At 72.9% G+C, this 56,687-nt stretch carries 48 protein-coding genes, 1 tRNA gene, 1 pseudogene and 1 riboswitch (1 of these 51 running past the window's edge); of the genes and pseudogenes, 28 read left to right on the top strand and 22 right to left on the bottom strand.

Annotated elements, in window-relative coordinates; genetic code table 11:
- A protein-coding gene (locus ACFUJY_RS27355; RefSeq protein ID WP_383304525.1) for a tyrosine-protein phosphatase crosses the window boundary here: on the bottom strand, positions 1-211 show its start. 602 nt of this gene lie to the left of the window's left edge; the window shows 211 of its 813 coding nt (coding positions 1-211); it begins with the start codon at positions 209-211; its stop codon lies beyond the left edge, outside the window.
- 196 nt (positions 212-407) lie between these two features.
- Between ACFUJY_RS27355 and ACFUJY_RS27350 the strand changes: the two genes are divergently transcribed.
- The 3 genes from ACFUJY_RS27350 to ACFUJY_RS27340 all read left to right on the top strand — a co-directional run bounded on the left by ACFUJY_RS27350 (position 408) and on the right by ACFUJY_RS27340 (position 4,900).
- A complete protein-coding gene (locus ACFUJY_RS27350; RefSeq protein WP_383304523.1) occupies positions 408-2,498 on the top strand; it encodes an alpha-galactosidase in 2,091 nt (696 codons plus the stop codon).
- A gap of 291 nt (positions 2,499-2,789) precedes the next feature.
- Positions 2,790-2,950, top strand: a riboswitch (cyclic di-AMP (ydaO/yuaA leader).
- Positions 2,951-2,953: 3 nt separating this feature from the next.
- Positions 2,954-3,862 (top strand): peptidoglycan DD-metalloendopeptidase family protein, encoded by a 909-nt coding sequence (locus tag ACFUJY_RS27345; RefSeq protein ID WP_383304521.1) that lies wholly within the window; start codon positions 2,954-2,956, stop codon positions 3,860-3,862.
- A gap of 183 nt (positions 3,863-4,045) precedes the next feature.
- Complete coding sequence (locus ACFUJY_RS27340; RefSeq protein ID WP_383304519.1) at positions 4,046-4,900, top strand: SGNH/GDSL hydrolase family protein; 855 nt, start codon at positions 4,046-4,048, stop codon at positions 4,898-4,900.
- A gap of 18 nt (positions 4,901-4,918) precedes the next feature.
- Here ACFUJY_RS27340 and ACFUJY_RS27335 read toward each other — a convergent pair whose 3' ends face one another.
- The 6 genes from ACFUJY_RS27335 to ACFUJY_RS27310 are packed head-to-tail and all read right to left on the bottom strand — an operon-like array spanning position 4,919 to position 11,062.
- Positions 4,919-5,812, bottom strand: coding sequence for an STM4011 family radical SAM protein (locus ACFUJY_RS27335; protein WP_383304517.1), 894 nt, complete (start codon positions 5,810-5,812; stop codon positions 4,919-4,921).
- A gap of 7 nt (positions 5,813-5,819) precedes the next feature.
- Positions 5,820-7,169, bottom strand: coding sequence for an STM4012 family radical SAM protein (locus ACFUJY_RS27330; RefSeq protein ID WP_383304515.1), 1,350 nt, complete (start codon positions 7,167-7,169; stop codon positions 5,820-5,822).
- Positions 7,166-7,978 carry an STM4013/SEN3800 family hydrolase gene (locus tag ACFUJY_RS27325; protein ID WP_383304693.1) on the bottom strand — a complete coding sequence of 271 codons (813 nt, stop codon included), beginning with the start codon at positions 7,976-7,978 and terminating at the stop codon, positions 7,166-7,168. The genes ACFUJY_RS27330 and ACFUJY_RS27325 overlap by 4 nt, the downstream gene beginning before the upstream one ends.
- Before the next feature lie 28 nt (positions 7,979-8,006).
- On the bottom strand, positions 8,007-9,152 hold the full coding sequence (locus ACFUJY_RS27320) for an STM4014 family protein (RefSeq protein WP_383304513.1): 1,146 nt from the start codon (positions 9,150-9,152) through the stop codon (positions 8,007-8,009).
- Complete coding sequence (locus ACFUJY_RS27315) at positions 9,133-10,107, bottom strand: STM4015 family protein (RefSeq protein ID WP_383304511.1); 975 nt, start codon at positions 10,105-10,107, stop codon at positions 9,133-9,135. Before ACFUJY_RS27315 ends, ACFUJY_RS27320 begins: the two co-directional genes overlap by 20 nt.
- A gap of 7 nt (positions 10,108-10,114) precedes the next feature.
- A complete protein-coding gene (locus ACFUJY_RS27310; protein WP_383304509.1) occupies positions 10,115-11,062 on the bottom strand; it encodes an STM4015 family protein in 948 nt (315 codons plus the stop codon).
- 174 nt (positions 11,063-11,236) lie between these two features.
- Here ACFUJY_RS27310 and ACFUJY_RS27305 point away from each other — a divergent pair, with 174 nt between their 5' ends.
- Positions 11,237-11,563 (top strand): hypothetical protein, encoded by a 327-nt coding sequence (locus tag ACFUJY_RS27305; RefSeq protein WP_018100127.1) that lies wholly within the window; start codon positions 11,237-11,239, stop codon positions 11,561-11,563.
- A gap of 90 nt (positions 11,564-11,653) precedes the next feature.
- Positions 11,654-12,658: a DUF6745 domain-containing protein gene (locus ACFUJY_RS27300; protein ID WP_383304507.1), complete on the top strand. Its 1,005-nt coding sequence runs from the start codon at positions 11,654-11,656 to the stop codon at positions 12,656-12,658.
- A 27-nt stretch (positions 12,659-12,685) separates the two neighbouring features.
- On the opposite strand, the gene ACFUJY_RS27295 is transcribed toward ACFUJY_RS27300, so the two are convergent.
- Both ACFUJY_RS27295 and ACFUJY_RS27290 read right to left on the bottom strand, forming a co-directional pair.
- On the bottom strand, positions 12,686-13,276 hold the full coding sequence (locus ACFUJY_RS27295) for a TetR/AcrR family transcriptional regulator (RefSeq protein WP_383304691.1): 591 nt from the start codon (positions 13,274-13,276) through the stop codon (positions 12,686-12,688).
- An 88-nt stretch (positions 13,277-13,364) separates the two neighbouring features.
- On the bottom strand, positions 13,365-14,573 hold the full coding sequence (locus ACFUJY_RS27290; RefSeq protein ID WP_383304505.1) for a Glu/Leu/Phe/Val dehydrogenase dimerization domain-containing protein: 1,209 nt from the start codon (positions 14,571-14,573) through the stop codon (positions 13,365-13,367).
- A gap of 367 nt (positions 14,574-14,940) precedes the next feature.
- Between ACFUJY_RS27290 and ACFUJY_RS27285 the strand changes: the two genes are divergently transcribed.
- From ACFUJY_RS27285 to ACFUJY_RS27260, 6 genes are all read left to right on the top strand, one after another.
- Positions 14,941-16,209 carry an MBL fold metallo-hydrolase gene (locus tag ACFUJY_RS27285; RefSeq protein WP_383304503.1) on the top strand — a complete coding sequence of 423 codons (1,269 nt, stop codon included), beginning with the start codon at positions 14,941-14,943 and terminating at the stop codon, positions 16,207-16,209.
- Between the two features lie 327 nt (positions 16,210-16,536).
- Entirely contained in the window at positions 16,537-18,417 is a 1,881-nt protein-coding gene (locus ACFUJY_RS27280; protein ID WP_383304501.1) for a sensor histidine kinase, read from the top strand.
- A 7-nt stretch (positions 18,418-18,424) separates the two neighbouring features.
- Entirely contained in the window at positions 18,425-18,859 is a 435-nt protein-coding gene (locus ACFUJY_RS27275) for a roadblock/LC7 domain-containing protein (protein WP_383304499.1), read from the top strand.
- 2 nt (positions 18,860-18,861) lie between these two features.
- Positions 18,862-19,233 (top strand): DUF742 domain-containing protein, encoded by a 372-nt coding sequence (locus ACFUJY_RS27270; RefSeq protein ID WP_164403317.1) that lies wholly within the window; start codon positions 18,862-18,864, stop codon positions 19,231-19,233.
- Positions 19,211-19,945, top strand: a complete 735-nt coding sequence (locus ACFUJY_RS27265; protein WP_383304498.1) for an ATP/GTP-binding protein — start codon at positions 19,211-19,213, stop codon at positions 19,943-19,945. The genes ACFUJY_RS27270 and ACFUJY_RS27265 overlap by 23 nt, the downstream gene beginning before the upstream one ends.
- Positions 19,942-20,529, top strand: a complete 588-nt coding sequence (locus ACFUJY_RS27260) for a GAF domain-containing protein (protein ID WP_383304496.1) — start codon at positions 19,942-19,944, stop codon at positions 20,527-20,529. Before ACFUJY_RS27265 ends, ACFUJY_RS27260 begins: the two co-directional genes overlap by 4 nt.
- Here ACFUJY_RS27260 and ACFUJY_RS27255 read toward each other — a convergent pair whose 3' ends face one another.
- The 5 genes from ACFUJY_RS27255 to ACFUJY_RS27235 form a co-directional block, all read right to left on the bottom strand.
- A complete protein-coding gene (locus ACFUJY_RS27255) occupies positions 20,530-22,452 on the bottom strand; it encodes a DUF2264 domain-containing protein (RefSeq protein ID WP_383304494.1) in 1,923 nt (640 codons plus the stop codon). It abuts the gene before it with no gap.
- Between the two features lie 29 nt (positions 22,453-22,481).
- Positions 22,482-24,881 (bottom strand): polysaccharide lyase 8 family protein, encoded by a 2,400-nt coding sequence (locus ACFUJY_RS27250; protein ID WP_383304492.1) that lies wholly within the window; start codon positions 24,879-24,881, stop codon positions 22,482-22,484.
- A gap of 28 nt (positions 24,882-24,909) precedes the next feature.
- Positions 24,910-26,301 carry a M60 family metallopeptidase gene (locus ACFUJY_RS27245; protein WP_383304490.1) on the bottom strand — a complete coding sequence of 464 codons (1,392 nt, stop codon included), beginning with the start codon at positions 26,299-26,301 and terminating at the stop codon, positions 24,910-24,912.
- Between the two features lie 157 nt (positions 26,302-26,458).
- Positions 26,459-27,553, bottom strand: a complete 1,095-nt coding sequence (locus tag ACFUJY_RS27240) for a LacI family DNA-binding transcriptional regulator (protein WP_383304689.1) — start codon at positions 27,551-27,553, stop codon at positions 26,459-26,461.
- A gap of 95 nt (positions 27,554-27,648) precedes the next feature.
- Positions 27,649-28,638 carry a hydroxyacid dehydrogenase gene (locus tag ACFUJY_RS27235; RefSeq protein WP_383304489.1) on the bottom strand — a complete coding sequence of 330 codons (990 nt, stop codon included), beginning with the start codon at positions 28,636-28,638 and terminating at the stop codon, positions 27,649-27,651.
- A gap of 340 nt (positions 28,639-28,978) precedes the next feature.
- Between ACFUJY_RS27235 and ACFUJY_RS27230 the strand changes: the two genes are divergently transcribed.
- The 6 genes from ACFUJY_RS27230 (at position 28,979) to ACFUJY_RS27205 (ending at position 36,520) form a co-directional block, all read left to right on the top strand.
- Positions 28,979-30,001, top strand: a complete 1,023-nt coding sequence (locus ACFUJY_RS27230) for an ABC transporter permease (protein ID WP_383304487.1) — start codon at positions 28,979-28,981, stop codon at positions 29,999-30,001.
- Between the two features lie 82 nt (positions 30,002-30,083).
- Positions 30,084-30,944, top strand: a complete 861-nt coding sequence (locus ACFUJY_RS27225; RefSeq protein WP_383304687.1) for a carbohydrate ABC transporter permease — start codon at positions 30,084-30,086, stop codon at positions 30,942-30,944.
- Between the two features lie 51 nt (positions 30,945-30,995).
- Positions 30,996-32,669: an extracellular solute-binding protein gene (locus ACFUJY_RS27220; protein ID WP_383304485.1), complete on the top strand. Its 1,674-nt coding sequence runs from the start codon at positions 30,996-30,998 to the stop codon at positions 32,667-32,669.
- On the top strand, positions 32,666-34,132 hold the full coding sequence (locus tag ACFUJY_RS27215; RefSeq protein WP_383304483.1) for a M1 family metallopeptidase: 1,467 nt from the start codon (positions 32,666-32,668) through the stop codon (positions 34,130-34,132). Before ACFUJY_RS27220 ends, ACFUJY_RS27215 begins: the two co-directional genes overlap by 4 nt.
- Positions 34,129-36,327, top strand: coding sequence for a right-handed parallel beta-helix repeat-containing protein (locus ACFUJY_RS27210; RefSeq protein WP_383304481.1), 2,199 nt, complete (start codon positions 34,129-34,131; stop codon positions 36,325-36,327). The genes ACFUJY_RS27215 and ACFUJY_RS27210 overlap by 4 nt, the downstream gene beginning before the upstream one ends.
- A 119-nt stretch (positions 36,328-36,446) precedes the next feature.
- Positions 36,447-36,520, top strand: a tRNA-Pro gene (locus ACFUJY_RS27205).
- Positions 36,521-36,617: 97 nt separating this feature from the next.
- Here ACFUJY_RS27205 and ACFUJY_RS27200 read toward each other — a convergent pair.
- Both ACFUJY_RS27200 and ACFUJY_RS27195 read right to left on the bottom strand, forming a co-directional pair.
- The gene (locus ACFUJY_RS27200) at positions 36,618-37,610 is read right to left on the bottom strand and encodes a hypothetical protein (RefSeq protein WP_383304479.1); all 993 of its coding nucleotides are present in this window, start codon (positions 37,608-37,610) and stop codon (positions 36,618-36,620) included.
- 145 nt (positions 37,611-37,755) lie between these two features.
- Positions 37,756-38,766, bottom strand: a complete 1,011-nt coding sequence (locus ACFUJY_RS27195; RefSeq protein WP_383304478.1) for a helix-turn-helix domain-containing protein — start codon at positions 38,764-38,766, stop codon at positions 37,756-37,758.
- Between the two features lie 106 nt (positions 38,767-38,872).
- Between ACFUJY_RS27195 and ACFUJY_RS27190 the strand changes: the two genes are divergently transcribed.
- The gene (locus ACFUJY_RS27190) at positions 38,873-39,478 is read left to right on the top strand and encodes an HAD family hydrolase (RefSeq protein ID WP_383304476.1); all 606 of its coding nucleotides are present in this window, start codon (positions 38,873-38,875) and stop codon (positions 39,476-39,478) included.
- 10 nt (positions 39,479-39,488) lie between these two features.
- Here ACFUJY_RS27190 and ACFUJY_RS27185 read toward each other — a convergent pair.
- A pseudogene (locus ACFUJY_RS27185) lies at positions 39,489-40,403 on the bottom strand (LacI family DNA-binding transcriptional regulator); the annotation flags it as partial.
- 141 nt (positions 40,404-40,544) lie between these two features.
- Positions 40,545-41,288, bottom strand: a complete 744-nt coding sequence (locus ACFUJY_RS27180; RefSeq protein WP_383304685.1) for a GntR family transcriptional regulator — start codon at positions 41,286-41,288, stop codon at positions 40,545-40,547.
- Between the two features lie 174 nt (positions 41,289-41,462).
- On the opposite strand from ACFUJY_RS27180, the gene ACFUJY_RS27175 reads away from it, so the two are divergent.
- On the top strand, positions 41,463-42,452 hold the full coding sequence (locus ACFUJY_RS27175; protein ID WP_383304474.1) for a Gfo/Idh/MocA family oxidoreductase: 990 nt from the start codon (positions 41,463-41,465) through the stop codon (positions 42,450-42,452).
- A gap of 81 nt (positions 42,453-42,533) precedes the next feature.
- The gene (locus ACFUJY_RS27170) at positions 42,534-43,979 is read left to right on the top strand and encodes a glyceraldehyde-3-phosphate dehydrogenase (protein ID WP_383304472.1); all 1,446 of its coding nucleotides are present in this window, start codon (positions 42,534-42,536) and stop codon (positions 43,977-43,979) included.
- A 58-nt stretch (positions 43,980-44,037) separates the two neighbouring features.
- On the opposite strand, the gene fusA is transcribed toward ACFUJY_RS27170, so the two are convergent.
- The 3 genes from fusA to ACFUJY_RS27155 form a co-directional block, all read right to left on the bottom strand.
- Entirely contained in the window at positions 44,038-46,122 is a 2,085-nt protein-coding gene (gene fusA / locus ACFUJY_RS27165; protein WP_383304470.1) for an elongation factor G, read from the bottom strand.
- Between the two features lie 302 nt (positions 46,123-46,424).
- Positions 46,425-46,724, bottom strand: a complete 300-nt coding sequence (locus tag ACFUJY_RS27160; RefSeq protein WP_383304469.1) for a hypothetical protein — start codon at positions 46,722-46,724, stop codon at positions 46,425-46,427.
- A gap of 103 nt (positions 46,725-46,827) precedes the next feature.
- Entirely contained in the window at positions 46,828-47,739 is a 912-nt protein-coding gene (locus tag ACFUJY_RS27155) for a DUF2510 domain-containing protein (RefSeq protein ID WP_383304467.1), read from the bottom strand.
- A 181-nt stretch (positions 47,740-47,920) separates the two neighbouring features.
- On the opposite strand from ACFUJY_RS27155, the gene ACFUJY_RS27150 reads away from it, so the two are divergent.
- From ACFUJY_RS27150 to ACFUJY_RS27135, 4 genes are all read left to right on the top strand, one after another.
- Positions 47,921-48,661, top strand: coding sequence for a class I SAM-dependent methyltransferase (locus tag ACFUJY_RS27150; RefSeq protein WP_383304465.1), 741 nt, complete (start codon positions 47,921-47,923; stop codon positions 48,659-48,661).
- 32 nt (positions 48,662-48,693) lie between these two features.
- Complete coding sequence (locus ACFUJY_RS27145; protein ID WP_383304463.1) at positions 48,694-49,083, top strand: DUF4440 domain-containing protein; 390 nt, start codon at positions 48,694-48,696, stop codon at positions 49,081-49,083.
- Between the two features lie 39 nt (positions 49,084-49,122).
- Positions 49,123-50,166 (top strand): S66 peptidase family protein, encoded by a 1,044-nt coding sequence (locus ACFUJY_RS27140; protein WP_383304461.1) that lies wholly within the window; start codon positions 49,123-49,125, stop codon positions 50,164-50,166.
- A 96-nt stretch (positions 50,167-50,262) separates the two neighbouring features.
- Positions 50,263-51,015, top strand: a complete 753-nt coding sequence (locus tag ACFUJY_RS27135) for a FadR/GntR family transcriptional regulator (protein WP_383304459.1) — start codon at positions 50,263-50,265, stop codon at positions 51,013-51,015.
- Between the two features lie 24 nt (positions 51,016-51,039).
- Here ACFUJY_RS27135 and ACFUJY_RS27130 read toward each other — a convergent pair whose 3' ends face one another.
- Positions 51,040-52,716: an L-lactate permease gene (locus ACFUJY_RS27130; RefSeq protein WP_383304458.1), complete on the bottom strand. Its 1,677-nt coding sequence runs from the start codon at positions 52,714-52,716 to the stop codon at positions 51,040-51,042.
- 196 nt (positions 52,717-52,912) lie between these two features.
- Here ACFUJY_RS27130 and ACFUJY_RS27125 point away from each other — a divergent pair, with 196 nt between their 5' ends.
- Genes ACFUJY_RS27125 through ACFUJY_RS27110 form a run of 4 tightly spaced genes read left to right on the top strand, consistent with a single transcriptional unit; the run spans position 52,913 to position 56,649 of the window.
- Positions 52,913-53,680 carry a (Fe-S)-binding protein gene (locus ACFUJY_RS27125; RefSeq protein ID WP_383304456.1) on the top strand — a complete coding sequence of 256 codons (768 nt, stop codon included), beginning with the start codon at positions 52,913-52,915 and terminating at the stop codon, positions 53,678-53,680.
- Positions 53,677-55,215 carry a LutB/LldF family L-lactate oxidation iron-sulfur protein gene (locus tag ACFUJY_RS27120; protein WP_383304454.1) on the top strand — a complete coding sequence of 513 codons (1,539 nt, stop codon included), beginning with the start codon at positions 53,677-53,679 and terminating at the stop codon, positions 55,213-55,215. The genes ACFUJY_RS27125 and ACFUJY_RS27120 overlap by 4 nt, the downstream gene beginning before the upstream one ends.
- Positions 55,212-55,844: a lactate utilization protein C gene (locus ACFUJY_RS27115; protein WP_383304452.1), complete on the top strand. Its 633-nt coding sequence runs from the start codon at positions 55,212-55,214 to the stop codon at positions 55,842-55,844. Before ACFUJY_RS27120 ends, ACFUJY_RS27115 begins: the two co-directional genes overlap by 4 nt.
- Positions 55,845-55,881: 37 nt before the next feature.
- A complete protein-coding gene (locus tag ACFUJY_RS27110; RefSeq protein ID WP_383304450.1) occupies positions 55,882-56,649 on the top strand; it encodes a sulfite exporter TauE/SafE family protein in 768 nt (255 codons plus the stop codon).
- Positions 56,650-56,687: the final 38 nt, after the last annotated feature.

The raw sequence follows: 56,687 nt of genomic DNA, 5'->3' as shown, positions 1-56,687 counted from the left end.
CGTTGCGGAAGTCGAAGACCGTGTGCAGGCCGAGCCCGCCGAGGAAGGCCGCGTCCTCGGCCGTGGCGTGCGCCAGGTGGCCGCTGCGGTAGAGACGGCCGTGCCGTACCCGGCGGCCGTCGGTGGTGGGCAGGCCGCCCAGGTCGCGGAAGTTGCGGACGCCGGTGAGCACGGGCTCCGTCGGCGGGGTCTGCGGCAGCTGCTGCGTCACGGTCACTCCTGGAGGCTCTGCCCCGGCGCGTGTCGCCGACGGGCCCTCGACCGCGACGATACGACATCGGTTCCGGGTGCATTCGTCTCGGTCGGCACCGCCGGATTCCGGGCAGGCACCGTTGCCCCGCCGCTCCGGACGGTCGATGATGTGCGGACCTGTGGGAATCCGTCGAGGGTGTGCGGACGGGGGCGCGATGATCGAGACCGGCGACCGGATCTGGCTGCTGACGGGGGCGGGCGGGAGCTACGCCCTGCGTCTCACCGAGCGGCACGAACTGCTGCACCTGCACTGGGGCCCGCGCATCTCCCTGGCCGCCGCCCAGGCTCTGGCCGCGGCGCCCGCACCGCCCGACCGGGGCTTCGAGTCCCCGCTCGACGGCCGTGAGGAGTACCCGGTGGAGGGCGGCCCCCGGTTCGTCCGCCCCGCCCTGTCGGTGCGCACCGAGGAGGTGCGCGGCACCGCGTGGGTCTTCGCCGGCGACGCGGTGGACGGCGACGAGCTGCGGCTCTCCTTCGACGACCCGGTGCACCGCCTCGCGATCACGCTGCACTACCGGATGCGGGACGACTCCGACGTCGTCGAACGCTGGAGCACGCTCACTTGCACCGGGCCGGACGGCCCGCCCCTGGAACTGCTGCGCGCCGACGCGGCGGCCTGGGCGCTGCCCGCCCGCGACGGCTGGCGGCTCAGCCGGCTGCACGGCCGCTGGGCGGCGGAGACCCAGCTGGAGCGCACCGAGCTCGCGTACGGGGAACACCTGCTCTCCAGCCGGCGCGGTCACACCGGCCACCAGGGCCTGCCCTGGGTCGCCCTCGACGCGGACGGCGCCGCCACCGAGGAGACCGGGGAGGTCTACGGCTGCGCGCTCGGCTGGTCCGGCTCCTGGCGCATCGCCGTGCAGCGGCTGCCCGACGGGCTCGTCCAGATCACCGGCGGCGCCGGCCACGACGACTCCGGGCTGCTGCGGCTCGCGCCGGGGGAGTCGTACACCAGCCCGGTCTTCGCCGGGCTGTGGAGCCCCGGCGGCTTCGGCGGGGCGAGCCGCGCCTGGCACGCCTGGCAGCTCGCCCATGTCGTCCCGGACGCCTCCGAGCCGCGTCCGGTGCTCTACAACTCCTGGGAGGCCACCGGCTTCGACATCGCGGAGGACCAGCAGCGGGCGCTGGCCGAACGTGCCGCCGCGATGGGCGTCGAGCTGTTCGTCGTCGACGACGCCTGGTTCGGACAGCGGGTGAGCGACCGGGCCGGGCTCGGCGACTGGACGCCGAACCCGGAGCGCTTCCCCGACGGCCTCGGGCCGCTCGCCCGCCATGTGCACGGCCTCGGTATGAAGTTCGGGATCTGGGTCGAGCCGGAAATGGTCAACCCCGACAGCGATCTCTATCGCGCCCACCCCGACTGGGTCCAGCACTTCCCCGGCCGGGCACGCACCGAATTCCGCAATCAGCTGGTCCTCAACCTGGCCCGCCCCGATGTGCGGGCGTACCTGTGGGAGAGCCTGGACGCCCTGCTCTCCGGCACGCCCGTCGACTACGTGAAATGGGACTTCAACCGCTGCTTCTCGGACGCCGGCTGGCCGGGCGCCGACTACCCGCAGCGACTGTGGACCGAGCACGTGGACGGCCTCTACGAGCTGATCGACCGGCTGCGCGCCGCCCACCCCGGCGTCGCCTTCGAGTCCTGCTCGGGCGGCGGTGGCCGGATCGACCTCGGCATCCTCTCCCGTACGGACCAGGTCTGGACGTCCGACAACACAGACCCGCTGGACCGCCTCGCCATCCAGGACGGCTTCGGACAGATCCACCCGGCGCGCGTGATGGCGGCCTGGGTCACCGACAGCCCGAACGTGCAGCTGAACGGCCGCCGCTCCTCGCTGCGCTTCCGGTTCGTCAGCGCCATGGCCGGGGTGCTGGGGATCGGCGGGGACCTCACCGAGTGGGGCCCGGCCGAGCTGGACGAGGCGCGCGGGTGGGTGGAGCTGTACAAGGAGATCCGCCCGGTCGTGCAGCTGGGCGACCTGTACCGGCTGCGCGCGCCGGGCCCCGGGCTCAGCGCCGTGCAGTACGTACGGGGCGCGGACACCGTCGTGCTGGCGTGGCTCCACGCGCAGCGGTACGGGGAAGAACCGCCGGCGCTGCGACTGCGCGGGCTCGACCCGGAGGCGACGTACACCTGCCTGGACACGGGGGCGGTGCACCACGGGTCGGTGCTGACGCATCACGGGCTGCGGACGGGGCTGCGCGGCGACCTGGACGCGCAGGTGGTGCGGCTGCGCCGCGGATGACGGCCATGCCATGTCCGTATTGATGCGTTATGGCCAAACTGCCCCGGTTGTGCGGGGGATGATCACCCGCTCGTGAGCGGGATCATATCCGTGACGGTGTGTGGTGACGCCCCGGCCGGGTAGTCCCCGCGCCGCGCGGAAAGTCAAGATCCGTAATCCACGGAGTGTGACCGGAATTCCGGGCCGCAATTCCGATGCGGAATCCGGTGCCGCACCTGTGGCTTGTTTCCGTCGTCCCGGCTCGCTTACGTTCCATGTCCATCCGGATGGAACGCCCAATCCTGCCGCCGTCCGGAATTCGCACCCACTTCACCGTGTGGCAGGAGCGGGGGAACCAGGTAAGCCGCCGACCGGGACGACCGGACGGCTAGGGGTGAAGCCGTGCCAGGCGCGGCCGGGCATCTCCAGCCCGAACCCGACAGCTCACCTCGCAGGCGCCGGAGAGGAAATTCTTCATGCCCAACTCGGGTAAGCACCGCCGTCCCAAGTCCAGCGCCATAGCCCGCGGCGTCGTCGCCGCGAGCGCCGGCGGCGCCGTCATCGCGCTTCCGCTGCTCGGCGCCACCGGCGCCCACGCCGCGGAGCAGTCCGCCCCGGCCACGTCGAAGTCGGCCGCCACGCACACCGCCCCGGCCAAGCCCGCGAAGAGCACCGGCACCACCACCTACTCCGTGGTCTCCGGCGACTACCTGTCGAAGATCGCGGCCCAGCACCACCTCAAGGGCGGCTGGCAGAAGCTGTACCAGGACAACCGTGAGGTCGTCGGCGAGAACCCGAGCCTGATCTTCCCGGGCATGAAGCTGACCCTCGGCGCCAAGTCGGCCCCCGCCGCCACCCCGTCCGAGGCCCCCGCCAAGCCGGCGAAGAAGGCCGAGACGAAGGCCGCGCCCAAGGCCGAGACCAAGGTCGAGACGAAGACCGAGGCCACGACCGAGGCCCCGGCCGCCCAGGACAACGCCTCCGGCTACGTCCACCCGGTTCCGGGCAACCACACCACCGCCTACCGCGCCTCCGGCGCCAACTGGTCCAGCGGCAGCCACACCGGCATCGACTTCCCCGTCGCCACCGGCACCAGCGTGAAGGCGATCACCTCCGGCACCGTCGTCACCGCCGGCTGGGGCGGCGCCTACGGCAACCAGGTCGTCATCAAGCACGCCGACGGCCACTACTCCCAGTACGGCCACATGTCCTCGCTCTCCGTCTCGGCGGGCCAGACCGTGACCGCGGGCCAGCAGGTCGGCCTCTCCGGCTCCACCGGCAACGCCACCGGCCCGCACCTCCACTTCGAGGTCCGCACCGGCCCGGAGTACGGCTCGGACGTCGACCCGATCGCCTACCTGGCGTCGCACGGGATCTACGTCTGATCCAGGCGGTACCGGCCCGGTGATCCGGGTCACTGAACGGCGCAGAGGGACGGAGTGCAACGGCACTCCGTCCCTCTGCTTATTCCCTCTTTACCGAAAACTGGCCGGGTGGTTTATCTCACCCCCCGTCAACCCCTTATTACGGTCGCGTAGGTCACATTCCGGGGTGCAGGATATGCGTTTGTGGCAGACGATTCGAACAACATCCAACAGGGCGTCATCGGCCGACCGGGCGCCATCGGGTCGTACGCGGCGATTGGCGACAGCTTCACCGAGGGAGTCGGCGACCCCGGCCCGGACGGAACATTCGTCGGCTGGGCCGACCGGCTCGCGGTACTCCTCGCGGACCGGCTTCCCGAGCCCGGCACACCGGCGGGCCCCATGGGCTCACCCGCGTCCGCGCACGGGAACTTCCGGTACGCCAATCTCGCCGTACGAGGACGCCTCCTCGACCAGATAGTCGAGGAGCAGGTGCCCCGCGCCAAGGAACTCGCCCCCGATCTGGTGAGCTTCTGCGCCGGCGGCAACGACATCATCCGGCCGGGCACCGACCCGGACGACGTGGCCGAACGCTTCGAGCGGGCGGTCGCCGACCTCACGCGGTCGGTCGGCACCGTCATGGTCACCACCGGCTTCGACACCCGTGGCGTCCCCGTGCTGCGCCATCTGCGCGGCAAGATCGCCACCTACACCGCCCACGTCCGGGCCATCGCCGACCGCTACGACTGCCCGGTCCTCGACCTGTGGTCGCTGCGCTCGGTGCAGGACCGGCGCGCCTGGGACGGCGACCGGCTCCACCTGTCGCCCGAGGGCCACACCCGGGTCGCGCTCCGCGCCGCCCAGGTCCTCGGCCTCGACGTGCCGGCCGACCCGGACCAGCCGTGGCCGCCGCAGCCCCCGCGCGGCACGCTGGAGATCCGCCGCGACGACATCCACTGGGCGCGCGAATACCTGGTCCCGTGGATCGGACGGCGGCTGCGCGGCGAGTCCTCCGGGGACCACGTCGAGCCGAAGCGGCCGGACCTGCTGCCGCTCTGACCAGCCCCTCCGCTGTCCTCAGTCGCCCCGCGACCGCGTCGCGGCGACCGGGGACAGCGGCAGCGCCGCCGGTATCCGCTCCAGCACACCGCCCGCGAAGACGTCGTACAGCGGCAGCGTCTCCAGGTGCACATACCCGATGTGGCAGTCGCAGACGGCCAGCGGGCAGGCCCGCGGCGCCAGCGCCCGCCGGTAGCTCCCGTCGTACAGATTGCCCAGCTCCGCCCGGACGAAGTGGCAGCGGCGCACCGTGCCCTCCCCGTCCACCGAGATCACCGACTCACCGGTCCGGCAGGGCAGCCCCGCCGAGCGGTGCGGATGGCGGCTGTACGGGAACAGCGGATCGATCGCCGTCCACCGCTCCGCCTCCTCGTCCGTGTAGGTGTGCCCCTCGGCGGCGTTGACCCAGAGGTAGACGTCGTCCGCGAGCGCCGCGCGCAGCCGTCGCGCCTCGCCGAGATGGGCGTCGAACCCCACGACGCCCACGCTGTGCCGGACCCCGAGGTCCCGCAGCTCCGCGCACCGGCCGAGGAAGCGCTCGTACGGCGTCTGCCCCGGGTGGTACGTGCACCAGAGCGCGATCCGCTCGCGGGCCGCCTCCGGTGCCTCGGCCAGCCACCGCGTCCGGCCGCTCAGATTCGTCTGGATCGCGACCCGGCGTATGTGCGGGAGGCCCGCCAGCTCCACGATCGCCCGGCGGTACCAGGAGCGCACCAGGCCCTCGCCCCACGGTGTGAACAGCACCGAGATCCGGTCGCCGGTCTGTGCCGCCGCCCACGCGGTGAACCGTTCGAGCGCCGCCCGGTCCGCCCGCAGCTGCTCCGGGGTGTCGCGCCGCTTGGCGAACGGGCAGTACGGGCAGTCGTAGTCGCAGGAGGCGAGCGGTCCCCGGTAGAGAATGGTCAGGTCCACGGATGACTCACTTCAGCTCGTACGCGGCCATCGCGGCCCGCACGGCGGGGGAGAAGAGCTCCGGGCCCAGCGCGTCGGAGTACGCCAGCCCCTCGGGCGACAGCCGCAGCAGCCCCTGCGCCTCCGTGTCGAGCCAGCCCCGGGCCTCGAACCGGGCCAGCTCCTCGGGGAAGTCCTCGTGCGGCGAGGTGCCGAACCGCTCGCGGTACTCGGCCACGGGCATGCCCCGCGCCTGGAGCACCGACTGGAGGAGGTGGCGGCGGCGCGCCTCGTCCCCGTCGGTGTACCGCCCGACCTCGGCGCGGGAGAAGTCTTCGGTGGCCGTGTAGGCGTCGATGATGCCCCGGACCTCGGTCATCCGCACCGCGTAGTCGAAGGAGTAGTGCAGCCGCGAGGTGTAGGAACGGGCACCGCAGCCCAGGCCGATCATGCCGTCCGTCTGGCAGGCGTAGTCGTCGGGCCCCTCCGCGCACGGGGCGTCGGCGCGGCGGAACATCCGCATCGACACCTGCTCGTAGCCGTGGGCCAGGAGGTGGTCGCGGCCGGCCCGGTACAGGCGCAGGCGCTGTGCGTCCCAGTCCGCGTCGGCCTCGCCGGGGGAGCGCCGGCCGAGGGCGGTCAGCGGGCGCACGTACAGCGGGTAGAGGTACAGCTCCTCCGGCCGCCAGCGCAGCGCCGCGTCCAGCGAGGTCCGCCAGCTCCGCTCGGTCTGGCCGTCGATGCCGTAGATGAGATCGATGTTGAGCACCGGTACGGAGGTGTCCCGGATGAGCCCGAGCGCCCGCTCCACGTCGGCCGCGTGCTGCGGGCGCACCGCCGCGCGCGCCTCGGCCTCCACGAAGCTCTGCACCCCGATGCTGATCCGGGTCGCGCCCCGCGCGGCGAGCACGGCGAGCCGGTCGGCCGTCGCGGTGGACGGGGACGTCTCCACGGACAGCGGAACGGACCGCAGATCGGCGCCCATCCGCTTCTCCGCGATGTCGCACAGCCGCTCCAGCTCACCCGCCGTCAGAAAGGTGGGCGTGCCCCCGCCGAACGCCGCCGCCGCGAACCGCACCGGCTCGGCGTCGCCCAGCGCCTCCCGCACGGCACCCGCCTGCCGGTCCAGCGCGTCCAGATAGCGCGAGGTCAGCTCGTCGGGGGCACCGATCCGGGTGAAGAGGTTGCAGAAGCCGCAGCGGACCTCGCAGAACGGGATGTGCAGGTAGAGGGAGAGCGCGTCCTTGCGTTCCCCCGCCCACAGCTCGTCCAGCGCCGGCCGCCCGCCGGGCTGCTCCGCGAGCGGCCGGTACGCCGTCTTGTGCGGGTAGGCGTACACATAGCTCTCGTACGGGCGGACCGTGTGTGTCAGCGTCATCGGGCGGTCCCCGGTTCCAGGAAGAAGTGGGCGTACGGGACGGTCCAGACGGACGCGTGGCCGAGCCGGTGACCGGTGTAGCCGTCGTCGCCGTAGGCCGTGCCGTGGTCGGAGCAGACGACGGCGAAGGCGCGGCGGCGGCTGCTCACGGCGGCGAAGAGCCGGCCGATGTGGGCGTCCACGTACTCCAGGGCCGCGGCGTGCGTCGCACGGCTGTCACCGGCGTCGCGGGTCGCCCCGGCCCGGTGGAACCAGTTCGGCTGGTGGAGCGCGGAGACGTTGACGAAGAGGAACAGCCGCTGCTCGGCCGGCAGGGCGGCGACCACCTCCTCGGCGCGGGTCACCTGCGCCTCGAACGAGGTGGGCGACGCCACGCCGAACTCCGGCTCCCAGTGCGCCTCCTGGAACAACCCGGGGAGCACCGAGCCCAGCGCCCCCCGGAGGTTGAAGAAGCCGACACCGCCGACGCACACCGTGCGGTACCCCTCCTTCGCGAGCCCCGACACCAGGTCCGGGGTGTCGAACACGAAGGTGCGCTCCGCCGTGGTCTCGCTGCCGGCGAACCGGGCGGCGAACAGCCGGGGATGCGGCCCGGGCGCGGCCGGGGTGGGCAGGAACCCCGCGAACATCGCCTGGTGGGAGGCGTACGTGAAGCTCCCCGGAGCGTGCCGCTCCTCCCAGACACCGCCCGGCAGGTGCCGGGCCAGATTCGGGATGCGCCCGGCGGCGGCCAGCTCGGCCGCGACGTCGTACCGCAGGGTGTCCAGGGTGACGAACAGCAGGTCGTGGCTGCCCACGACCTCGCTCATATCGGGGTCGCAGGGGGCCGGGTGGCGCTCAGGGGGTGGTGCTGACACGGTCGTTCCTTGCTCGTTCCAGTACGGCGGCGATCTGCGCCGCGTAGGTGTCCAGGCCCTCGGCGTCGCTGCCGGGCAGACCGGTGAGGTGAGGCAGCAGGTCCCCGAAGGCGTTGACCTCGCCGACGGCGAAGCGCCGCCAGCCGGTCAGGGGCAGCAGGTCGACGCCGACGCACAGGGTGTCCGGGAAGGCGGCGGCGGCCCGCTCGCAGATCGCCAGGGCCTCGCCCCAACGGCCTCCCGCCGCCTCGACGGCCGCCCGCACCCCGGCCAGGTCGCCGCGCGCCCCGCCCAGATGCAGATTGGTCATCGGTGAAGCACTGGTGCGCACCACCGCGTGGGTGGCCCGGCCGGCGACCACGACGACGCGCAGGTCGGCGGCCCGGCCCCGCTGGGTGGCCTTGGGCAGCCAGCGCTCGATGTGCAGCCCGTCGGGCGCCAGCGCGTCGATCACCGCCGCGACCTCGCGCTCCGTCGTGCACCGGCGGACCCGCAGCGAGTTGTACAGCCGGCCGGCCGGGTCCCGCTCCACGGAGGTGGCCGCCCGGACCCGGCCCCCGCCGGCCGTCTCCACGGCCAGCACACCGGAGGCCGACGAACCGTGCGCCGGTTTCACGAACACCCGGGGCATGCGGTGGGCGGCCATCAGGTCCCGCACGTCGTCCCAGCCGCGCACGGGCGCCCCGGCCGGTCCCGAGGTCGGCGAGGCGGGGACGGGCACCCCGGCCGCGTCCAGCACCCCGTGGCACAGCCGCTTGTCGAAGAGCGCCGCGATGTCCGCCGGGCCGTCGAGCAGGCGGGCGCCGGCCTCCTCGGCGGCGCGCGCCACCTCGCGTACGGCGGCGGTGAACCGTGCGTACCAGAGCGCCGAACCCTCCACCCGCGTCGGGTCGTCGGCCCCGCGCAGCAGCCGGTCCACCTCGGCGTCCTCGCCCGGTGACTCGATGCGCACGGTCTCCCCGGGCAGGAAGCGCGCCCCGCCCCCCAGTACGCCGAGCCAGGGGACCGTACGCGCCTCGGGCAGACCGGCGGCGGCCACGGCGTCCTGGAAGAGGGCCACCCGCCGGCTGCCCGGGTTGCCGACGACCGCGAGACGCGGCGGACCACTACTCGCTGACCGCGACATAGCGGGGCTCGTCCTCGTCGTCGGGGTCCCAGTCGTCCACCTCGGAGAGGTCGACGTGGACGTCGTGGCGCTCGGACAGCTGCCTGAAACGCTCCATCACCTCGTCTCCGAGGTAGTGGTGGTGCAGGTCCAGGCCGCTGAGATGGGTGAGCGGCTGTCCTTCGAGGAGGGCCAGGCCCCCCGCGTCGCTGAGGGTGCCCATCGAGAGCGCCAGGAACTCCAGCTGCGCGACGACCGGGGCGGAGGCGACCGCCACGGCGATCTCGTCCTGGATCTCGCTGTTCTGGAGCCCGAGATGACGCAGCCGGGGAAAACCGCCCCCGGACAGCAGCGGAGCCATGTCCGCCACCGTGGCGTCGCCCGAGTACCACTGGGAGCCGAGCCACAGTTCCAGCCGCTCCAGCGCCGGGAACGCGCAGGCGCCGACCGCGCGCACGATATGACCGGGCAGACCGCCGGACTCGAAGCGGAGGGCCTTCAGCGCCTCGTGCCGCACCGGGGCCAGCTCCAGCGTCTCCTTGTTGAGCCCGCTGCCACCGCCGCGTACCACCAGCTCCTCCAGCCGGGGGAAGGCCTGCAGCACCGGTGTGATGTCGCACATCTGGAGCCACGACACCTCGCACTCCTCGCCCACCACATCGGCGAGGAACAGAGCGCGCAGCGCCGGGAAACGGGCCGCGTCCGAGGCGATCCGCTCCACCACGGGAGCCAGCGGGCTGTAGTCGTCCCGCCACCAGGGGCCGATCACCAGGGCCCGGACCCGCGCCGGGTCCACCGTCTCCAGGAAGTGCTGCCAGACGGCGGCGAACTCCGGACCCTCCCAGCCGCATTCCAGCCGCCAGGCCACGGAGTCCGCCGCGGGCGGCGTCGCCGGCGGCGGGCTGTCGTCGCCCGGGCCCGGCAGGGTGAAGACGGGCATGCCGTGGAACGAGCAGGGGTGATCGATGTCGATCATCGCGCCGTCACTCCGACACCGTGACGTACCGGCCCGCCGGGCCCCGGTTGTCCCACGGCTCGCAGCGCTCGGAGAGGTCCAGCCGCACGCCGTGCGGCTCCAGTGCCTCGGTGAAACGGCGCTCCATCGCCTCGGTGAGGAAGTGGTGGTGCAGGTCCAGCACGTCGAGATGGGTCAGCGGCTGGCCCTCCAGCAGGGCGGCCGCCCCCTCGTCGCCGAGCGTGCCGCAGGACAGGTCCAGGGTGCGCAGCCGGGCCACCAGCGGGGCCGAGGCGACGGCCGCCGCGATCTCGTTCTGGATCTCGCTGTTGCGCAGGCCGAGGTGGTGCAGGGCGGGGAAACGCGTCCCGGCGAGCAGCGGCGCCAGGTCGGACACGTCCGCGTCGCCGCCGTAGGCCGAGACGCCGAGCCACAGCTCCAGCCGCTCCAGCGCGGGCAGTTCGCTCTCCAGGACACCGCGCACCACCTCGCGCGGCAGCCCGCCCGTCTCGATGGTCAGCGCCCGCAGCCGCTCGTGCTTCGCGGCCGGGAACACCAGCTCGGAGCCGCCGCGCACGCCCAGCTCCACCAGGGCGGGGAAGGCGTCGAGCAGCGCCGTCACATCGCTCTGCTCGATCCAGGAGATCTCCGCCTCCTCCATCGTCAGGTCCCCGACGAACACCGCCTCCAGCGACGTCAGCCGGTCCGCGGCCGCGATGACGAGACCGATCGGGTACGAGGACTTCTCCTCGTACGACTCGCCCCACTGCCCGATGATCAGGGCCCGGACGCCCGCCGGATCGACCTCCGCGAGAAAGGCGTCGAACTCCTCCTCCCAGGTGCCCTCGTCCTCGTAGGCGTCGATCGACACCCGCCAGGCGGCGGCATCGGCGGCGGGCCGGGGGCCGCCCTCCGTGCCGGACTGGAAATCGACGGCCGGAAGGCCGAGCAACTCGTGCAGGTGGTCCACGGACATGCCCTGAGCTCCTGATGACGGCGACGGTTCGATGTCCGCAAGGTCTATCAAGGCCCACTGACAACGCGGCGACCGCCCCCGCCCCGGACGGTCCGACGGCCGATTGTCAGACCCCCGCCGTAGCGTTTTCGATGTGGCCGGCACACCGGGTGCCGCCGCGGAGGGGAGACGTCTGTGTACCGGCAGGGCGATGTGCTGATCGTGCCACTGGAGGAGTCGGCGGTGCCCGCGCACCTCCTGGAGGCGGCGGGCGAACTGCGCGACGCGCGGGGCCGGCTGGTGCTCGCGCTCGGTGAGGTGACCGGACACGCGCACGCCGTGCCGGGGCCCGGCCGGCTGATCCGGGAAGGCGGGGTCTTCGGCCCGATGCTGCTCCACCTCCCCGAAGGCGGACGCGTCGTCCACGAGGAGCACGCGACGATCCCGCTGCCCCAGGGCTGGTTCCGTGTGGTGCGCCAGCGGGAGTACGCGCCGGGGGCGGTCCGCATCGTCGCCGACTGAGCGACGGCGGGACGGGCAGGACAGCGGGACCGCACGGTGCGGGACCGGGACATCAGAGCGGAACAGCGGAAACAGGGGACGGGGAAACCGATGCAGTACGTGGACTCTTGGCGGGCCGTGGCGGCGGCGACGGGCGCGGCGGACCGGGCGGCCGCCGAGGACGGGGTGCGGCTCGCCTACCGCCGCGCGGGGCTCGCCGAGCCGGCGGAGTTCGTCTGGGCCGGTTCGCCCAGGGAGGCCGTGGAGGCCGTCGGGAAGCTGACCGGTCCGGGGCGCTCCGTCCGCGACGAGGTGCGCACCCGCCCCTGGGCGGAGGAACGGCGCCGGGTGTACGACGCGTTGGGCCCGGCCGGCTGGTCCGCCCTCTGGTCGGCGACCGGCGCCCAGCTCTGGGAGACGACGGCGGGCCTCGCCGAGCGGATACGGGCCGGGGTGGTCGCCGACCTCGCCGGTGCGGACCCGGACGCCGAGTCCCGGGTGCGCCTGGTCCTGCTCGACGCGGTCCTCGGGCAGCACGACGCGGCGTGGCTCGCCGCGTTCGACGGCCGGGGCGACCGGCTCGACGGACTGGCCGCGGTGGCGCGGAACGCGGGCTGGTGGTGGCCCTACGAGCGGGTCGTGGTGATCTGCGAGCGTCCGGAGACCCTGCACCGCGACGAGGCGGGCCGCCTCGACCGGGGCGACGGACCGGCGCTGTCCTACCCGGACGGCTTCGCCCTGTACGCCTGGCGCGGCATGCCGGTGCCGCCGGAGTTCCTGGACGAGCTGGCCGCGCTGACCCCCGAGCGCATCCGCGGCGAGGAGAACGCGGAGCTGCGCCGCGTGATGCTGGAGTACTACGGCTACGACCGCTACCTCGCCGAGTCCGGCGCCGAACCGGTCCACCGCGACGAGACGGGCATCCTGTGGCGGATCGCCCTCGCCGACGACGAGGACGTCGTCATGGTGGAGGTGGTCAACTCGACGCCCGAGCCGGACGGCACCCACCGTACGTACTGGCTGAGGGTCCCGCCCGCCACCAGGACCGCCAGGGAGGGCGTCGCCTGGACCTTCGGGCTCCATGCCGACGTGTACGAGCCGCTCCAGCAGACCTGACCCGGGGAGGGGAGGGGGAGGACGCGGTCAGGCCGTCAGGGCCTCGTGGTCGATGCCCAGTTCACGGGCGAGCGCCTGCTCGGTCCACTCCAGCATCGTGGCCCGGGACAGCGGACCGTTGTACGAGGTCATCTGCACGGCCAGACCGTCCAGCAGGGCGGTCAGCCGCCAGGCCACGGACATCGGGTCGTCGCAGTGGAACTCGCCCGCCGCCGCGCCCTCCTCGATGACCTCGGCCAGTTCGGCCTTCCACTGCTGGTCGAGATCGCCGGCCACATTGCGCAGCGCCGGGTCACGGAGGGAGGCCGCCCAGCCCTCGATCCACAGCCGCCAGCCCTTGGCCTGGCCGGTCGGCGCGTACCAGCGGACGGCCGCGCGCAGCCGGCGCACGGCGGTCGTGCGGCGGCCCAACAGTTTGCGCAGATGGGCGAGATCGCTCTCGGCGGCGTGCGCGAAGGCCGCCGCCACCAGCTTCTCCTTGGTGGAGAAGTGATAGAGCACGAGGGCGTTGCTCACCCCGAGCACGGACGCCACATCGGCGATGCGCACGGCGGCGACACCGCGCACCTCGATCTGTTCGACGGCGGCACGCAGCAACTCCTCGCGCCGCTCCGCCACTCCCAACCGCACTCTTGCCACGCGGTCACCCTAACCAATGCCCGCCCGGGGAACGTCGGGCGGACCGGGCGCGGACCGGCGGTACCGCTCAGCGGTACCAGCCGAAGCGCTCCGCCATCACCGGCAGCCGGTCGGCGGCCACCGCGTGCGCCGCCGCCCGCGGGGTGCAGCCGTCCGCCTCCGCGCGGGCCAGGACCAGGCCGACCAGTTCACGCATCGCGCGCCGGGTGTGCGCGAACGCCTCGCCCGCGTCGGCCCCGATGTCGCCGAACAGGGTCCACCACCACCAGGCGTTGGTCCCGGAGTTGACCACCACATCGGGCAGCACGGTGATCCCGCGTGCCGAGAGCAGCGCCTCCGCCTCCGGCAGCACCGGCATGTTGGCGGCCTCCACGACCCAACGGGCCCTGATCCCGGCCTGGTTCTCCGCGTCCACGGCGTAGGAGACGGCGGCCGGGACCAGCACCTCGGCGTCCTGGACGAGCCAGGCGTCGGCCGGCAGCTCGCGGTCGCCGGACCGCAGGACGCCCCGGTCCACGGTGCCGTGCGCGTCCCGCGCGGCGAGCAGCGCCTCGACGTCGAGCCCGGCCGGGTTCGCGATCGTGCCCTTGACGTCGGCGACGGCGACCACCCGAAGCCCCGCCCGGGACAGGAAGCGGGCGGTGGCCCCGCCCATGGTCCCGAGCCCCTGGAGCGCCACCCGGGCGCCTTCGTACGGGACCCCGTCCCGGTCCAGCGCGGCGAGTGCCGCCTCGGCGACCCCGCAGCCGCCGACCAGCTCGTCCAGTCCGATGCCGTCCACCTCCAGGGCGAAGGCGTCGGCCAGCCGGCGCCGGGCCGCGGCCTCGTCCTCAAGGAGCGGGTAGACGGCCTGCACGGTGGAGACCAGCCCCGCTTCGGCCGCCGCTCGGTCCACCAGGTCCTGGGAGAGGCCCAGGTCCTCACCGGTCGTCCAGACGTTCTCGATGTACGGGCGCATCGCCCGCAGATAGCGGACCAGGACGCCGTACGCCGCCGGGTCGCGCGGGTCGCAGTCGATGCCGCCCTTGGCGCCGCCCAGGGGTATGTAGCGGGCCCCGGGCCGGTCCGCGTCGAAGTGCAGGGCCTCCTTCATCGTCATGCCCCGGGCCAGCCCGGCCACCTCCTCCAGCGTGCAGCCCGGGCGCATCCGCAGGCCGCCGCTGGACACCCCGCGCACCAGCCGGTCGACCACCAGGTGGCCCCGGCATCCGGTGGCGTGGTCGGTCCAGGTCAGCGAGATGAGCGGGGCGGGCGGGGACACCGGAGGCGTCGTCATCGGGAGTGCTCCTGGGTCACTGTCGGCGGGCGGTCCTGGGCGGGCGGTCCGGCGGGCCGGTGTCAGCGGCCCACCTTACTGAATCGCCGGTCAGTATCGGGAGCCGGGGGCGGCCCTGTCAACGCGGCCTCCGCCGCCGGGCGGCCCCGGTGGCCGGAACGCGCCGGTGCGCGCACGGCGGGGGAGGGCGCGGTTCCGGTTCCCGGCCGGGGCGAGGCGGCTTCCCGCGTGCTGATGGCGGGCACGTGTGCGGACGGTGACGCCGGCGGAACGCTCGGTGCGGAACGCCACCCACCCGGCTGTTCCGCTCTCGCACTGTCGTACCCCTTGTCCATAATGGGACGACCCCGACTCCTCAGGAGACCCCGTGACCGGCGCTGACCACAGGCTTCCGCTCCGCACCCGGCTGCGTGCGCTGCGCCCCGCTGCCTTCGGGGCCGACCCGGACGGCGCGCGCATGGAGCGCATCCGCCGTTCCCCCAACTTCGCCGACGGCGTCTTCCAGAACCCGGTGGGGGCGCGGATCAGGCCCTCCGGTTCCACCCTGGAGTTCGCCCGGGTCTACTTCCGCAAGGAGGAGCGGGTGCTCCGGGCCCCCGCCGCCCCGGTGCCCGTGCACGCCACGACCGTCGCCGACCTCGCCCGGCCGCCCGCCTCCGGGCTCCGGATCACCTGGATGGGGCATTCCGGCGTCCTCGCCGAGATCGACGGCCGGCGCGTGCTGTTCGACCCGGTCTGGGGCGAGCGCTGCTCCCCCTTCGCCTTTGCGGGCCCGCGCCGCCTGCACCCGGCCCCCGTGCCGCTCGGCGCCCTGGGGCCGGTCGACGTGGTGGTGATCTCGCACGACCACTACGACCACCTGGACCTCCCGACGGTCCGCGCCCTGGCCCGTACGGACACGGTCTTCGCGGTCCCGCTCGGTGTCGGCGCGCACCTGGAGCGCTGGGGCGTCGCGCCCGACCGGCTCCGCGAGCTCGACTGGAACGAGACCACCACGGTCGCCGGTATCAGCCTCACCGCCACCCCCGCCCGCCACTTCTGCGGACGCGGCCTGCGCAACCAGCAGCACACCCTCTGGGCCTCCTGGGCCGTAGCCGGACCCGAGCACCGCATCTACCACAGCGGCGACACCGGATACTTCCCCGGCTTCCGGGCCATCGGCGCCGAGCACGGCCCGTTCGACGCGACCATGATCCAGATCGGGGCGTACAGCCAGTTCTGGCCCAAGGACCGTACGGACGACATGCCGGAACCGGGCGCCTGGCCGGACATCCACATGAGCCCGGACGAGGGCGTGCGCGCCCACCTCGACCTCCAGGGCGACGACCCCGGGGCGGGCGTCATGCTGCCGATCCACTGGGGGACGTTCAACCTCGCGCTGCACCCGTGGGCCGAGCCCGCCGAATGGTCGATGCGCGCCACCCGGTCGGTGGGCGTCACCATGGTCGCCCCGCGCCCCGGCCAGCCGTTCGAGCCCGCCGATCCGCCGCCCGTCGAGCCGTGGTGGCGCGGCGTGGCCACCGAGCCCGCCCCCGGCTGGGGCAACTGGCCCCCGGTCCACGTACCGCTGCACGACCGGGCGGCCGGCGCCGCCTCCGGAACCGACCGGGAACGCGACCGGACACCTCAGCCCTGAGCCCCGGAGGCGTACGTCCCGGACGAGGCATCCACAGGAGGGCCCCCTCGGCTTCGGTCGAGGGGGCCCTCCTGTGCATGCGCGTGGCATGGGGCGGGCGGATTCGGTCGGCCGTGCGAGCGCTCATACCAGAGCGGGACGGATGGCGGGCAAGTTCCACAACTGCCCATCGGGCCCGCACTTCTGACGACTACCGTATGTGTCCGGTGATCAACGGTGGGCTCATATTCTCCGGGCCTGCCCGGCCGATGACCCGAGAATGCCCGACCACCGTAGGTGCCACCACATGAACGCAGATGCCTGGGGCCCCACGTACCGAGGACGCTGATGTCTCAACTTCGCGCACCCGACGCGCGACCGGATCGACGAGAGGGCGGGCGGCACGGCCGACCGGGTGCCCGTTCCCACTCGGCCGCAGCCAGACCACGCGCGGCCCGCCCGACCCCCGAGGCGCGCATACGCCCTCAACTCCTGCGCACCGCCGTGCTGCCGGCCCTCGCGGTCGCCCTCGCCGGCGCCGCGGCCGTCATCTTCACCGCCCGCGCGGGCCACGCACGGCCGTCCACCGAACTCTGGATCGCCCTCGGCTCGGCGACCGCCCTCGCGCTCGCCGCGGTCCTCGCCGCCTTCCTGGCCGCCAACCGGGCCGCCACCACGGTCTTCGGCCGCTGCCTCGCGCTGCGCCGGACCAGCGCCCAGAGCCAGGCCGAACTGCAACGCGTGGTGGAACAGCTGCGCAACGGCGAGCCCGTGCCCGTCCGGCACGCCCCGCAGAGCCCGCCGCCCGGCGGCGACCCGTTCGAACTGCTGGCCCAGGAGCTGGGCCGCCAGCAGGAGTCCGCCGTGGCCGCCGTCGTCCAGGCTTCCCGGCTCTCCGAGCCCAGCGGCGAGGACCAGAAGGTCGAGGTCTTCGTCAACCTCGCCCGCCGCCTCCAGTCGCTCGTGCACCGCGAGATCCAGCTGCTGGACGAGCTGGAGCACGAGGTCGAGGACCCGGACCTGCTCAAGGGCCTCTTCCACGTCGACCACCTCGCCACCCGCATCCGCCGCCACGCCGAGAACCTCGCCGTGCTCGGCGGCGCCGTCTCCCGCCGTCAGTGGAGCAACCCGGTCACCATGACCGAGGTGCTGCGCTCGGCGATCGCCGAGGTCGAGCAGTACCCGCGGGTCAAGCTGGTCCCGCCGATCGACGGCACCCTGCGCGGGCACGCCGTGGCCGACGTCATCCACCTCCTCGCCGAACTCGTGGAGAACGCCACGGTGTTCTCCGCCCCGCACACCCAGGTCCTGCTGCGCGCCCAGCGCGTCACCGCCGGGCTCGCCCTGGAGGTCGAGGACCGCGGACTCGGCATGCCGGGCGACGAGCAGAAGCGGATGAACGCCCTGCTCACCGACCCCGACCAGGTCAATGTCGCCCGCCTCCTCCAGGACGGCCGCATCGGCCTGTTCGTGGTCGCCTCGCTGGCCCGGCGGCACGGCATCGCCGTGCGGCTGCAGAGCAACATCTACGGAGGCACCCAGGCCGTCCTGGTCCTCCCGCAGACCCTGCTCGGCGCCGACGAGGACGCCTCCGGCGCGACCGAGGAAGCACCCGTCCCGCCCACCGGACCCGTGCACCGCCCGCCGCCCCTGGAGGACCGCCCGGCACCGCGCGAACCGGCGTCCGCCCCCGAGCCGGAACTCCGGCCCTACGTCCCCAGCCAGCAGCCGGGCCCGCACCGGACCCCGCCCCCGCCCGGCCCGGCCCGCCGGGGCGAGGCCCCGCCGCTGCCGCTGCGCGCCGAACGCGTGGACCGCCCGGCGGACGACGTACCGCCCGCGCCCGCTCCGGCGCCCGCGCCCGCGTCCGACGACGCGACCGCGGCGAAGGCCGCGGCCGACCGGCCCCTGCTGCCCAGGCGCGCCCACCAGGAGCACCTGGTCCCGCAGCTGAGGGAGGCCCCCGCGCCCAGGTCCGACGAGGAAGCCGTCCTGCACGACCCCGGTCTCGTCGCCGCCTTCCGGCGCGGCATCGACCTCGCCGAGGCCCGGGCCGAGGCCGAGCAGGAGCCCGCACCCGAACCCCCGGCCGGAGCCACGCACATGACGACGGCCGCCCAGCCGGCCGCACCGGCCCGGCCGCTCCCCGTCCGGGGCGCCGCCGCACCCGCGCAACTGCGCGGAGCCGGTGACCCCGACCCACTCGCAGCGAACCCCATCAAGGAGTAGATGCCCCATGGCGACCGATATGCCGTCCGGTCAGGTCTCGGACCTCGACTGGCTGCTGAGCGGCCTGGTCCAGCGCGTGCCGTACACCCGCAGCGCGGTTCTGCTCTCCGCCGACGGGCTGGTGAAGTCCCTCCACGGCATGGACGCCGACAGCGCCGACCACATGGCGGCGCTGGCGGCGGGCCTCTACTCGCTGGGCCGCAGCGCCGGGGCGAGGTTCGGGGACAACGGCGAGGTCCGGCAGGTGGTCGTGGAGCTCGACTCGACGCTCCTCTTCGTCGCCACCGCCGGCTCCGGCACCTGTCTGGCCGTCCTGGCCGGCCGCAACGCCGACGCCGCCGTCCTCGGCTACGAGATGACCATGCTGGTGAAGAGCGTGCGGCCCTATCTGATGACCCCGGTGAGACAGACGGCCGGGACGCCGGGCACCCCGGGGCTGTGACCATGGCGGTCACCCAGGACGGGCCGCTGCTCGACGACGCGGCGGGCCGCCTCATCCGCCCCTACACGGTGAGCAACGGCCGTACCCGTCCCACGGCCGTGCTCGATCTGCTGTCCCTGGTGATGGCCACCGGGAGCGTTCCGCAGACCCACCTCGGCCCCGAGCACTCGGTGGCCCTGGGCCTCTGCGAGGGCCCCACCTCGGTGGCCGAGATCGCCGCACATCTGCGGCTGCCCGCCGTCGTGACCAAGGTCCTCCTCTCCGACCTGGTCGACTGCGGCGCCGTCACGGCCCACGCGCCCGCCTTCCAAGACACGCCCACCGACCGACATCTGCTGGAGGCAGTGCTCGATGGCTTACGACGACAGCTCTGACGGCTACGGCTACCCGGACGGCTCCGGCTATGGCTACGGCTACGCGGACGACGGCTCCGGCAGCGGGTACGGGCAGGACACCGCCACCGCCGAGTACGCCGCCCCGCAGGCCGCGCCCGAGGGCTTCCCCGTCGCGTTGAAGGTGCTGGTCGCCGGCGGATTCGGGGTCGGCAAGACGACGTTCGTCGGCGCCGTCAGCGAGATCGCGCCGCTGAGCACGGAGGAGCTGCTGACCCAGGCGAGCGCCGCGACCGACAGCCTGGAGGGCGTCGAGTCGAAGACCTCCACCACCGTGGCGATGGACTTCGGCCGCATCACGCTGGACGAGCAGCACGTGCTGTACCTGTTCGGCACACCGGGCCAGGAGCGTTTCTGGTTCATGTGGGACGAGCTCTCGCAGGGCGCGCTGGGCGCGGTCGTGATCGCCGACACCCGCCGGCTGGAGGAGTGCTTCGCGGCCGTCGACTTCTTCGAGCGGCGCGGCATCGGGTTCGTCGTCGCCGTCAACGAGTTCGACGGTGCCTACCGCTACGGCCCCGAGGAGGTCCGCGCCGCGCTCGACCTGTCACCGGAGGTGCCGGTCGTGCTGTGCGACGCCCGCATCGCCAGCTCCGGCACCGGCACGCTGGTGACGCTGGTCCAGCACCTCATCAACGCCACCGACGACGCCGTGCCGCTCCCCGGGCACGCCGGATTCGGGGCCCTGTCGTGATCCCGCGCCCCGTCGGGCGGCTGCTGCTGACCCCCGTGGACAGCGAGGCGCCCGCCCGCACCCGTCGGCTGCGCAGTCTCGGCCTGGGGGAGCGGGAGGACGCCTCGTTCGACAACTTCGACGCCTTCGCCGACCGGGTGGCCGAAGTGACGGACGTGCCGTTCTCGATGGTCAACTTCATCGACGGGAACCGGCAGTTCTACGCCGGACTGCACACCCCCGCCGGGACCCGCAAGGGCTCCGACCTGGGGGCCACCGCGGCGGGCAGTGGCCGCAGCGACCGGTACGTGGCCCTCGACCACGGCTACTGCCCGCACGTGGTCGTCCGGCGCAAGGCGCTGGTCCTGGAGGACGTCTGCGACTACCCGCGCTTCGCGGGCAACCCGGTCGTGGACGACATAGGCATCCGCTCCTACCTGGGGGCACCGCTCATCGACCGCACCGGGATCGCCCTGGGCGCCGTCTGCGCCGTGGACACCGTGCCCCGCCCCTGGGGAAGGGCGGGGCTCGACACCATCAAGTCGCTGGCGAGGGAGCTCGTCGGCCATCTCGACCGCAGGGAGGACCACGCCCCCCGCTTCTGATCAGACCTCGACCGTGCGGCCGTCCAGGAAGTCCAGCGTCACCGCGTCCCCGGACACCCGGACCCGTACGGCCGAGCGCAGCGCCTCCGGATGGACGCCGTCCCGGGACAGCACCACGAGCGTGACATGGACGGCGACACCGCCTGGATGGGGAGCGCCGCGCAGATACGGGACCGCCGAGTGCGGTCCGTACGCGTTGGCCTCGACGTCCCGCGCCACCTCGGCGTCCTCGGGCCCGCCGTCCCAGCCGTACAGCCCGACCACCGCGCTGGACAGGCCGTCGGCGGTGCGGGCGAGCGCCCAGCCGGGACCCGAGGCGGCGAACGGGCTCGTCCGGTGCGCGACGGCATGGCCGCCCTCCCGGACCACCGCGCCCTCGGGCGCCTCGACCCGGTGCACCCGGATCTCCCACGGCCCGTGCAGCACGCTCGTCGTGGAGATCCGGTGGGCGCGCTCGTCGCCCGGCAGCCGGGCCGCCGACCAGGACGCGGCGAGGCGGTCCTCGCAGCGCACCGGGTGGATGCGCACGCGCCGGGACGGGGTGCCGTCAGGGGCGAGCAGGGCCAGATGGTTGTCGATGTTCCGGGCGAAGGCGTGCGGCGCGGACTCCGGGGCGGTCGCCGTCGAGTACGCCAGCTTCGCGTAGTGCGGATCGTCGCCGTCGGCCCCCGCGTCCGGATCGGTGTCGCCCGCCTCCGGGAGGGGGTTGTGGTCACTGCCGTGGTTGACGAGCCGGACGATCCCGTCGTGCCGGGTGCCGTGCAGCAGCCAGCCCGGCGCCGGAAGCGCGGTGTACGTGTCGGACTCCTCGACGGGCAGCGGCAGTTCGCGCGCCGTCCACACCTCGTGGTCGGCCGGGAGCAGCAGCCCGAGGAAGCCCTTGCTCGCCCAGTACGGCGACGCCGGACCGGAGTACGGCTGTGTGGCGGGCAGGAACGTGTCGTACCAGCCGAGGGTCAGCAGCCCCCGTTCGTCGGGCACCCCGCGCTCCGTGAAGTGGCGCAGCGTCCCGGAGGCGAGGCGGCGGGTGAGCCCGGGGGCGAGCGGGGTGCAGTCCGCGAGGGCGCCCAGCCACACCGGGGCCAGCGCCGCGAAGCGGTAGCACAGTGACCGGCCCTGGTGGACCGGAGAGCCGTCCGCGCCGAAGAAGTGGGGGTAGTCCTCCAGGAACCGGCCGAGGCGTTCCCGGTAGACGGCGGCCCGGCCCCCGTCGCCGTCCGGGCCCGCGATCCGCGCCCACAGCAGCGGGTACAGATGCATGGCCCAGCCGATGTAGTAGTCGAAGTTGCGCCCGCTGCCGTCGCTGTACCAGCCGTCACCGACGTACCAGTCCTCGATCCTGTCGAGCCCGCCCTCGATGTCGGCCCGGCTGTACGGGGCACCGACCGACGCCAGGAACTGCTCCGACACCACCTGGAACAGCCGCCAGTTGTTGTCCCAGGTGCGTCCGCCGACGAAGCCGGAGAACCAGTCGGCCACCCGCTCCTGCACCCGCGCGTCGAGCCGGTCCCAGATCCACGGCCGGGTCTCGTGCAGCGCGATCGCGACCGACGCCGCCTCCACCAGCTGCTGCGAGCAGTCCGTGAGGCGCGGCCACGCCTCACCGCTCGCCGGGTCCGTCCCGGCGGCGAGTCCCGCCGCGTACCGCTCGGTCAGCGCGGGGTCGACCGCCCCGCCCGCGCCCGCGATCCGGAACGCGGCCAGCAGGAACGACCGGGCGTAACCCTCCAGCCCGTCCGACACGACACCGGACCAGCTGTTCCGGCCGGGCAGCCGGTACTGGGCGAAGCCCGGTGTCGCGTACGGCGTCAGCGCGTCCAGCATCCGGTCGGCGGTCACCTCCCAGTGGGCCCGGGTCCAGCCGGTGCGGGAGGACAGAATCCGGTCGGTGGGCGGCAGGTGCAGATGCGGGGCGACGGACATGGCGGTGGTGCTCCTGGTGTGTGCGGGGGCTATCGGACGAGTTCGGCGCGGTGGGTGTGGCCCCGGGAGCCGCCGACGGCGACGGTGAGCGACGGCCGGCGCCCGGGGACGAGTCCGACGGTGTCGTCGGCCTCGACCACCCCGCGCACGGTGAACGGCAGGCCGACCGTGACGGAGGCCCCCGTCCGGCCCGGGTCGGCGACCGCCACGGACACCCGCGCCCCCCGCCGCCGCACCAGGACCGTCGCGGGACCGGACGCGGTGATGCCCGCGGCCGTACCGGCGGTCCAGAAGTGCACGGCAGTCAGGCCGGTCCTGCGGTCCTCCACCGCCTGGGCGGTGGTGTCGTTGGCGAGGACGCGCACCGGCCGGGACGCAGACCAGACGGCGGTCGCCGCCGCTGAGGCACCGGGCAGCAGCACATAGGCGTAGTCGGCGCCGTCGGGCGAGGGGCCGTGGTCGAGCCAGAGGGTGAGATACCGGCGGGTGACGGGGTCCGTGCTGCCGCCGGTGTCCGCGCCCGTGTCGATGGCCCGCCAGGAGCCGGTGCGCTCCTCGCGCAGGCTGCGCAGGGCGGCCCCGCCCGGCAGCACATAGCCGCCGACCCCCTCGATGTGCGCCCAGCGGGCCCGCTCGGGGGCGCCGGTCCCCGGGCATGGCACGCCGTCCACGAGCAGCCGGTGGCGGCCGTCCGCGCCCAGGTTGCGGTTTTCGACGACCGTCTCGACCGGGTGACCGCCGTCCGAGGTGATGCCCGCGCCGAGCGCCACGACGGTGTTGTCGAACAGGAACCACGCCTTCCTGGCCCGCAGGCTGCTGCCCGGGGCGCCGATCAGCTCCATCGCGGCGGCGCCGTACCGGCCGTCCAGCGCCGCGCCGCCCGCCACCGCGTTCGGCGGCCGGTAGGTGGAGGTGCCGGCGCCGGTGCCGAGGTCCTCGCGCGGGCGGGTGTCGACCGTGGTGCCCGGCAGGCGGTACGGGTCGACGGTCGGCCAGAAGCCGTCGTTGTACTGCCCGAGGTCGTCGCCGTCGTACAGGTACGTCATGCCGTCGCCGGTGTACCAGCCGTGCAGGTTCTCGCCGTTGCCCGCCTCGTACGCGGAGATCCGCTTCGAGGACAGCGAGAGGGTGCAGGCCCAGCCGGGACGGCGGTGGACGACGCGGTCCATGTCGGCGAAGACGGAACAGCCCGTGGTACGCGGTGCGGGCCGGACCTCGCCGTCGGCCAGCACCGCCTTGGCCAGCGCGAGTTGGGGCAGCGTCGCCAAGGAGGTGAACGGGGTGGTGCGGTTGCGGGTGAGCCAGCCCTTCACCAGCGCACGCCACCGTTCCGCCGGACCGGCGGGGGCGCCCGTCGCCAGGAGCAGGATCGCGGCGACGGCCGCCGCCCCGTCGCGGTGGTCGCCCGCCCGCTCCCGGGAGACGGCCCGGCCGCGCACCGCGTCCATCATCAGCCCGTCGAAGATCACCGGGACGAAGCTCCGCTCCACGGCCTCGTACATCACCGACACCGCCGGGTCCGTCACCGCCCACGCGGAGCCGGCCAGGAGCGAGAGCAGCCAGGCGGCGCCGCCGAGCAGGACGGTGCCGTAGGACCCGGTGTACGCCACCACCGAGTGCTGGACGAACGAGCCGTCCTCGTAGAACCCGTCACCCGAGGTCGTATAGCGGAAGAGGCTGTTGCGGCCCGCGTCGCGTACGTCGGAGAGCGCGTCGCGGGCGGACGCCATCTTGTCGGCGTTTGTGCCGAGCAGGCCGCGCAGCGCCACGATCACCGCCTTGTCGGTGCGGTTGGCGCCGGTCTCCGGCAGCGTGGGGGAGTTGGTCCGGCGGTCGGCGTCCGGGCAGAACCGGTCCACGACCGCGAGGTAGTCCGCGAGATCGGCGGCCGGCAGCCGCTCGCGCAGCAGGACGCAGCAGTCCATCAGCGCGCGCGGCGCGCCGATCTCCCAGAACCACCAGTTGCCGGTCTCGCGCGCCGAGGGATGGTAGGCCGTGTCGTGCGCGAACCGCAGCGCCCCCAGCAGCACGTCGGCCGTCTCCCCGCTTCCGGAGAGCGCGGTGCCGGGCGTGGCCCACGCGACGGCGAGCGTCCGCAGCCGGGTGTAGCTCTGGCCGAAGTTACCCGGTTCGGTGAGCGGTGCCAGATCGGGCCACAACGCGGTCCGACCGGCCGTCCGGTCCAGGGTGTCCCACAGTGCGCCCGCCGCGCCGTCCAGTGCGGCGACGCCGGCGGCGAAGTCGGGGTCCGAGGGGTCGAACGCGCCGCCGGTCAGCAGGGCCTCGGCCCGTCCCAGGAGGACGTCGAAATCGTCGATCGGCTCCTCCTCGGCCGCTCCGGTCCGCGCCGCCCCGGCCGGACCCGTCGTGAGGACCGCCGACGCCGTGGCGCCGCCCGCGGCGAGAAGGGCCCTTCTGCTCAGTCGCATGATGCCTCCCTTGCGCGTTGTCGTGGTCTCAGTCGGAAAGCGTGCTCGGGTCGACGGGCGGCCGGGGGAGACGCAGCGCGGCGAGCTCGGCGCGGCCCGTCGCGTCGATGGGGAAGGCCCAGGTGTGCACGAAGAAGTCCGTCAGGTCGTAGCCCGCGATCCGGCTGGAGTAGGTGGCCAGCGCCCGGTAGCGCCTGGCGTCCTCGGTGTAGTGGGACTGCGGGTTCTCCTCGCGCACCAGCTTGTGCAGCCGCGGCCAGAAGTCCTCCCCGAAGGCCAGTTCCAGCTGGCGCAGCGGCACCAGCTTCTCGTACGCCCCGAACGACTTCTCGTACGACAGGCCGGCCGTCCCGAACTTCGCCCGGGAGCTCTGGAAGACGGTGAGCCCGGTCGCCGGGTCCACGGTGAGCAGGTTCGACGGCTGCTCCAGGGTGCGCTGCGCGGCGAGCGAGTAGATGTTCACGGTGACCTCGGTGAGGCCGCCCGGCTTGTACGCCATCTGCTGATGGAGGTGACCGAGTTCGTGGTACAGCCCCCAGCCCCGGGTGCGCAGGCCCTCGACGGTGGTGGCCCGGTCCAGGTAGGCGCGCGGGAAGCCGTTGTAGCCGTGCGTGGCGTAGGCGCCGACGCCGGAGGGCACCTTGCTGACCTCGGTGAAGTGGTACGGCCCCGCCTTGCGCCGGTGTACCGGCCCGGAGCCGTCGAGGCCGCTGATCCGGGCGTGCGAGTCGATGACGGTCTCGATCAGCCGGAGCAGCGCCGCGTGGTCCTCGTCGCGGTACAGCAGGGCGCCCTCGCGGGTCAGCGTCATGATCGTGTGCGGGGCGTGCAGCTCCACCCACGGCGACTCGGTCAGCGTGTCCAGCTGCCGCTGGTAGTCGGCCTCGCCGGTCCGGCCCAGCGCGAAGACGGGCATGCGGACCGCGCCGGACCTGAAGAGCACGCCCGCGCGCTCACCGCGCCCGGTGAGAGTCAGGTACACCGGGCCGCCGTACGGGTCGGTCACCGTGTTGGCGCCGGCGGTCAGCGGGTAGCCGCGCGGTTCGGTGATCTCGCCGTAGTAGTCCCAGGCGCCGATCCACAGCGTGGGCACGAGGCCGTCGTACGCCTGGACGGTCAGCGAGAGCGGGGTGCCCGCGGGCGCGTACAGGCCGGTCGGCTGGAACTCCGAACCGCGCAACGCCTGGGCGAGGCGCAGCCGTTCGGCCTCGGCGCCGGGGCGTCCGGTGACGGTCACCGAGACGGGGGCACCGGCGGGCCGGCCGGTCGCGGGCCGGGCCTGGGCGGCGGTGGCGGTGAGGCCGAGGGCCGCCGCGGCTCCGACGCCCGCAGCGGCGCCGAGGAGGGCGCGGCGGCCCACGGAGGAGGACTCAGGGGCGGGGGAGGCGGCCGGGGTGACGGACGGGGTCGGCTTGCGCATGCGGAACTCTCCCTGCGGTCGGGAACGAGGGGCGGAGTCGTGCGGAACGGTGGGGGTGCGCCGTCAGCATGTAAGCGGTTGCTGTCGAGCCGCAAGAGGGGTCGGGAAGTTACTGTGATTTTCTATGGCCAACTGCGGACAGGCAGGAAGTAACCGGTCACTTCCGCAGCGGTCTGCCGGACCGGGGCGCCACGGAATCGCGTACCACGATGTGCGTGCCGAGCCGCAGGGCCCCGGTGGTCGGCTCCCGCCAGTCGTCCTCGTCCCCGCCGGACACGGCGAGCCGGACCGCCTGCCGGCCCATCTCCTCCAGCGGCACATGGACGGTGGTCAGCCGGGGGCGCAGCTCCTGGGCGACCGGGATGTCGTCGTACCCCACCAGCGAGACGTCCGTGGGCACCCGGACGCCCGCCTCCTCCAGCGCCTGTGCCGCACCGGCCGCGACCATGTCGTTGGCCGCGAAGACTGCGGTGAACTCCGGCCCGTCCCGCAGGAGTTCGGCCATCCTGCGGTACCCGAAGCCACGGCTGAAGGCGCCCGGCTGGGCCAGCTCGGGATCGACGGGGACGCCCCGCAGCTCCAGGGCGCGGCGGTGCCCGGCGAGCCGGTCGCGGGTGGTGGAGAGCTTGGGCGGACCGCCGAGGTAGAGGATGCGCTCGTGGCCCTGCATCAGCAGGTGGTCGGTGATCGCGAAGGCGCCGCCCTCGTTGTCGTACTCCACGGCGGCGGTCGGCGCGGACTCGCCGAGCGGGGGCCGGCCGCACAGGACCAGCTTCGAGCCGCCCGCGTCCAGTTCGCGCGCCCGGCGGGCCAGCTCCGAGGTGTAGCCGCGGTCCGCGATGGAGCCGCCGACGACCACGACCGCGTCCGCCCGGCGCTCGTGCATCAGGTCGATGAAGGCCAGTTCGCGCTGCGGGTCGCCCTGGGTGCAGCAGACCAGGCAGAGCCGTCCGCCGAGCGCCGCCTCCCGCTCCACACCGCGCGCGATGTACGCGTAGAAGGGGTCGATGACCTCGTTGACGATGATGCCCACGGTGCGGTTGGAGACGCCGGCCAGGGCGCGGGCGTGCGCGTTGACCACGTAGCCGAGCTCGCGCATGGCGGACTCGACGCGTTCCCGGGTGGCGTCGGCGACGGGGTAGTTGCGGTTCAGGACGCGTGAGACGGTGGCCGTCGAGACGCCCGCGCGCCGGGCCACGTCGGTGACCGTCGCCCGCCGCTGTCCGTCCCCGGCCGTGCTCTGCCGGCGCATCCGGCTCACCCCCTGAAGGCTGTTGTGTGACGACGAGCCTAGTGCCGTGGCGGGCCCCGCCGGCCCCGGAACCGGAGCCCGCGGCGGAAGGGCGGTCACGCGATCCGTCCCAGGTCGGCCCGGTGCACCGGGTGCCCGAACGGCTCGCCCCGCGCGTACCGTGCCAGCTCGTCCACGGCGAGCGCGCCGAGCCGGCCCACCTCGTTGCCCTGGGCGCCCGCGAGGTGCGGGGTCAGGAACACGTTGGGCAGGTCCCACAGGGGGTGGCCGGCCGGCAGCGGTTCGGGCGAGGTCACGTCGAGGACCGCGTCGAGCCGGCCGTCGACCAGGTGCCCGGTCAGCGCCTCGGTGTCCACGAGCGGGCCGCGCGCGGTGTTGACGAGCAGCGTCCCGGGCCGCATCAGGCCGATCCGGCGGGCGTCGATCAGGTGCCGGGTCTCGGGCGTGTCCGGGGCGTGCAGGGTCACCACGTCGCTCGTCGCCACGAGGGTGTCCAGGTCGACCGGGGTCACCCCGAGGAGGACGGCCTCGGCGGCGCCGACGTAGGGGTCGTGGAGCAGGACCTCCGCGTCCAGCACCGTCCGCAGCAGTTGGATCACACGGCGCCCGATGCGGGAGGCGCCGACCACGCCGACGGTCAGCCCATGGGTGCCGAGCCAGTGGTGGCGGTCCAGGTCGGCGGCGGTGCGATGGGTGCGGCGGGTCCGGTAGAGGCCCGCGAGCGGGAAGACGCGTTTGGCGCCCATGATGATCGCGGCGAGGGTGTACTCGGCCACCGGCACGGCGTTGGCCGCGGCGGCCGACGAGACGACGATCCCGCGGTCGAAGGCGGCCGGCGACAGGAACGTCTTCACCGTGCCCGCCGCGTGGACGACGGCCCGCAGTGCGGGCGCCCGGTCCAGCAGGGGCGGGCCCACGGGCGGACAGCCCCAGCCGGTCAGCAGCACCTCCGCCTCGGACAGCGCCCGGGCGGCGGCCGGGGAGTCGAACTCGCTGACCACCGCCGGATCGAGCAGTTCGGCGGTCTCCTCGAGACGTGACCGGACGGCGGGCGGGAAGACGTCGTCCAGCAGTCCCGTGCTCATGACCAGAACCGTGCGCGGCCGCCGTCCGGGCGGCTCCGCTGCCTCGGTACCGGAACGGGCCGGTGCCTCTTCGGTGGTTCGCACCCTGCCTCCGGATAGTAATCGTGTTCTATCGAGTGACCGGCACGCTAAGGAGGTCGACGGCCGACCGTCAAGCGAGCGACCTGCCCCAATGAGTCGTTGAGGGCGGTTTATTGGCCTTTGCCGCCCAGGAATTCGCCCCGAAGGGCGACGGTCGGCGAAGACGTTCACCCGGATCTCTTGACGCTTGGGTTAACCGCTTACTAACTTGCCGCCGCAGAAGGCACACCACGCGCCACCCAGCCGAACAGGACCCACCATGGCTGACACAGCACCCCCGCTGCCGCGCGAAAAGCGGCGAACGCGGCGAAAGCAGGCCGAGGAGCCTGCCCCGCCGTCCGGCCAGGCCCTCGCCGCCCCGCACCGGCTCACACTCGGACAGCGCCTCAAACGCGACCGGGTGATGCTGCTGCTCACCCTGCCCGGCCTGCTCTACTTCATCGTCTTCCACTACGTGCCGCTGCTCGGCTACGTGGTGGCGTTCCAGGACTACCAGCCGTACCTCGGATACATGCACAGCGTCTGGGTCGGCTTCGCCAACTTCTCCGCGGCGTTCGGCGAACCGGCGTTCTGGAGCGCGACGTTCAACACCCTGGAGATCGCCCTCGTCCAGCTGGTGTTCTTCTTCCCGGTGCCCATCGCCCTGGCCCTGCTGCTCAACAGCATCGCCAGCGACCGCATCCGGCGCTTCGTGCAGAGCGTCGTCTATCTGCCGCACTTCATCGGCTGGGTCATCATCGTCTCGATCTTCCAGCAGATCCTGGGCGGCGCCGGCGTGCTGCCCGACGTCCTCGGCGGTCTAGGCCTGCCCCGCTACGACATGATGAGCGACCCGGACGCCTTCCCCTGGCTGCTCACCCTCCAGGTGGCCTGGAAGGACGCCGGCTGGGGCACGATCATCATCCTCGCCGCGCTCCTCAACATCGACCGGCAGCAGTACGAGGCCGCCGCGATCGACGGAGCCGGGCCCCGGCGCCGCCTGTGGCACGTGACGCTGCCGGGCATCGCCCCCGTACTCATCCTGCTGCTCATCCTCAACCTCGGGCAGATCCTCTCCGTCGGCTTCGAGCAGATCCTCCTCCAGCGCGACGCGGTCGGCCCGGACGCCGGTGAGGTGCTCGACACCTACGTCTACTACCACGGCATCAGGGACAACGACTGGGGCGTCGCCGCCGCCGTCGGACTCGTCAAGGCGGTCATCGGCACCGCACTCGTGCTGGGCGCCAACAAGTTCGCCCACCGACTCGGCCACGAAGGGGTGTACCGCGGTGCTGACCGCTGAGAAGACCCGCGCCACGGCCCGGACCACCGGCCCGCAGACCCCGCCCGCTCCCGCCCGCGAGTCCGACGGCCGTCCGCCGTGGATGGAGCGCCCGACCCGCATCGGGCAGACCGCGAAGGCCGTCGCCGTCGTCGTGGTCGTCCTCGCCGTCGCGTACCCCCTCGTGGGCGTCATCGGGACGAGCTTCGCCTCGCAGACCGACATCATCAGGAGCTCCGGCCTCGTCCTGTGGCCGGACCACCCCACCCTCGACGCCTACCGCACGATCTTCACCGGCGGCGTCGTCAGCCGGGCCCTCGTCGTGTCCGTGGGCATCACCGTGTTCGGCACCCTCGCCAGTCTGCTCGTCACCGTCGGCATGGCGTACGGACTCTCCCGCCGCGAGGTCACCGGCTCCCGCTTCATCCTGATGACGGCCCTGTTCACCATGCTGTTCAACGCCGGCATCATCCCGAACTTCCTGCTGGTCAAGGGGCTCGGCCTGTACGACACCTACGCGGCGCTGGTCATGCCGACCCTGGTCAGCGCCTTCAACCTGGTCGTCCTGCGGTCCTTCTTCATGAACCTGCCGGAAGAGCTGTACGACGCGGCGAAGGTGGACGGCGCCGGCGACTTCCGCATCCTGGTCCGCATCGTCCTGCCGCTGTCCAAGGCCGTCCTCGCGGTCATCAGCCTCTTCTACGCGGTGACGTACTGGAACGCCTTCTTCAACTCGCTCCTGTACCTCAACGACTCCGACAAGTGGCCGCTGCCCATGGTGCTGCGGACCTACGTCCTCCAGGGCCAGAGCCTCGACGCCGCGTCGGCCGGCGAGGTGCTCGCCCCGCAGCAGGCCGTGCAGATGGCGGTCCTGGTGATCGCGGTCGTCCCGATCCTCTGCGTCTACCCGTTCCTTCAGCGCTACTTCACCAAGGGCGTGCTCACCGGAGCCGTCAAGGGCTGAGCGCAGCCGCCGCCCCCCGCTCCCTCCCCTCCCTCTTCCAAGGAGATCCAGGTGTCGAGCTCCACCCCCATCAACCGCAGAGCGCTCTTCCGACTGGGCGCCGGTGTCGGCCTCGGACTGGCCGCCGCCCCGCTGCTCACCGCCTGCGGCGACGGCGGCACGACCGCGAAGGCCGAGGCGAAGAGCGCGTCGCTGCTCCCGCACAGCGCCGTCCGCAACATCGGGCTCAAGCCCGACCTGGAGGGCACCGCGGCCGGTGTCCCGCAGGGCTTCTTCAGCTACCCGGCCGAGCCGCTGCGGGCCACGAAGGGCACTCCGCTCAAGGGCGCGAAGACGATCAGCGCCACGATGGAGACCTTCTCGCCGCCACCGCCCTCGCGCGGCAAGAACGCGGCCTGGCAGGAGATCGAGAAGCTGCTCGGCGCCCGGGTGGACATCACCGGTGTGCCCTCCGACGACTACAGCACCAAGTTCTCCACGATGGTCGCGAGCGACAGCCTGCCCGACCTCTTCATGTACCCGGAGAGCGGCGGCGTCGACAACAAGGCCGCCTTCCTCCAGGCCAAGTGCGCCGACCTCACCCCGCACCTCTCCGGTGACGCGGTCAAGGACTACCCCAACCTTGCCGCCATACCGGAGGCCGCCTGGCAGGGCGCGATCTTCGGCGGCAAGCTCTACGGCATCCCGATCGCCCGCTCCGGAACCGGCGGCGCCGGCTTCTACCGCCACGACCTGTTCGAGGAGGTCGGTGTCACCAGCCTGGACCAGATCACCGACCTGGACCGGTTCGTGGAGGTCTGCAAGGAGCTGACCCGGCCCGCGAAGGACCAGTACGCGATCATCGCCGGGGCCACCACCGTCATCGCCATGTCCGCCGGAGCCCCCGCGTCCTGGCGGCTGGACGAGAAGACCGGCAGGTTCACCCTCGACCTGGAGACCCCGGAGTACCGCAAGGCGGTCGAGACGGCCCGGCTGCTGTACAAGGCCGGCTGCTACTACCCGGGCACCCTCCAGATGTCCGGGGCCCAGAAGGCCCAGTACACGGACATGTTCAAGAACGGCAAGGGCGCGTACGTCTACGACGGCATGCCCAGCTACCTGGCGCCCGGCGTCGGCTACGTCGCCACCATGAAGGCGATCGACGAGAAGTTCGACCCGCGCCCGTTCGTGCCCGTCGGCAAGGACGCCGTGACCTGGACGGACAACGTCGCGCTCCAGAACACGCACATCAGCAAGGCCTCCGGGGACCGGGTCCAGGAGATCCTGCGGTTCGCCGACTTCGCGGCGTCGCCCTTCGGCAGCCTGGAGTACACCCTCATCAACTACGGGGTCGAGGGCAAGGACTTCACCCGCGACGCCAAGGGCAACCCGGCCCTCACCAAGCAGGGCACCCAGGACGTCACCGTGCCCTGGAAGTTCGCCGCGTCCGCGGTCCCGGCGGTGTTCAGCGCCGACTCGGAGCAGGGCGTGCGCCACGTCCACGAGGCGTACACCAGGATGATCCCGATGATGGTCCCGGACGCGACGCTCCGGTACTCCTCGCCCACCTGGGACTCCAAGGGGTACGGCAGCCTCAGCACGCTCAAGGGCGACGTCATCAAGGACATCGTCGCCGGCCGCAAACCGATGTCGGCCTACGACCAGCTGGTCAAGGACTACCTGGCCAAGGGCGGCGAGAAGGCCCGCGGGGAGTTCGAGGACGCCTTCCAGAAGGGAAAGAAGTGACCACCCGGCGCACGCTCCTCGCAATCGGCGGCGCCGCGGTCGCGGCGGCCGCGACCGCCCCTGCCCTCGGCACCTCCGCCGCCGCCGCGGCGCACGGCTTCCACCCGGAGCCCGGCTCCGACGGCGTCGGCGACCCGCTCTTCCCGACCCTCGGCAACGGCGGCTACCAGGTCACCCACTACGACCTGACCTTCGACTTCACCCCGGTGACGTACGACTTCGCCGCCACGGTGAGGATCAGCGCCGCGGCCACCCAGGACCTGTCCGCCTTCAACCTCGACACCGACGGCCACACCATCGACGCCGTCACCGTCGCCGGCCGCCCCGCCACCTGGCGGCTCACCGCGGGCCGGAGCGGCCAGGAACTGACCGTCACCCCGGCCCGCCCCCTCCGCGCCCACCAGGCGTTCACCGTCGAGATCCGCTACCGGGGCAACGGCAAGGCGCCCCGGCTCGGCCTCACCGGCTGGCGGTTCGGCAGCGACGGCGGCTTCGCCTCGGCCGCCCAGTCCTCCCGCGCCGACACCTTCCTGCCCTGCAACGACACCCCCTCGGACAAGGCGACCTGGACCTTCCACATCAGCGCCCCCGAGGGCTTCGTCGCCACCGCGAACGGCGAGCTGACGCACCGTACCCGGCGCGCCGACGGCTCCACCGTCTGGCACTTCGCCCTCCGCGAGCGCATGGCCACGGAGCTGATCGGCATAGCCGTGGTCAAGGGCACCTACCTGTACGGCCACAGCCACCGCGGCCTGCCCCTGCGCCACATCGTGCCCCGGGGCCAGGAGGACACGTACGCCCCCGTCGTCGCCCGCACCGCCGACCATCTGGCCTGGTTGGAGGCGAAGTTCGGGCGCTACCCGTTCTCCGTCTACGGGGTGCACATCTACGACGGCTACACCGACGCGCTGGAGAACCAGACGCTCTCCCTCTTCGGCACCAACTGGTTCAAGCTCAACGCCCAGGGGCAGCCCGGCTACGAGACCACCATGGTCCACGAGCTCGTCCACCAGTGGTTCGGCGACTCCGTCACCCCGCACGACTGGCAGCAGGCGTGGCTCAACGAGGGCCCCGCCGTCTACTACGCCGGTCTGTACGGCGAGGAGCGCGGCTGGTCCGTCCTCGCGGACAAGATGAAGGCCACGTACGAGAAGCTCGACGCCGTCCGCGCCGCCGACGGCCCGCCCGGGCTGCCCAAGGCCCTCGGCGGCACCAACATCTACGACGGCGGCGCCCTCGTCCTCTACGCCCTGAACCGACGCATCGGCCGGCGCTCCTTCGACACCGTGATGCGCGAGTGGGTGAAGCGTTTCAAGGACTCCACGTACACCTCCGAGCAGTTCATCCGGCACACCGTCGACACCACCCGCGACCGCTCCCTCGACCCGTTCCTGCGCGACTGGCTCTTCGGAGCCGTCAACCCGCCCATGCCCGGCCACCCCGACTGGAAGGCCACCGCGTGAACCGCCGCCCCCTGAACGTCGTACGAGCCACCGCCGCAGCCGCCACCGCGGCCCTGCTGACCGCCCTGCTCGCCGCCCCGTCCGCCGGGGCCGCGCCCGCGACCCGCACCCTGTACGCCGCCCCGGACGGCCGCGGCTCCGCCTGCACCGCCGCCCGCCCCTGTGCCCCGGAGGCGGCCCGCGACCTGGCCCGCACCGAGCACCGCCGCACGGTCCGGGTCCTGCTGAAGGACGGCACCTACCGGCTCGACGCGCCCCTGGAGCTCGGCGCCGCCGACTCCGGCACCACCTGGGCAGCCGCCCCCGGCGCCCGCCCGGTGCTCTCCGGCGGCCGGGACCTCACCGGCTGGCGGAAGAACGCCGACGGCACCTGGACCGCCCCCGTCCCCGCCGGTGTCACCCCGCGCCAGCTCTTCGTCGACGGCCGCCGCGCGACCCGCGCCCGGGGCGAGGCGTGCGCCGCGAGCACCTGCGACGCCACCGCCGACGGCATGACCGGCGCCACCGCGACCGGCATCGACCGCTGGGCGCACCCCACGGACGCCGAGGCCGTCATCCGGGTCCGCTGGCGCAACTACCACTGCCGGATCGCGGGGGTCAGCGGCGACACCCTCACCTTCGCCCAGCCCTGCTGGACCAACTCCGCGAGCGGCACCGACCGCACCGGCCCCGCCTGGGACACCACCGCCGTCGACTCCACCCGCTACAGCGGCGTCGCGTTCTTCGAGAACGCCGCCGAACTCCTCGACGAACCGGGCGAGTTCGTGTGGAACTCCGCCGCCCGCACCGTCACCTACCTCCCGCGCGAGGGCGAGGACATGCGCCGCGCGCGGGCCGTCACCCCGCACACCGAACAGCTGCTCACCGTCGACGGCGCCCACGACCTCACGGTCAGCGGCATCGGCTTCGCGTACGCGGCCTACCGGCAGCCCGGCACCGACGAGGGCTACGCGGGCATGCAGGCCGGTCTCACCCTGACCGGAGCCACCGGTCCCGTCGATCACGCGGGCCGCTACTACACCAAACCGGCCGCCGCGCTCACCGTGCGCGGCGGCCGGCGGGTCACCGTCGACTCCGCGACCTTCACCCACCTCGGCGGCGCCGGAGCGATCCTGGAGGCCGGTTCCAAGGACAGCGCGCTCACCCGCTCCACCTTCACCGACCTCTCCTCGGGCGCCGTCTACGTCGGCGACACCGAGCCCCTGCCCGAGCCCGCACTCGCCGGGGAGCGCAACACCGTCGCGTACAACACCATCAGCCGCACCGGTGTCGAGTACACCGACGCGGTCGGCATCTGGGCCGGTTACGAGGCCGGGCTCACCGTCGACCACAACACCCTGGACCACCTCCCGTACTCGGCGATCTCCGTCGGCTGGGGCTGGAACCAGCCCGAGGCGCGGAAGTCCGTGCTCCGCGACAACAAGGTGACGGACAACCGCATCACCGACGTCATGGAGGTCGCCCGGCAGCAGCACGACGGCGGCGCCGTCTACACCCAGGGCGCCCAGCCCGGCACCGTCATCAGCGGCAACTACATCAACCGCTCCGCGTACGGGAACACCGAGCGCGACGGCAACGGCATCTACCTGGACGAGCAGTCCTCGTACATCACCGTCGAGAACAACGTGATCACCCGCATCGGCTACAAGTGGGTCTCCAACTGGGCGGACTACGGCATCCGGAACACCGCGCGCGGCAACTGGACCGACACCGCCGCCCCCGCGCTCGGCGGCACCGGCTCCGTCATGACCGGCAACCACACCGGTCTGGACCGCCTCCCGGCCGCCGCCCTCGCCGTCGCCGCCCGCGCCGGCGCCCACGGCGGGCCCGTCGAGCAGCTGCGTACCGACCTGGCGCGCACCGGCACGGCCACCCAGTCCTCGACGGACGGCACCGCCGCCGCCGCGCGCGCCCTGGACGCCGACACCAACACCGACACCCGCACCCTCGCCGAGCCCGGCGCCTGGTGGCAGGTGGACCTCGGAGCCACCCGGCACCTCCGCCAGGTCGAGGTCTGGAACGACGCCGCCACCACGACGGCCGACTTCGACATCGTCACCGACGACACCACGATCCACGTCAGCGGCAAGGCCCTGCGCCCCACCGTGGTGGACCTGGACAGCCGCAGCCGTACGGTCCGCATCGTGAAGACCGGCACGGGCCGGGTCGCCCTCTCCCAGGTGCTGATCCACTGAGCGTGCCCGGCGGAACACGGAGCGCGGCGAACGGGAAAGCGGTTCGTGACCACCCGATGAAGTGCGGTATTGTTCTCATGCGCGTTCGGCCAGGGGGAAACCCCAGGTCAGGCGGGCATCGGGACGTGGCGCAGCTTGGTAGCGCACTTGACTGGGGGTCAAGGGGTCGCAGGTTCAAATCCTGTCGTCCCGACTGGTAGCAGTCGTAGGCCGGGGGCCGGTTCTGGAGGAATCCAGGACCGGCCCCCGGTCGTTTCGTTTCCGGCCGGGCGCCGCACCGGAACCGGCGGTCAGGCGTTCTGGACCCGCTGGGCGCGGTCGGCGGCCACCGTGGCCAGCTGCTCGAATTCCGCGGTCCACTCATGGTCGCTGGAGAGCGCCGGCCCGTATTCGAGTCCGATGAGCACCGTGCCCACGCGGATCGCGGCCCGGGCCGTCGTCTCGTCCATGGCGGCATCGTGCGTGGTCGCCGCGGTACGTTGATCGCCGAGTTCCGACAGGGGGAACTCGTCCATCCCGTCGGCGAGGGCGGCCCGGCTGTCCTCGAAGGCCTTCGCGCTCGCCGCGGCACTGGAGCAGGACCACACCCGGAACGTGCTGCGGACCAGCGTGCCCGAGCTGTCGCGCCCGTAGGCGGATACGAACTTCCCCTGGGCCACCGAGCACCCCGCCTTCTTGTTCTCCCCGGACTCGATGGACCCGTCCCTCTTCCAGTCGCCTGGCATGCTCGCGAGGTCCGGGATGACCTGCCTGAGCTCGTCGGCGTTCAGGGTGCGTACGGCGTTGCGGTCGCCGCCGCCCCGGGACGACCCGGGGGAATCGTCGGGCAGGATCAGCTCGACTCCTCCGTAGACGGCCACCACGACCACGGCGACCAGCAGGGCGGCGATCAACGCGATGACGGCCCGCCCGGCCCGGGTGTTGTTGACCGTCAGCGGCCCCAGGGCGATGGAACTGCGCGAGACCTTGCTGCCGTTGATCGTCATGCTGCCCGTGGTGTGATGCGCGGGAGCGCTCAGCTGCACCTGCAAGTGGCGCGACAGCTCCGGGTCCGCCTCGATCTCCTCCTGGATCGCCGACCTGGCCGAGGCCAGTGCGGCGAGGTCGTCCGGGGCCCGGTCCAGCGTGCTCAGGGCCGTCCGCCCCCGTTCCGACGCGGCCAGCCGGGCACGCAGGGCGTCGGCGAGCGCGTTTCCCGCTCCCTGGCCGACGGCACCCGCCGCCTCGGTCGCCGTGGCGGTCATGATCGCGACGACCATGGCCGCCAGCGCGGATGCCTCCATGCGTTCCCCCCGGTTCCGGCGCCCGGCCCCCGCGGGGTGCCACGCCCGGTTCTCGTCGTTCCCACGACGTACGGCGTGGTCCGCCCCAATGTGGCCCGGCCCCGGACGCCCTGTCTTTGGCGAGCAGCGCAGACCTGCGGCGCATTCAGCGCAAGCCGGCCCGGAACTCGCTCGGTGCGGCCCCGTACGCCCTGCGGAAGGCCCGGCTGAAGTCGGCGGGGTGCCGGAAGCCCCGGCGCAGGGCGATCTCGCCGATCGAGAGGTGCAGCAGGCCGGGCTCGGCCAAATCGGTGCGGCACCGCTCAAGGCGCCGGCGCCGGATGGTGGCGGCGACGGACTCCGGCTCGTCGCGGAAGAGGTGGTGCAGGGTCCGTACGGACATGTGGTGGTGGGCGGCGACGGCCGCCGGGCCCAGGGCCGGGTCGTCGAGGTGCTGGTCGACGAAGGCGTCGATCCGGGCCAGGAGTACCCTCCGGCGCGACTCGGCGGGCAGTGCGCCCCGGTCGTCGAGCCGCGCCGCGAAGAGGGAGGCGGCCAGGTCGACCGCCAGGGTGCCGAGCCTCGCGAGTTCGGCGGGACCCGCGGTGCGTGCGGCCTCCGGCAAGGCGGTCAGATACGGGACGAGCAGCGCGCCGGACGCGGTCCCGGTCGCCAGCGGCTCGGCCAGCAGGCGGTCCGCGCGGCTTCCGGACAAGGGGAGGAGCGTCAGCGGCAGACGCAGCAGGGTGACGCGCACGGAACCACCCGTGTCCATGAAGTCGCAGGCCAGCGGCCTCGAACTGGAGAACAGGGACATGTCGCCCGGCCCGAGGCCGATGTCGTTGCGGCCCTGCTCCAAGCGGACCCGGCCCTCCCGGACCAGCACCAGGAAGCCGTCCTCCGGGTCCTCCCCACGGATCTGCGCGGGGGAGCGCCGGGCCGTCAGCGGGGAGAAGCCGAAGGTCGCGAGCCGGCTGTGTGGCAGCTCCACGGACTCCGCCCGGCCCCGGAAATCGCGCGCGTGGGGACTGCGGATCGACACGGGCATGACTTCCCGGCCGACCATGTCGCTCCACCACCCGAACCGGTCCGGCACCGCGAGGTGGTCGGTGTCCACGGCCGCCACCGGCCCCGTCTCCGCCGGTTCCTTCCCGGGCGTACCCCTGAAGCCAGGCATGCCACGATGGTGCCCGACGGGCAGGCCGGGCGGGTAGGCGGTGCCCGGCCATACCGTGGTGACCTGTGGGGAGAGGGGGCACTGCCCCGGGAGGAGGCTGCCGCCCATGAGAGAGCCCCGGGTGTTTCTCTTCGATCTCGGCGGAGTCGTCTGCCGCTTCCGCCGGGAGCGGCGGCTGGAACTCCTCGGGGCCGCGTGCGGGGTCTCCGCGCGGCGCGTCGAAGCGGAGCTCTACGCCTCCGGGCTGATCGCGGCCTGGGACCGGGGGCGGGGGAGCGCCGACGACGTGGAGGAGGAGATCAGGCGGCGCCTCGGCTTCGCCGGTACGGGCGAGGAGCTGCGTCGCATCTGGTGCGAGGCGTTCGAGCCCGACCCCCAGGTTCTTGCCGCGGCCGACCTCGTACGGGACCGGCCCACGGCCCTGTTCACGGACAACGACGCGTTGCTGCGCGCCGGGCTGCCCGAGCGGCTGCCCGAGGTGAACGACCGCTTCGACGTGCTCGCGTTCTCGTGCGCGCTCGGTGCGGCCAAACCCGCCCGGGAAGCCTTCGCGGGCGCGCTCGGGATGCTCGGGGCCACCGCCGGGGAGGCGTTCTTCGCGGACGACCGGGAGGCCAACGTCCGGGCGGCTCGTGAGCTCGGGCTGACCGCCGTGCTCTTCGAGGGCGGTGCGGCGCTCCGGCGGACCGTGGAGCGGCTGCTCACGGGCTGAGCCGCGCCGCTCACCACACCCCGTCGCGCCCGGCCGCCACCTCCGTGGACTCGCGCAGCACCAGGCGGTGCGCCACCACGCGGTCCTGCGGGCGCTCCGCGGCCGGGCCGTCCGCCTCGTCCGGGCGGCGGGCGGCCTACTCGATCCGGTGCAGCAGCAGGTCCGCCGCGACCCGGGCCACCGCCTCCTTGTCCGGGGCGACGGTGCTCAGGGACGGCACGCTGTGGCGGCCGCCCTCCACGTCGTCGAAGCCGATCACCGCGACGTCCTCGGGCACCCGTGCCCCGTAGCCGTGCAGCACGCGCAGCGCACCCAGCGCCAGCTGGTCGTTCAGGCAGAGCAGGGCGTCCGGCCGGACGCCGGAGGCCTGGACCCGGCGGACCGCGTCCGCGCCGTCGCTCATGTGGAACGCCTCCACCGGCAGCAGCGACGCCGGGTCGTACGCGAGGCCCGCCCCGGACAGCGCGAGGCGGAAGCCGCGGGTGCGGGCCTGGGCCGTACCGACGCAGCCGTCCTCCCGGCCGCCGACGGTGAGGATGCGGCGGCGGCCCAGGGCGAGCAGGTGCTCGGTGGCCTCGCGGGCCGCGCGTTCGTTGTCGATCGCCACGTGGTCCGCGCCCTCGTTGAGCAGTTCGCCGAGCAGGACCGTCGGCGGCGGTCCGGTGTGGGCGCGCAGGTCGTCCGGCGCGAGGGCGAGCGGGCTGAGGATGACGCCGTCCACGAAGTCCGAGCCGCAACCGGCCAGGGCGGCCTTCTCCCGTTCCCGGTCGCCCCCGGACTGGTGGATCAGCACGGTCAGGGAGCGTCTTTCGGCCTCCCGGACGACGTGCCGGGCCGGCTCCGCGAAGTACGGGACGTCGAGTTCGGGCACCACCAGGGCGATGATGCCGGTGCGCCCACTGCGCAAATGGCGGCCGGCGAGGTGACGATGTTCGGCGTCCTTCCTCGGGGGCACGAAGGCGTGGGGGGTGGCCGGGTGGGGCTGCTGACGGCGAAACAGTAGGGCCGGATGTACATCGATGTAAACAGGGCGTACGGCTTCCGCTGCCAGGGCTGCCCGAGTGCGTCAGGGGGCCGTCAGCGTCATCTCGAAGGAGTACCGGGACGCCCGGTACAGGTGGCGGCCGTACTCCACCGGGCGGCCCCGGTCGCCCAGCACCGTGCGCTCGACGGTGAGCAGGGTGCCGCCGCGCGGCTCCGCGAGGAGCCGGGCCTCGGCCGCCGTGGCCCGGCGGGCGCCGATGGTCTGCTCGGCGGAGCGCAGGGCGGTGCCGGACCGCCTGATCAGCGCGTAGAGCCCGTGCGCGGCCAGGTCCTCCTCGGTGAGGTCGGCGATGCCCGCGGGCAGGTGGTTCTCCAGGACGGCCATCGGCTCGTCGTCCGCGTACCGGAGCCGGCGCAGCTCGACGGTGTCCGCGCCCGGTTCGAGCTGGAGGGCGGCGGCGACGCGGCCCTCGGCGGGGCGGATGCGCATGGACAGGACCTCGGTGCGCGGGCGGCGGTCCTCGCGTTGCAGGTCCTCGTACAGGCTGGTCAGTTCCACCTGCCGGCGCGCCCGGCTGTTGACGACCTGGGTGCCCACCCCGCGCTTGCGCGACAGCAGCCCCTTGTCCACCAGATGCCGCATGGCCTGACGCATCGTCGGGCGGGACAGGCCGAAGCGGTCCGCCAGCGCGATCTCGTTCTCCAGCCGGGCGCCGGGCACCAACGTGCCGGATTCGATGAGGCGTTGGAGCTGCTGCGCGAACTGGAAGTACAGCGGAACCGGGCTGGACCGGTCGATGGTGATCAGCCTGGTGAGCGGTTCCATGCCGGGCTCCTCGGAACGTCGTGCCACGTACTCAGTATGCCGTAAGACGGCGTCCAGCTCAGTACGTATATATGTCAGTACAAATGCTTGACCGGGTCCGATCGGCGACGATACAAAGACGAAGATCAGGAGCGTCGGCCAGTCGGCCCCCATCCGCCCCGGAGGCACCCGCGCATGCGCATCGGACTCATCGGAACGGGCCGCATCGGCGCGTTCCACGCCGCCACCCTCGCCGCCCTGCCCGCCGTCGGCCGTCTCGTCCTGCACGACGCCGTCGAGCAGCAGGCCCGCGAGCTGGCCGGGAAGCTCGGCGCCGACTGGGCGGGCGACCTGGACGCGCTGCTCGGCTCGGGCCTGGACGGTGTCGTGATCGCCGCCCCCACCGCCGTCCACGACACGCTGATCCGCGCGGCCGCCGCCGCCGGGGTGCCCGTGTTCTGCGAGAAGCCGGTCGCCGCCGGCCTCGACGCCACCCGTGCCCTGCTGGCCGACACCGCCGGCTCCGGGGTGCCGCTCCAGGTCGGCTTCCAGCGCCGCTTCGACGCCGGCTACACCGCCCTGCGTGACGCGGTCGCGGCCGGGGAGCTGGGCTGGCTGCACACCGTACGGGCGTGCACCGCCGATCCGGCGCCCCCGCCGGCCGGATACCTGCCGCTGTCCGGCGGCATCTTCCGGGACTGCGCCGTGCACGACTTCGACAGCGTCCGCTGGGTCACCGGCCGCGAGGTCGTGGAGGTCTGCGCCACCGGGGCCAACCGGGGCGACGACTCCTTCGCGGCGGCCGGTGACGTCGACACCGCGGTCACCGTCCTCACGCTCGACGACGGCACCCTCGCCAGCTGTACGGCCACCCGCTACAACGGCGCCGGATACGACGCGCGCATGGAGCTCGCCGGTTCGCGGTCCACGCTGGCCACCGGGTACGGCGACCGCGCGCCCCTGCGGACCACCGCCGGCGGGCCGGCGTCCGGCTCCGCTCCGTACGACGGGTTCCTGAGCCGTTTCCACGACGCGTACGTCGCGGAGATGGCGGCCTTCACCGAGGTCGCGGCCGGGCTCCGGCCCAGCCCCTGCACCGGGGCCGACGCCCTGGCCGCGCTCCTGGTGGCGGAGGCCGCCGACCGCTCGCGGCGCACGGGGCGGCCGGTGCGCGTGGGGGAGTGAGGGCGGGGGCCGGGCCGGGGTGAGGCGTCGAATGAACGTCTGGTTACCATATGAGCGCCGCCTAGCTCGAAAGATAAACCTGTGACTGTCAATGACGACGCGTTCACCAACTGGAAGAACCGCGAGGAGATCGCGGAATCGATGATTCCGATCATCGGCAAGCTGCACCGCGAGCGGGACGTCACCGTCCTCCTGCACAGCCGCTCGCTGGTGAACAAATCGGTGGTGAGCATCCTCAAGACCCACCGATTCGCCCGGCAGATCGACGGCGCGGAGCTCTCGGTCACCGAGACCCTGCCCTTCCTCCAGGCCCTCACCACCCTCGACCTGGGCCCCTCCCAGATCGACATCGGCATGCTCGCCGCCACCCACAAGGCCGACGACCGCGGTCTCAGCGCGGCGGAGTTCACCGCGGAGGCCGTCGCCGGCGCCACCGGGGACAACAAGATCGAGCGCCGCGAGGCGCGCGACGTCGTCCTCTACGGCTTCGGCCGCATCGGCCGCCTGCTCGCCCGGCTGCTCATCGAGAAGGCGGGCTCCGGCAACGGCCTGCGGCTGCGCGCCATCGTGGTCCGCAAGGGAGCGGGCCAGGACATCGTCAAGCGCGCCTCGCTGCTGCGCCGCGACTCCATCCACGGCCAGTTCCAGGGCACGATCACCGTGGACGAGGCCAACAACCGGATCGTCGCCAACGGCAACGAGATCCAGGTCATCTACTCGGACGACCCGACCTCCGTCGACTACACCGCCCACGGCATCGACGACGCCATCCTCATCGACAACACCGGCAAGTGGCGCGACCGCGAGGGCCTGTCCAAGCACCTGCGGCCCGGCATCGCCAAGGTCGTGCTGACCGCCCCCGGCAAGGGCGACGTCCTCAACGTGGTGCACGGCGTCAACCACGACATGATCAAGCCGGACGAGCAGATCATCTCCTGCGCCTCCTGCACCACCAACGCGATCGTGCCGCCGCTGAAGGCGATGGCCGACGAGTACGGCGTGCTGCGCGGCCACGTGGAGACCATCCACTCGTTCACCAACGACCAGAACCTGCTGGACAACTACCACGGTTCCGACCGCCGTGGCCGCTCCGCGCCGCTCAACATGGTCATCACCGAGACGGGCGCCGCCTCCGCCGTCGCGAAGGCGCTGCCCGACCTGGAGGCGACGATCACGGGCAGCTCGATCCGCGTCCCCGTCCCGGACGTCTCGATCGCCATCCTCAGCCTGAAGCTGGGCCGGGAGACCACCCGTGCCGAGGTCCTCGACCACCTCCGCGAGGTCTCGCTCACCTCCCCGCTCAAGCGGCAGATCGACTTCACGACCGCCCCCGACGCGGTGTCGAGCGACTTCATCGGCTCGCGCCACGCCTCCATCGTCGACGCCGGCCCCACCCAGGTCGACGGCGACAACGCGATCCTCTACCTCTGGTACGACAACGAGTTCGGCTACTCGTGCCAGGTCATCCGGGTCGTGCAGTACGTCTCCGGCGTCGAGTACCCGACCTTCCCGGTCCCGGTCGCCTGACCCCGGCCCCGACGACGACAGGTCCCGCCCGCCGCATCGGCGGGCGGGACCCGTTCCGTCAGCCGGTCCCGGAGACCGTGGCGGCGGGCGCGGGCGCGTACCCCGTGGCCCGGGTGGTGAACGTGCCCCGGCCCTGCGTACGGCTGCGCAGCCGCGTCGCGTAACCGAACAGCTCGGCCAGCGGCACGGTCGCCGTGACCACCGCCGCACCGCCGCGCGTGGTGGACCCGGAGACCCGGCCGCGCCGGGCGGCCAGGTCGCCGAGCACCCCGCCGACCGCGTCACCGGGCACGGTGACCGTCACCTCGACCACCGGTTCCAGCAGCACCATCGCGCTCGCCCGCAGGGCCTCCCGCAGCGCGAACCGCCCCGCCGTGCGGAACGCCATCTCCGAGGAGTCCTTGGGATGCGTCGCGCCATCGGTCAGCGTCACCCGCACCCCGGTCACCGGATGCCCGCCGAGCGGCCCCTCGGCGAGTGCGTCCCGGCAGCCCGCCTCGACCGCCCGCACGTACTCCTGCGGCACCCGGCCGCCCACGACCGACGAACCGAACGCGAACTCCGCCGCGTCCTCGCCGTCCCCGGCCGCCAGCGGTTCGACGTCGATGACGACGTGCGCGAACTGCCCGGCCCCGCCGTCCTGTTTGACGTGCCGGTAGACCAGACCGGACACCCCGCGCACCAGCGTCTCCCGGTGGGCGACCTGCGGCCGGCCGACCAGGACGTCCAGACCGTGGTCGCGGCGGATCTTCTCCGCGGCCACCTCCAGGTGCAACTCGCCCATGCCCGAGAGAACGGTCTGACCGGTCTCCGGGTCCGTCCGCACGACGAGCGACGGGTCCTCCTCGGCCAGCCGGACCAGCGCGGCCATCAGCCGTTCGGTGTCCGTGCTCCGCCGCGCCTCCACCGCCACGGACACGACCGGCTCGGCCACCGTGGGCGGCTCCAGGACCAGCGGGGCGCCGGGCGCGCACAGTGTGGCACCGGGGCGGGCGGCCTTCGGACCGATGACCGCGACGATGTCCCCGGCCACCGCCGCCTCCACGTCCACGTGCCGGTCCGCCTGGACCCGCAGGATGCGCCCGACGCGCTCGGTGCGCCGGGTGGTCGCGTCCAGCACCGTCTCCCCCTTCCGGATCGTTCCCGAGTACACGCGCAGATACGTCAGCCGGCCCGTCGCGGTCGCGTTCACCTTGAACGCCAACGCGGCGAAGGGACCTTGAGGGTCGGCGGCCCGCTCCCGCACCGCCCCGTCGAGCAGGCCCCGTACCGGCGGCACGTCGAGCGGGGAGGGCAGATACGCGACGACCGCCTCCAGCAGCGGTTCGACACCGCGGTTGCGGTACGCCGAACCGCACAGCACCACGACCCCCTCACCGGTCCGCGTCAGATCCCGCAGCGCCCCGGTCAGCGTCTGCGCGGAGAGCTCGGAGCGTACGCAGAACTCCTCCAGGGCCGCCGGATGCAGCTCCGCCACCGCCTCTTCCAGGAGCCGCCGGCGCCGGGCCGCCTCCTCGCGCAGCCCCTCGGGCACCTCGCCCTCCTCGTAGGCGTCGGCACCGTCCGCCCACACCAGCGCGCGCATGCGCACCAGGTCGACCACCCCGCGGAAGGCGTCCTCCGCGCCGATGGGCAGCTGCGCCACGAGCGGGACGGTGTGCAGCCGGTCCCGGATCGAGGCGACCGCGGTGTCCAGATCCGCGCCCGCCCGGTCCAGCTTGTTGACGAAGGCGATGCGCGGGACGGAATGCCGGTCCGCCTGGTGCCACACCGACTCGCTCTGCGGCTCCACCCCGGCGACCGCGTCGAACACCGCGATCGCGCCGTCGAGCACCCGCAGCGCACGCTCGACCTCGTCGGCGAAGTCGACGTGCCCGGGGGTGTCGATCAGGTTGATCCGGTGGCCGTCCCAGGCGCAGCTGACGGCCGCGGCGAAGATGGTGATGCCCCGGTCGCGTTCCTGGGAGTCGAAGTCCGTGATGGTCGTGCCGTCGTGGACCTCACCGCGCTTGTGGGTGGTGCCGGTGGTGTAGAGGATGCGCTCCGTCACGGTGGTCTTGCCGGCGTCGACATGGGCGAGGATGCCCAGGTTGCGGACGGCGGTGAGAGCGGTGACGGGGGAGATGTGCTGGTGGGTACGCACGGCCGGTGGCCTTTCGGGATGATCCGGAAGAAGACGGCGCGATACCCCCGGACGAAGCGGCCCGGATGCGGGCCGGCAGGGCCCAGCGAGGTGACCGGAAGTCAGGAGTGCTGTGGGGCCCGGGTGTTCGTCACGGGGTCCGGGGCCGGCCGCGCAGCCGGCGCCGGGCGGCGCGAGACACCAGGATCACCTCGAACCGCGACGGGGGGACGACGGCGGCGGTGCGCTGACGCACGGCGGTCTCCCCTCAACGGTCACGGCGGACGCGCCGGCGGACGGCCGGCGCGCGGTGTACGGCGAGTCTAGGGAAGGCGGGTCGCGCGGGGGAACCGGATTTTCGGCCGGGTGCGTCCCGGGCCCAGGGGCCGGCAGGCGGTCCGGCACCGGCGCAGCGCGCTCCGGCCGCAGCCGCGCCACTCCGCGGGCGACGGACCCACACCCCGGCCGCCCCGGGTGATCAGGGCGTTCACCGGCGTGTGCGGGTCGAGCGCCATGCTGCGCGCGAACAGCACACCGATCACGAGCGGGGCGAGCGAGAGGGCCAGAGTGGTGCCGGCGCTGGTGACGTGGCGCACGCGGAGGCGCTTCGGGTCGGGAGCCATGACCCCATTCCAGCGGCGGTGCCCCGGCCCGTGATCGGGGTACGTACTCAGACCGCACGGCCCGGATACTCACCCGGGCCGTGCGGTGTGTCCCGCCGGACGCTCAGGCGCTGGTGCCGGGGCCCCCGCCCGACGCCGCCTTGATCCCCTTGGTGATCTTGTCCAGGACGGACAGCGAGGGCGCCTTGCTGTTGATGTCGAAGCCGGAGCGGACCACCACCAGCATGTCCTTGGCCAGCGGGGACGGGAACGCCAGCGACTCGACGTAGCCGTCGTCGCCGTTCTTCGTCACCACCTTCCAGCGCACCCGGTAGCCCTGCTGGCCGGCCACCGTGACCGCCTCGGACTTCAGCTCCTCGTGCGAGGTGATGCCGCCGTAGATCTCCTCGCCGTAGGACTCGTTGGCGTTGGTCTCGATGTCCTTCTCGGCGGTGGCCTTCGCGGTCTTGGTGGTCAGCTTCAGCGCCTCGGCCGGGGCGGAGAAGATCCCGCCGCGCACGCACTTCTGGTCGGTGTCTCCGGGGCAGGCGTAGGACCCGGTGGTCACCCCGGCGCCCATGCCCGACTCGCCCTTCCAGCCGTCGGGGACCGGGATGCTGATGCCGCTGGCCAGGTCCGTCGCGTAACCGTCCTCGAGCTGCGGCTGACCCTGATCCGGCGACTCGCTGCCGCCGCCGTTGCCGCCGTCACCGCGCTCGTCACCGTTCCCGCCGCCGTCGCCGCCGCGCTGCCGGTCGGGGCCGGGGGAGGGGGAGCCGGACGGAGCGGTGGCGGCGGTGTCGCTCTTGCCGTCCGAGTCGTCCGTCAGCAGATAGACACCGCCCCCGATCGCGGCGAGCACCACCACCGCGGCGGTGATGCCCGCCCCGATGCGTATCCGTCGGCTGCGGACGGCCGCCGGTGGTACGCGTAGATGGTCGGTCCACTGGGTGCCGTCCCACCAGCGCTCGTGGCGGGGGCCAAATCCTGAATACCCGGGGTCTGGATGCCAGCCGGGCGGGCTCGTCTGGGTCACGCCCGACACGGTAACCGGACTGCCTGAGAATCCTATGAACTGGGTGGGTGGTATCCGCCGGCCGTCGACCGCAGAGGCCGTCCTCCTTGGTCTAGACAAGTGGAGGGGGTGTCGCTAGCATCCGCCGACGAGGCGCGGCGGACCCGCCCGACCGCGCACCGCGCCCAGAAGTGAGGGCCCCATGGAAGCGACCGCCCCCGACCGTCGTTTCGCCGAGGACTACCGCCTGGCCCGGGAGATACCGCGCGACGGGCTGACCGCGTGGCGCGCCGCCGTCGCCGCCGAGGTGGAACTCGCACCGGGAGCCACCGTCCTGGACGTCGGCGCGGGCACCGGGTCCTTCGCCTCCGCCTTCACCGACTGGTTCGGCGTCCGGGTCCTGGCCGTGGAGCCGGCCGCCGCCATGCGGGCGCTGATCCCCCGGAACGGACTGATCGAGGCGCTGGACGGGCGGGCCGAGGCGCTGCCGGTGCCGGACGGCTGCGCGGACGCGGCCTGGCTGGGCTCGGTCGTCCACCACATCGGCGATCTGCCCGCCGCCGCCGGGGAGTTGCGCAGGGCCCTCAAGCCCGGCGCCCCGGTACTCATCCGCAACTCCTTCCCGGGCCGGTGCGCACGCGACCTCCGGGTGCGCTTCTTCCCCGGCGCCGAGCGCATCGTGGACGGCTACCCGACGGTGGAGCAGACGTGCGCCGCCTTCGCGGGGGCCGGTTTCAACCGCGTCGCCCTGCACGCGGTGCCGCAGGAGAGCGCGCCGAGCCTCGCCGCCTTCGCCGACCGGATCAGACGGGACACCGACGCGAAGCTGTCCGGCCTCGGCGACGAGGAGTTCGAACGGGGGATGCGCCGGCTGCGTACGGCGGCGGAACAGGAGCCGGGCCGGCCCGCCGTGAGCTGGATGGACCTGCTGGTCCTGGCCTGACGACGGGTGCGGCCGACGTAAGGTCGGTCCGTATGGAGCTGAGCGACGAGGAGGGGCGGGCCGTACGGGCCGCCATGGCGGGCGAACGGCGGCTGCTGGAAGCGGCGGTGCGGGCGTCGCCCGAGGCGGTGACGGAACTGCTCGACCCGGAGTTCACCGAGTTCGGCGCGTCCGGACGCCGCTACGACCGGACATCCGTCCTCGCCGTCACCTCCGCCGTCGAGGACGACGACCCCGGCCCCGAGGTCCGGGGGCTGTCCGGCACCCTGCTGGCCCCTGACGTGGTCCACCTGACATACGTCACCGCGCGGAACGGTTCGCTCGTCAGGCGCAGTTCGCTGTGGCGCAGGACCGGTGAGCGATGGCGGCTGTACTTCCACCAGGGCACCCCGGCCGGCCCGGCACGGGACGCCCGCGAATAACCGGCGGACACCCCCGGCGGCGTTGCGTAGGCTCACCCGATGACACCATCCCGCTACCCTTCCAAGCCCCGGCCCGGCGACCGCGTAGCCGTGCTCTCCCCCTCCTCCGGACTGCCTGGAATCCTGCCGTTGCCCTACGAGTTGGGCCTGCGGCGGCTCCGCGAGGACTTCGGTCTGGAGCCGGTGGAGTATCCCTGCACACGCACGATGGGCTCCACCCCGCAGGAGCGCGCCGCCGACCTCCACGCGGCCTTCGCCGACCCGGAGATCAAGGCGGTCATAGCCAGCATCGGCGGCGACGACCAGATCACCGTGCTGCCCCACCTGGACCGCGAACTGCTGCGCGCCAACCCCAAGCCGTTCTTCGGCTACAGCGACAACACCAATCTCCTGGTGTTCCTCGACAACCTCGGCATCGTCGGCTACCACGGCGGTTCGCTCATGGTCGAGTTCGGCCGCCCCGGCGCGCTGCACCCGCAGACGGCCGAGTCCCTGCGCGCCGCGCTCTTCACCCACGGCGAGTACGAGCTGACGCCGGCGAAGGAGAGCGGCAGCGTCAACCGGACCTGGGAGGACCCGCGCACCTTCGAGCAGGAGCCCGACCTGCTCCCCGCCGACGGCTGGATCTGGCACAACCCGGGCCGGGTGGTCGAGGGGAGGAGCTGGGGCGGGAACCTGGAGCTCCTGGCCTGGCTGCTGATGGCCGACCGGGAGATCCTGGCGCCGGAGGCGTACGAGGGCCGGGTGCTGTTCCTCGAAACCTCCGAGGAGCTGCCCGGCGCCGAGGAGGTATACCGCATCCTGCGCAACATGGGGGAGCGGGGCCTGCTGCGGCGCTTCCCCGCGCTGCTGATGGCGCGCGCCAAGAACTGGTCCTTCGACAAGCCGCTCGACGCGGAAGCCGGCGCGCTGTACTGCCGGGAGCAGCGGGAGGCGGTGCTGCGGGCCCTCGCGGAGTACGCCCCCGACACCATGGCCGTCTTCGACGTCGACTGCGGCCACACGGACCCCCAGGTGATCATCCCGGTCGGCGGCAAGGTCAGGGTGGACGGCGTGGAGCGGCGCATCACCGTCACTTACTGAGCGGGGTGGAGGGCTCTTCGTTTGCGGTCCGACCACATGGCGTGTGTGACATAGTCGGGATGTACGCATACGTCGGAGCGGGGAGTGGAGAAGCGGATGCCTGTCGAGTGGCAGCCCGTGCGGCAGGCCCGGACCCATGAACTCGTGCTCCAGAGCATCGAGGAGCAGGTCTTCGCCGGGAAGCTGAGGGCCGGGGACCGGCTGCCGCCGGAGCGCGAGCTCGCCCCGGTGTTCGGAGTGAGCCGGTCCGCGCTCCGCGAGGCGCTCCGGGTCCTGGAGACCATCGGTGTGCTGGTCGCCCAGCCCGGCCGGGGCCACGACTCCGGGGCCCGCATCGTGCGCAACCCGGACGACGCGCTCGGACGGCTGCTGCGCCTGCACTTCGCCCTCGGCAGCTACAGCCTGCACGACGTGATGGAGGCCCGGGTCGCCCTGGAGCGCGCCAGCTTCGCCGCCGCCGCGCAGCACGCCTCCGAAGCGGACCTGGACGCGGCGGGCGCAGTGGTCCACCGGATGTCGCGGGAGGGCATCGCGCCGGAGGAGTTCAACGAGCTCGACACGGAGTTCCACGTGAAGGTGGCGAGCAGTTCGGGCAACGCCCTCACCTCCACGTTGACGGCCGCGGTACGGGAGTCCGTACGGCCCCTCATCCTGCGGGCACTCGAAGAGGTGGACGACTGGCCCGCCACCCAGGCCCGTCTCAACGCCGAGCACACGGAGATGCTGAGGCTGGTGCGCACCGGTCACGGCGAGGAGGCGGCCGACCTGGCCGAACGCCATATCCGCGGCTTCCACGGCACGCTGGTCGACGAGGACCGGACCGGCTCCGGCGGCGAGGGCGCCGAGTAGCACCCCGCCGCCGGCCCGGTTCCGCTACGGCAGCATCCAGGAGAGCGCCGAGGTGGACTGCAGGTAGACCAGGACGCAGAGGATCGCCAGCATGGCCAGGCTGTATCCGGCGACCTTGCGCAGCAGGATGCGTTCCGAGCCCTGCATCGCGACCGCGGTGGCGGCGATGGTCAGGTTCTGCGGACTCACCAGCTTGGCGACCACGCCGCCGGAGGTGTTCGCGGCGACGAGCAGCGTCGGGTCGATCCCGGCGGTCTGACCGGCGGTCTGCTGGAGGTTGGCGAAGAGCGCGTTGGCGGAGGTGTCGGAGCCGGTCACGGCGGTGCCCAGCCAGCCGAGGATCGGCGAGAGAAGGGCGAAGAGGCCGCCCGCCGTCGCCAGCCACGTGCCGATGGCAACGGTCTGACCGGACTGGTTCATGACGTAGCTCAGCGCGAGCACCGTGGCGACGGTCGCGATGGCGATCCGCATGTTCTTCAGGGTGCGGCCCGCCGCCGAGAGCGCCATACCGCCGCTCATCGGGTAGGCGCCGCGGTCCTTGGCGAACCGGTAGATCAGCGTGACCAGGATGCCGGAGATGATCAGCAGGGTGCCCGGGTTGCCGAGGACGTCCAGTGTGTAGACCGCGCTGGACGACGGCGCACCGCTGCTCGTGAGCAGCTCGCCGTGGAGGCCCGGCCACTCGATTGCGAGACTGGCGCGGCCCAGCAGCTCGGGCACGTCCAGCCCGCCCACGTGCAGCTTGGCGATGCCGAAGATCGCGATCACCAGGATGTACGGGATGACGGCGTAGGTGACGCGGTGCCGGGTGAGCGGCTCGTTCTCCACCTGGGAGCGCTGGTCGTCCGGGGTGCTCGGCCGCCAGAAGCGCAGCATCAGCACGGCCACGCCGAAGCCCACGAGCGAGGCCACCACATCGGTCAGCTCGTACGCGAAGTGGTTGGCGCACCAGAACTGGGTCACCGCGAAGACCCCGCCGGTCACCAGCGCGATCGGCCACAGCTGGCGGATGCCGCGGGCGCCGTCCACGACGAACAGCAGCAGGAGCGGAACGAAGATCGCGAGCAGGGGCGACTGCCGGCCGATGACCGAGGCGATGTCCTCGGGGGGAATGCCGGTGAGGTTGCCCGCCGTCGTGACGGGGATGGCCATGGCGCCGAACGCCACCGGTGCGGTGTTGGCGAGCAGCACGGTCACCGCGGCCTTCACCGGGGGCAGGCCGAGGGCCAGCAGCATCACGGCCGTGATGGCGACGGGCGCGCCGAAGCCGGCCAGCGCCTCCAGCAGACCACCGAAGCAGAAGGCGATGAGCATGGCCTGGATGCGCAGGTCGCCCCGGCCGACCGCGCTGAACGAGCGGCGCAGGTCTTCGAACCGGCCGCTGACCACTGTGAGTTCGTAGAACCAGATGGCCGCGACGACGATCAGCATCACCGGGAAGAGGCCGAAGACGAGGCCCTGGGAGGCCGAGAGCAGTCCCAGCCCGACCGGCATGTCGAACCCGAGGACGGCCACGAGCAGAGCGGTGACGACGGAGCCCAGCGCGGACACCAGCGCCGAGCGCTTGGCCGCCATCAGGAGCAGGAAGAACACGGCGAGCGGGATGACGCTCACCAGCGCGGTCGCCAGGAGGCTGCCCCCGATGGCGTGAACATCCGGCGTGTAAGAAGCCAGCACGGTGGCGGGTGGTGGGGAAGCCACGGAATTACTCCTCGCTGAGTGACGCAGCTAATTCAGCGATCAGTAGGACACCAGAGATGTCGTATGTCAATAAGGTCAGACCAAATGGTCCCCAGGTCACTTCCCGCTTCGGTCGCCCTCCAGGTGCGCCGCACCCCTGCCGGAACCGGACGGAGGGTAGTATGGTCGGACCATAACTCGCGATCGGGGAGGCTCCATGCGTATCGGACTCTTCGCCACCTGTCTGGGAGACACGCTCTTCCCCGAGGCGGTGAAATCCACCGCGGTGCTGCTGGCCCGGCTGGGACACGACGTGGTGTTCCCGCCCGGCCAGACCTGCTGCGGTCAGATGCACGTCAACACCGGCTATCAGCGCGAGCCCGTCCCGCTGGTCCGCAACTTCGCCGCCCAGTTCGGCGACACCTCCATCGACGCCGTCGTCATGCCGTCGGGCTCCTGTGCCGGATCGGTCCGCCACCAGCACGAGATCGTCGCCGGGCGGTACGGGGACGCGGCGCTGCGCGCGGGTGTCGCCGCGGTCAAGGCGAAGACGTACGAGCTGTCCGAACTCCTGGTGGACGTGCTCGGTGTGACCGATGTCGGCGCGTACTTCCCGCACCGGGTCACGTACCACCCCACCTGCCACTCGCTGCGCATGCTCAGGGTCGGCGACAAGCCGTTGCGGCTGCTGCGGGCCGTCGACGCGATCGACCTGGTCGAGCTGGAGGAGGCCGACGCCTGCTGCGGGTTCGGCGGCACCTTCGCCGTGAAGAACGCCGACACCTCGACCGCGATGCTCCAGGACAAGATGCGCAACGTCACCGCCACCGGAGCCGACGTGTGCACCGCCGGCGACTCCTCCTGCCTGATGCACATCGGCGGCGGGCTCTCCCGCATCAAGGCCGGAACGAAGACCCTCCACCTCGCCCAGATCCTCTCCTCCACCCGCACCTCGCCGCACGTCCTGACGGAGGCCGCCCGATGAGCGCAACCTTTCTCGGCATGCCCGCGACGCCGCCCCGCTCCCCGTACGGCACGGGCAACCTGCGCGGTGACCGGAAGTTCCCGGCCGCCGCCCACGACGAACTGGGCAACGAGCAGCTGCGCCGCAACCTCGGCCGCGCCACCCACACCATCCGCGCCAAACGCCTGGACGTCACCGGCGAACTCCCCGACTGGGAGGAACTGCGCGACGCCGGGTCGGCCATCAAGACCGACACCATGAACCGGCTCCCGGAACTCCTGGAGGAGCTGGAACGCAACGTCACCGCACGCGGCGGCACCGTCCACTGGGCGCGCGACGGCGTCGAGGCCAACGAGATCGTCGCCCGGCTGGTCCGGGAGACGGGCAGCGACGAGGTCATCAAGGTCAAGTCGATGGCCACCCAGGAGACCGGGCTCAACGAACACCTCGAATCCCTCGGCATCACCGCGCACGAGACCGACCTCGCCGAACTCATCGTGCAACTCGCCCACGACAAGCCCTCGCACATCCTGGTCCCCGCGATCCACCGCAACCGGGACGAGATCCGGCAGATCTTCCTCAAGGAGATCCCCGGCGTCGACCCGGCCCTGGACAACGTCCCCGCGCACCTGGCCGCCGCCGCCCGCGCCTATCTGCGCGAGAAGTTCATGACCACCAAGGTGGCCGTCTCCGGGGCCAACTTCGGCATCGCCGAGACCGGCACCCTCTCCGTCGTGGAGTCCGAGGGCAACGGCCGCATGTGCCTGACCCTCCCCGACACGCTGATCACCGTCATGGGCATCGAGAAGGTCCTCCCGCGCTACCAGGACCTGGAGGTCTTCCTCCAGCTCCTGCCGCGCTCCTCCACGGGCGAGCGGATGAACCCGTACACCTCGATGTGGACCGGCGTCACCCCCGGCGACGGGCCGCAGACCTTCCACCTGGTGCTCCTCGACAACGGTCGGACCGCGGCACTCGCGGACCGCATCGGCCGCGAGGCGCTGAACTGCATCCGCTGCTCGGCCTGCCTCAACGTCTGCCCGGTGTACGAACGGGCCGGCGGGCACGCCTACGGCTCGACCTACCCCGGGCCGATCGGCGCCGTCCTGACCCCGCAGCTCGCCGGCATGGACGCCGCAAAGGACGACCCGAACAGCTCGCTGCCGTACGCCTCCAGTCTCTGCGGGGCCTGCTTCGACGCCTGCCCCGTCAAGATCGACATCCCCTCGCTGCTGGTCGAACTGCGCCACCAGCACACCGAGCGGTCCGGCGCCACCGCCGAGAAGCTGGCCATGAAGGCGGCCGGCGCGGTGATGAGCAGGCCCAAGGTGTACACCGCCGCCCAGAAGGCGTCCCGGCTCGGCCGCGCCCTGGCCCGGGACGGCAAGCTCCCGCACCTGCCGCCCCCGCTCAACGGCTGGAGCGACAGCCGCGACACCCCCGCCCCGCCGAAGCAGACCTTCCGCGCCTGGCTCGCCTCGCCCGAAGGCGCGGCCGCCATGCGTGAGGCGTCCGCCGAGCACACCCGCAACCAGCAGCAGGAGGACGGCGAATGACGACCGCCCGTGACATCGTGCTCGGCCGCGTCCGGGACGCGCTCCTCCTCGCGCCCGCCGGGGAGACCCCCGTCCCGCGCGCCTACCGCACCGGCCGCACCCTCCCCGACGAGGAACGCCTCGCCCTCTTCGCCGACCGGCTGATCGACTACAAGGCACAGGTCCACCCCTGCACCGCCGACCGGACCGCCGAGGTGATCGCCGAGGTGCTGCGGGAGCGGGGAGCCGAGCGGATCGGTGTGCCCCCGGGGCTCGACACCGGGTGGCTGGCCGCCTACGACGGCGAGGTCCAGCAGGACTCCGCGGACATCCCGGCCCCGCGCCTGGACGCCCTCGACGGCGTCGTCACCGCGTCCGCCGTCAGCTGCGCCGAGACCGGCACCATCTTTCTGGACGGCTCGCCCGACCAGGGGCGACGGGCGCTGTCCCTGGTGCCCGACCTCCACGTGTGCGTGGTCGACCTGTCGACCGTGGAGGTGGGTGTGCCGGAGGCGGTGGCCCGGCTGGTGCCGGAGCGCCCGACGACGCTGATCAGCGGGCCCTCGGCCACCTCGGACATCGAGCTGGAGCGGGTCGAGGGAGTCCACGGCCCGCGCACCCTCGCGGTGGTGATCCGCACAGACGTCTAGGTGATCATGCCGGGCGGGATTACGCTCTCTGCCTGGCATGGACACACTTACTCTCTGGCAACTGGCGGCACTGGCCGCCGCCTCCGCTCTCGTCGGCTTCTCCAAGACGGCCGTCAGCGGCGCCAACACGATCAGCCTCGCGGTCTTCGCGGCGGTCCTCCCCGCCCGCGAGTCCACCGGGGTGCTGCTCCCGATCCTGATCGCCGGCGATGTGCTCGCCGTCCTCGTCTACCGGCGCCACGCGCACTGGCCGACCCTGCTGCGGCTCTTCCCGGCCGTCGCGGTCGGCGTGGTGGCGGGCACCCTGTTCATGATGTGGGCCGACGACGCCACCGTGCGGACCTCGATCGGCGCGATCCTGGTCTTCATGGCCGGCGTGACCGTCTGGCGCCGCCGCCGGGCCGAGACGGTCGCGGAGCCCGGGGCGGAGGACGGGCCGCCGACCGCCGGCGAACGGCTCAAAGCACGTTCGTACGGGGTGCTCGGCGGTTTCACCACCATGGTCGCCAACGCGGGCGGCCCGGTGATGTCGCTCTACCTCCTCTCGGCCGGATTCCGGAAGCTGGGCTTCCTGGGCACCTCGGCGTGGTTCTTCCTGATCGTCAACACCTCGAAGGTGCCGTTCAGCGTGGGCCTCGGGCTGATCGACGGGCGCTCCCTGCTGCTGGACGCCTGCCTGCTGCTGTTCGTGCTGCCGGGCGCCTGGATCGGCCGCGCCTGCGTGGACCGCATCGACCAGCGCCTCTTCGAGCGCGTCGTCCTGGCCGCCACCGTCGTCGGCGGCCTCCAACTCCTCCTGACCTGATGGCCCTACGCCGGCGGCCCCCGCGCACACGTGTGCGC

The sequence above is a fragment of the Streptomyces sp. NPDC057249 genome (genome assembly GCF_042669245.1).
Classification (GTDB): Bacteria; Actinomycetota; Actinomycetes; order Streptomycetales; family Streptomycetaceae; genus Streptomyces.
The sequence above is the reverse complement of the archived record's forward strand: the minus strand, read 5'-3'. Positions and strand labels throughout refer to the sequence as shown.

Excerpts from the sequence above, each read along its gene's own strand:
- ACFUJY_RS27225 (WP_383304687.1), top strand. The coding sequence starts at position 30,084 with ATGGAGCGCCCGACCCGCATCGGGCAGACCGCGAAGGCCGTCGCCGTC.
- ACFUJY_RS27245 (WP_383304490.1), bottom strand. The coding sequence starts at position 26,301 with ATGCGCAAGCCGACCCCGTCCGTCACCCCGGCCGCCTCCCCCGCCCCT.
- ACFUJY_RS27115 (WP_383304452.1), top strand. The coding sequence starts at position 55,212 with ATGACGACCGCCCGTGACATCGTGCTCGGCCGCGTCCGGGACGCGCTC.
- ACFUJY_RS27230 (WP_383304487.1), top strand. The coding sequence starts at position 28,979 with ATGGCTGACACAGCACCCCCGCTGCCGCGCGAAAAGCGGCGAACGCGG.
- ACFUJY_RS27125 (WP_383304456.1), top strand. The coding sequence starts at position 52,913 with ATGCGTATCGGACTCTTCGCCACCTGTCTGGGAGACACGCTCTTCCCC.
- ACFUJY_RS27330 (WP_383304515.1), bottom strand. The coding sequence starts at position 7,169 with ATGACGCTGACACACACGGTCCGCCCGTACGAGAGCTATGTGTACGCC.
- ACFUJY_RS27175 (WP_383304474.1), top strand. The coding sequence starts at position 41,463 with ATGCGCATCGGACTCATCGGAACGGGCCGCATCGGCGCGTTCCACGCC.
- ACFUJY_RS27350 (WP_383304523.1), top strand. The coding sequence starts at position 408 with ATGATCGAGACCGGCGACCGGATCTGGCTGCTGACGGGGGCGGGCGGG.
- ACFUJY_RS27315 (WP_383304511.1), bottom strand. The coding sequence starts at position 10,107 with ATGATCGACATCGATCACCCCTGCTCGTTCCACGGCATGCCCGTCTTC.
- ACFUJY_RS27240 (WP_383304689.1), bottom strand. The coding sequence starts at position 27,553 with ATGCGCCGGCAGAGCACGGCCGGGGACGGACAGCGGCGGGCGACGGTC.
- ACFUJY_RS27345 (WP_383304521.1), top strand. The coding sequence starts at position 2,954 with ATGCCCAACTCGGGTAAGCACCGCCGTCCCAAGTCCAGCGCCATAGCC.
- ACFUJY_RS27270 (WP_164403317.1), top strand. The coding sequence starts at position 18,862 with ATGGCGGTCACCCAGGACGGGCCGCTGCTCGACGACGCGGCGGGCCGC.
- ACFUJY_RS27135 (WP_383304459.1), top strand. The coding sequence starts at position 50,263 with ATGCCTGTCGAGTGGCAGCCCGTGCGGCAGGCCCGGACCCATGAACTC.
- ACFUJY_RS27235 (WP_383304489.1), bottom strand. The coding sequence starts at position 28,638 with ATGAGCACGGGACTGCTGGACGACGTCTTCCCGCCCGCCGTCCGGTCA.
- ACFUJY_RS27275 (WP_383304499.1), top strand. The coding sequence starts at position 18,425 with ATGGCGACCGATATGCCGTCCGGTCAGGTCTCGGACCTCGACTGGCTG.
- ACFUJY_RS27160 (WP_383304469.1), bottom strand. The coding sequence starts at position 46,724 with ATGGCTCCCGACCCGAAGCGCCTCCGCGTGCGCCACGTCACCAGCGCC.
- ACFUJY_RS27180 (WP_383304685.1), bottom strand. The coding sequence starts at position 41,288 with ATGGAACCGCTCACCAGGCTGATCACCATCGACCGGTCCAGCCCGGTT.
- ACFUJY_RS27300 (WP_383304507.1), top strand. The coding sequence starts at position 11,654 with ATGCAGTACGTGGACTCTTGGCGGGCCGTGGCGGCGGCGACGGGCGCG.
- ACFUJY_RS27250 (WP_383304492.1), bottom strand. The coding sequence starts at position 24,881 with ATGCGACTGAGCAGAAGGGCCCTTCTCGCCGCGGGCGGCGCCACGGCG.
- ACFUJY_RS27195 (WP_383304478.1), bottom strand. The coding sequence starts at position 38,766 with ATGCCTGGCTTCAGGGGTACGCCCGGGAAGGAACCGGCGGAGACGGGG.
- ACFUJY_RS27110 (WP_383304450.1), top strand. The coding sequence starts at position 55,882 with ATGGACACACTTACTCTCTGGCAACTGGCGGCACTGGCCGCCGCCTCC.
- ACFUJY_RS27320 (WP_383304513.1), bottom strand. The coding sequence starts at position 9,152 with ATGTCGCGGTCAGCGAGTAGTGGTCCGCCGCGTCTCGCGGTCGTCGGC.
- ACFUJY_RS27120 (WP_383304454.1), top strand. The coding sequence starts at position 53,677 with ATGAGCGCAACCTTTCTCGGCATGCCCGCGACGCCGCCCCGCTCCCCG.
- ACFUJY_RS27310 (WP_383304509.1), bottom strand. The coding sequence starts at position 11,062 with ATGTCCGTGGACCACCTGCACGAGTTGCTCGGCCTTCCGGCCGTCGAT.
- ACFUJY_RS27280 (WP_383304501.1), top strand. The coding sequence starts at position 16,537 with ATGTCTCAACTTCGCGCACCCGACGCGCGACCGGATCGACGAGAGGGC.
- ACFUJY_RS27150 (WP_383304465.1), top strand. The coding sequence starts at position 47,921 with ATGGAAGCGACCGCCCCCGACCGTCGTTTCGCCGAGGACTACCGCCTG.
- ACFUJY_RS27325 (WP_383304693.1), bottom strand. The coding sequence starts at position 7,978 with ATGAGCGAGGTCGTGGGCAGCCACGACCTGCTGTTCGTCACCCTGGAC.
- ACFUJY_RS27190 (WP_383304476.1), top strand. The coding sequence starts at position 38,873 with ATGAGAGAGCCCCGGGTGTTTCTCTTCGATCTCGGCGGAGTCGTCTGC.
- ACFUJY_RS27140 (WP_383304461.1), top strand. The coding sequence starts at position 49,123 with ATGACACCATCCCGCTACCCTTCCAAGCCCCGGCCCGGCGACCGCGTA.
- ACFUJY_RS27200 (WP_383304479.1), bottom strand. The coding sequence starts at position 37,610 with ATGGAGGCATCCGCGCTGGCGGCCATGGTCGTCGCGATCATGACCGCC.
- ACFUJY_RS27255 (WP_383304494.1), bottom strand. The coding sequence starts at position 22,452 with ATGTCCGTCGCCCCGCATCTGCACCTGCCGCCCACCGACCGGATTCTG.
- ACFUJY_RS27145 (WP_383304463.1), top strand. The coding sequence starts at position 48,694 with ATGGAGCTGAGCGACGAGGAGGGGCGGGCCGTACGGGCCGCCATGGCG.
- ACFUJY_RS27265 (WP_383304498.1), top strand. The coding sequence starts at position 19,211 with ATGGCTTACGACGACAGCTCTGACGGCTACGGCTACCCGGACGGCTCC.
- ACFUJY_RS27290 (WP_383304505.1), bottom strand. The coding sequence starts at position 14,573 with ATGACGACGCCTCCGGTGTCCCCGCCCGCCCCGCTCATCTCGCTGACC.